General features: G+C 69.0%; 56 protein-coding genes, 1 pseudogene and 1 riboswitch (2 of these 58 running past the window's edge). Of the genes and pseudogenes, 32 read left to right on the forward strand and 25 right to left on the reverse strand.

Annotation, left to right across the window (positions count from 1 at the left end; translation table 11 throughout):
* From FFS56_RS09120 to FFS56_RS09130, 3 genes are all read left to right on the forward strand, one after another.
* Positions 1–1,154, forward strand: the 3' portion of a protein-coding gene (locus FFS56_RS09120) for a M13-type metalloendopeptidase (protein WP_137772109.1). Its footprint begins 811 nt before the window's first position; only the last 1,154 of its 1,965 coding nucleotides appear in the window; the start codon falls outside the window, past its left edge; its stop codon occupies positions 1,152–1,154.
* Between the two features lie 110 nt (positions 1,155–1,264).
* Positions 1,265–2,230, forward strand: coding sequence for a serine hydrolase (locus FFS56_RS09125; protein ID WP_046747475.1), 966 nt, complete (start codon positions 1,265–1,267; stop codon positions 2,228–2,230).
* Between the two features lie 42 nt (positions 2,231–2,272).
* Complete coding sequence (locus FFS56_RS09130) at positions 2,273–2,692, forward strand: hypothetical protein (protein ID WP_046747476.1); 420 nt, start codon at positions 2,273–2,275, stop codon at positions 2,690–2,692.
* 12 nt (positions 2,693–2,704) lie between these two features.
* On the opposite strand, the gene FFS56_RS09135 is transcribed toward FFS56_RS09130, so the two are convergent.
* Positions 2,705–4,147 carry an MFS transporter gene (locus FFS56_RS09135; protein WP_127012736.1) on the reverse strand — a complete coding sequence of 481 codons (1,443 nt, stop codon included), beginning with the start codon at positions 4,145–4,147 and terminating at the stop codon, positions 2,705–2,707.
* 69 nt (positions 4,148–4,216) lie between these two features.
* On the opposite strand from FFS56_RS09135, the gene FFS56_RS09140 reads away from it, so the two are divergent.
* The gene (locus FFS56_RS09140) at positions 4,217–4,906 is read left to right on the forward strand and encodes a GNAT family N-acetyltransferase (protein WP_046747477.1); all 690 of its coding nucleotides are present in this window, start codon (positions 4,217–4,219) and stop codon (positions 4,904–4,906) included.
* Between the two features lie 19 nt (positions 4,907–4,925).
* On the opposite strand, the gene FFS56_RS09145 is transcribed toward FFS56_RS09140, so the two are convergent.
* Positions 4,926–6,395, reverse strand: a complete 1,470-nt coding sequence (locus FFS56_RS09145; RefSeq protein ID WP_046747478.1) for an oligopeptide:H+ symporter — start codon at positions 6,393–6,395, stop codon at positions 4,926–4,928.
* A gap of 116 nt (positions 6,396–6,511) precedes the next feature.
* Here FFS56_RS09145 and FFS56_RS09150 point away from each other — a divergent pair, with 116 nt between their 5' ends.
* On the forward strand, positions 6,512–7,897 hold the full coding sequence (locus tag FFS56_RS09150; protein ID WP_046747479.1) for a glycine--tRNA ligase: 1,386 nt from the start codon (positions 6,512–6,514) through the stop codon (positions 7,895–7,897).
* 126 nt (positions 7,898–8,023) lie between these two features.
* Here FFS56_RS09150 and FFS56_RS09155 read toward each other — a convergent pair whose 3' ends face one another.
* Positions 8,024–8,980: a WYL domain-containing protein gene (locus tag FFS56_RS09155; RefSeq protein WP_127012735.1), complete on the reverse strand. Its 957-nt coding sequence runs from the start codon at positions 8,978–8,980 to the stop codon at positions 8,024–8,026.
* Between the two features lie 69 nt (positions 8,981–9,049).
* Here FFS56_RS09155 and FFS56_RS09160 point away from each other — a divergent pair, with 69 nt between their 5' ends.
* Positions 9,050–10,204 (forward strand): epoxide hydrolase family protein, encoded by a 1,155-nt coding sequence (locus FFS56_RS09160; RefSeq protein WP_127012734.1) that lies wholly within the window; start codon positions 9,050–9,052, stop codon positions 10,202–10,204.
* A 143-nt stretch (positions 10,205–10,347) separates the two neighbouring features.
* Here FFS56_RS09160 and FFS56_RS09165 read toward each other — a convergent pair whose 3' ends face one another.
* Genes FFS56_RS09165 through FFS56_RS09175 form a run of 3 tightly spaced genes read right to left on the reverse strand, consistent with a single transcriptional unit; the run spans position 10,348 to position 12,671 of the window.
* Positions 10,348–10,773, reverse strand: a complete 426-nt coding sequence (locus FFS56_RS09165) for a DUF1801 domain-containing protein (protein WP_046747482.1) — start codon at positions 10,771–10,773, stop codon at positions 10,348–10,350.
* A complete protein-coding gene (locus FFS56_RS09170) occupies positions 10,770–11,342 on the reverse strand; it encodes an HhH-GPD-type base excision DNA repair protein (protein WP_046747483.1) in 573 nt (190 codons plus the stop codon). Before FFS56_RS09170 ends, FFS56_RS09165 begins: the two co-directional genes overlap by 4 nt.
* A 33-nt stretch (positions 11,343–11,375) precedes the next feature.
* Positions 11,376–12,671 carry a glutamyl-tRNA reductase gene (locus tag FFS56_RS09175; RefSeq protein ID WP_127012733.1) on the reverse strand — a complete coding sequence of 432 codons (1,296 nt, stop codon included), beginning with the start codon at positions 12,669–12,671 and terminating at the stop codon, positions 11,376–11,378.
* A gap of 87 nt (positions 12,672–12,758) precedes the next feature.
* Between FFS56_RS09175 and hemE the strand changes: the two genes are divergently transcribed.
* The gene (gene hemE / locus FFS56_RS09180) at positions 12,759–13,781 is read left to right on the forward strand and encodes a uroporphyrinogen decarboxylase (RefSeq protein ID WP_046747485.1); all 1,023 of its coding nucleotides are present in this window, start codon (positions 12,759–12,761) and stop codon (positions 13,779–13,781) included.
* Between the two features lie 3 nt (positions 13,782–13,784).
* On the opposite strand, the gene FFS56_RS09185 is transcribed toward hemE, so the two are convergent.
* Positions 13,785–14,681, reverse strand: a complete 897-nt coding sequence (locus FFS56_RS09185) for an NAD-dependent epimerase/dehydratase family protein (protein WP_127012732.1) — start codon at positions 14,679–14,681, stop codon at positions 13,785–13,787.
* 67 nt (positions 14,682–14,748) lie between these two features.
* Between FFS56_RS09185 and FFS56_RS09190 the strand changes: the two genes are divergently transcribed.
* The 10 genes and pseudogenes from FFS56_RS09190 (at position 14,749) to FFS56_RS09235 (ending at position 22,933) form a co-directional block, all read left to right on the forward strand.
* A complete protein-coding gene (locus FFS56_RS09190; protein ID WP_045264003.1) occupies positions 14,749–15,072 on the forward strand; it encodes a metalloregulator ArsR/SmtB family transcription factor in 324 nt (107 codons plus the stop codon).
* Between the two features lie 27 nt (positions 15,073–15,099).
* A pseudogene (locus FFS56_RS09195) lies at positions 15,100–16,731 on the forward strand (FAD-dependent oxidoreductase); the annotation flags it as partial.
* 180 nt (positions 16,732–16,911) lie between these two features.
* On the forward strand, positions 16,912–17,358 hold the full coding sequence (locus FFS56_RS09200) for a hypothetical protein (RefSeq protein WP_046747488.1): 447 nt from the start codon (positions 16,912–16,914) through the stop codon (positions 17,356–17,358).
* Position 17,359: 1 nt separating this feature from the next.
* Complete coding sequence (locus FFS56_RS09205) at positions 17,360–17,767, forward strand: phage holin family protein (protein WP_127012730.1); 408 nt, start codon at positions 17,360–17,362, stop codon at positions 17,765–17,767.
* The gene (locus FFS56_RS09210; protein ID WP_046747490.1) at positions 17,754–18,026 is read left to right on the forward strand and encodes a hypothetical protein; all 273 of its coding nucleotides are present in this window, start codon (positions 17,754–17,756) and stop codon (positions 18,024–18,026) included. Before FFS56_RS09205 ends, FFS56_RS09210 begins: the two co-directional genes overlap by 14 nt.
* Positions 18,027–18,139: 113 nt before the next feature.
* Positions 18,140–18,820 (forward strand): hydrogen peroxide-dependent heme synthase, encoded by a 681-nt coding sequence (gene hemQ, locus FFS56_RS09215; protein WP_046747491.1) that lies wholly within the window; start codon positions 18,140–18,142, stop codon positions 18,818–18,820.
* Between the two features lie 4 nt (positions 18,821–18,824).
* Positions 18,825–19,820, forward strand: coding sequence for a hydroxymethylbilane synthase (hemC, locus tag FFS56_RS09220; RefSeq protein ID WP_058631692.1), 996 nt, complete (start codon positions 18,825–18,827; stop codon positions 19,818–19,820).
* The gene (locus FFS56_RS09225) at positions 19,817–20,614 is read left to right on the forward strand and encodes a uroporphyrinogen-III synthase (RefSeq protein ID WP_046747493.1); all 798 of its coding nucleotides are present in this window, start codon (positions 19,817–19,819) and stop codon (positions 20,612–20,614) included. Before hemC ends, FFS56_RS09225 begins: the two co-directional genes overlap by 4 nt.
* Positions 20,611–21,588, forward strand: a complete 978-nt coding sequence (gene hemB / locus FFS56_RS09230) for a porphobilinogen synthase (RefSeq protein WP_127012729.1) — start codon at positions 20,611–20,613, stop codon at positions 21,586–21,588. Before FFS56_RS09225 ends, hemB begins: the two co-directional genes overlap by 4 nt.
* Before the next feature lie 22 nt (positions 21,589–21,610).
* Positions 21,611–22,933 (forward strand): glutamate-1-semialdehyde 2,1-aminomutase, encoded by a 1,323-nt coding sequence (locus FFS56_RS09235; RefSeq protein ID WP_127012728.1) that lies wholly within the window; start codon positions 21,611–21,613, stop codon positions 22,931–22,933.
* Positions 22,934–23,023: 90 nt separating this feature from the next.
* Here the strand turns inward: FFS56_RS09235 and FFS56_RS09240 are convergent, their stop codons facing one another.
* Entirely contained in the window at positions 23,024–24,523 is a 1,500-nt protein-coding gene (locus tag FFS56_RS09240) for an HNH endonuclease signature motif containing protein (protein WP_127012727.1), read from the reverse strand.
* Between the two features lie 133 nt (positions 24,524–24,656).
* Here FFS56_RS09240 and FFS56_RS09245 point away from each other — a divergent pair, with 133 nt between their 5' ends.
* Complete coding sequence (locus tag FFS56_RS09245; RefSeq protein ID WP_046747664.1) at positions 24,657–25,106, forward strand: hypothetical protein; 450 nt, start codon at positions 24,657–24,659, stop codon at positions 25,104–25,106.
* A gap of 103 nt (positions 25,107–25,209) precedes the next feature.
* Here FFS56_RS09245 and FFS56_RS20670 read toward each other — a convergent pair whose 3' ends face one another.
* Positions 25,210–27,351, reverse strand: coding sequence for an ATP-binding cassette domain-containing protein (locus FFS56_RS20670; protein WP_137772108.1), 2,142 nt, complete (start codon positions 27,349–27,351; stop codon positions 25,210–25,212).
* Between the two features lie 113 nt (positions 27,352–27,464).
* Between FFS56_RS20670 and FFS56_RS09255 the strand changes: the two genes are divergently transcribed.
* The 3 genes from FFS56_RS09255 (at position 27,465) to FFS56_RS09265 (ending at position 32,765) form a co-directional block, all read left to right on the forward strand.
* Entirely contained in the window at positions 27,465–28,526 is a 1,062-nt protein-coding gene (locus FFS56_RS09255) for an enoyl-CoA hydratase/isomerase family protein (protein WP_046747497.1), read from the forward strand.
* A 253-nt stretch (positions 28,527–28,779) separates the two neighbouring features.
* On the forward strand, positions 28,780–30,507 hold the full coding sequence (locus FFS56_RS09260; protein WP_058631687.1) for an ABC transporter ATP-binding protein: 1,728 nt from the start codon (positions 28,780–28,782) through the stop codon (positions 30,505–30,507).
* Positions 30,504–32,765, forward strand: coding sequence for an ABC transporter ATP-binding protein (locus FFS56_RS09265; RefSeq protein WP_052748672.1), 2,262 nt, complete (start codon positions 30,504–30,506; stop codon positions 32,763–32,765). The genes FFS56_RS09260 and FFS56_RS09265 overlap by 4 nt, the downstream gene beginning before the upstream one ends.
* A 79-nt stretch (positions 32,766–32,844) precedes the next feature.
* On the opposite strand, the gene FFS56_RS09270 is transcribed toward FFS56_RS09265, so the two are convergent.
* Positions 32,845–34,521: a D-alanyl-D-alanine carboxypeptidase gene (locus FFS56_RS09270; protein WP_127012726.1), complete on the reverse strand. Its 1,677-nt coding sequence runs from the start codon at positions 34,519–34,521 to the stop codon at positions 32,845–32,847.
* A gap of 81 nt (positions 34,522–34,602) precedes the next feature.
* A riboswitch (TPP riboswitch) is annotated at positions 34,603–34,712 on the forward strand.
* Between FFS56_RS09270 and FFS56_RS09275 the strand changes: the two genes are divergently transcribed.
* From FFS56_RS09275 to FFS56_RS09285, 3 genes are all read left to right on the forward strand, one after another.
* Positions 34,705–35,361: an ECF transporter S component gene (locus tag FFS56_RS09275; RefSeq protein ID WP_046747499.1), complete on the forward strand. Its 657-nt coding sequence runs from the start codon at positions 34,705–34,707 to the stop codon at positions 35,359–35,361. Its footprint overlaps the riboswitch before it by 8 nt.
* Before the next feature lie 8 nt (positions 35,362–35,369).
* A complete protein-coding gene (locus FFS56_RS09280) occupies positions 35,370–36,815 on the forward strand; it encodes an ABC transporter ATP-binding protein (RefSeq protein ID WP_082108603.1) in 1,446 nt (481 codons plus the stop codon).
* Positions 36,812–37,591 (forward strand): energy-coupling factor transporter transmembrane component T, encoded by a 780-nt coding sequence (locus FFS56_RS09285; protein ID WP_046747500.1) that lies wholly within the window; start codon positions 36,812–36,814, stop codon positions 37,589–37,591. Before FFS56_RS09280 ends, FFS56_RS09285 begins: the two co-directional genes overlap by 4 nt.
* Here the strand turns inward: FFS56_RS09285 and FFS56_RS09290 are convergent.
* The 6 genes from FFS56_RS09290 to FFS56_RS09315 all read right to left on the reverse strand — a co-directional run bounded on the left by FFS56_RS09290 (position 37,588) and on the right by FFS56_RS09315 (position 41,200).
* Positions 37,588–37,932, reverse strand: coding sequence for a CHY zinc finger protein (locus tag FFS56_RS09290; RefSeq protein WP_233437338.1), 345 nt, complete (start codon positions 37,930–37,932; stop codon positions 37,588–37,590). The genes FFS56_RS09285 and FFS56_RS09290 overlap by 4 nt on opposite strands.
* Positions 37,929–38,654 (reverse strand): aminoglycoside 3'-phosphotransferase, encoded by a 726-nt coding sequence (locus tag FFS56_RS09295; protein WP_046747501.1) that lies wholly within the window; start codon positions 38,652–38,654, stop codon positions 37,929–37,931. Before FFS56_RS09295 ends, FFS56_RS09290 begins: the two co-directional genes overlap by 4 nt.
* A 33-nt stretch (positions 38,655–38,687) precedes the next feature.
* Complete coding sequence (locus FFS56_RS09300) at positions 38,688–39,641, reverse strand: cytochrome c oxidase assembly protein (protein WP_231589669.1); 954 nt, start codon at positions 39,639–39,641, stop codon at positions 38,688–38,690.
* A complete protein-coding gene (locus tag FFS56_RS09305) occupies positions 39,638–40,174 on the reverse strand; it encodes a signal peptidase II (protein WP_046747502.1) in 537 nt (178 codons plus the stop codon). Before FFS56_RS09305 ends, FFS56_RS09300 begins: the two co-directional genes overlap by 4 nt.
* Positions 40,164–40,556, reverse strand: a complete 393-nt coding sequence (locus tag FFS56_RS09310) for a hypothetical protein (RefSeq protein ID WP_046747503.1) — start codon at positions 40,554–40,556, stop codon at positions 40,164–40,166. The genes FFS56_RS09305 and FFS56_RS09310 overlap by 11 nt, the downstream gene beginning before the upstream one ends.
* Positions 40,557–40,807: 251 nt before the next feature.
* Positions 40,808–41,200 (reverse strand): hypothetical protein, encoded by a 393-nt coding sequence (locus tag FFS56_RS09315; protein ID WP_127012725.1) that lies wholly within the window; start codon positions 41,198–41,200, stop codon positions 40,808–40,810.
* 244 nt (positions 41,201–41,444) lie between these two features.
* On the opposite strand from FFS56_RS09315, the gene FFS56_RS09320 reads away from it, so the two are divergent.
* Positions 41,445–42,203 (forward strand): SDR family NAD(P)-dependent oxidoreductase, encoded by a 759-nt coding sequence (locus FFS56_RS09320; RefSeq protein WP_046747505.1) that lies wholly within the window; start codon positions 41,445–41,447, stop codon positions 42,201–42,203.
* Between the two features lie 47 nt (positions 42,204–42,250).
* Positions 42,251–43,081 carry an NAD(P)-dependent oxidoreductase gene (locus FFS56_RS09325; protein ID WP_046747506.1) on the forward strand — a complete coding sequence of 277 codons (831 nt, stop codon included), beginning with the start codon at positions 42,251–42,253 and terminating at the stop codon, positions 43,079–43,081.
* A 167-nt stretch (positions 43,082–43,248) separates the two neighbouring features.
* Here the strand turns inward: FFS56_RS09325 and FFS56_RS09330 are convergent, their stop codons facing one another.
* The 4 genes from FFS56_RS09330 to FFS56_RS09345 all read right to left on the reverse strand — a co-directional run bounded on the left by FFS56_RS09330 (position 43,249) and on the right by FFS56_RS09345 (position 45,996).
* Positions 43,249–43,998, reverse strand: coding sequence for a sulfite exporter TauE/SafE family protein (locus tag FFS56_RS09330; protein WP_046747507.1), 750 nt, complete (start codon positions 43,996–43,998; stop codon positions 43,249–43,251).
* On the reverse strand, positions 43,995–44,582 hold the full coding sequence (locus FFS56_RS09335; RefSeq protein ID WP_249352970.1) for an ankyrin repeat domain-containing protein: 588 nt from the start codon (positions 44,580–44,582) through the stop codon (positions 43,995–43,997). Before FFS56_RS09335 ends, FFS56_RS09330 begins: the two co-directional genes overlap by 4 nt.
* A gap of 173 nt (positions 44,583–44,755) precedes the next feature.
* The gene (locus FFS56_RS09340) at positions 44,756–45,394 is read right to left on the reverse strand and encodes a bifunctional 4-hydroxy-2-oxoglutarate aldolase/2-dehydro-3-deoxy-phosphogluconate aldolase (protein ID WP_046747509.1); all 639 of its coding nucleotides are present in this window, start codon (positions 45,392–45,394) and stop codon (positions 44,756–44,758) included.
* A gap of 62 nt (positions 45,395–45,456) precedes the next feature.
* Entirely contained in the window at positions 45,457–45,996 is a 540-nt protein-coding gene (locus FFS56_RS09345; RefSeq protein WP_046747510.1) for a ribosomal protein L7/L12, read from the reverse strand.
* A 70-nt stretch (positions 45,997–46,066) separates the two neighbouring features.
* Between FFS56_RS09345 and rlmN the strand changes: the two genes are divergently transcribed.
* Positions 46,067–47,353, forward strand: a complete 1,287-nt coding sequence (rlmN, locus tag FFS56_RS09350; protein ID WP_058631673.1) for a 23S rRNA (adenine(2503)-C(2))-methyltransferase RlmN — start codon at positions 46,067–46,069, stop codon at positions 47,351–47,353.
* Here rlmN and FFS56_RS09355 read toward each other — a convergent pair.
* Positions 47,302–47,979: an NAD(P)H-dependent oxidoreductase gene (locus tag FFS56_RS09355; RefSeq protein WP_046747511.1), complete on the reverse strand. Its 678-nt coding sequence runs from the start codon at positions 47,977–47,979 to the stop codon at positions 47,302–47,304. The two genes, rlmN and FFS56_RS09355, sit on opposite strands and share 52 nt — an antisense overlap.
* A gap of 65 nt (positions 47,980–48,044) precedes the next feature.
* Between FFS56_RS09355 and FFS56_RS09360 the strand changes: the two genes are divergently transcribed.
* The 5 genes from FFS56_RS09360 (at position 48,045) to FFS56_RS09380 (ending at position 52,315) form a co-directional block, all read left to right on the forward strand.
* Positions 48,045–48,608, forward strand: coding sequence for a TetR/AcrR family transcriptional regulator (locus tag FFS56_RS09360; RefSeq protein WP_127012724.1), 564 nt, complete (start codon positions 48,045–48,047; stop codon positions 48,606–48,608).
* A 132-nt stretch (positions 48,609–48,740) separates the two neighbouring features.
* Positions 48,741–50,381 carry a DUF4407 domain-containing protein gene (locus FFS56_RS09365; protein ID WP_058631671.1) on the forward strand — a complete coding sequence of 547 codons (1,641 nt, stop codon included), beginning with the start codon at positions 48,741–48,743 and terminating at the stop codon, positions 50,379–50,381.
* A gap of 88 nt (positions 50,382–50,469) precedes the next feature.
* The gene (locus tag FFS56_RS20675; RefSeq protein ID WP_212742669.1) at positions 50,470–50,742 is read left to right on the forward strand and encodes a hypothetical protein; all 273 of its coding nucleotides are present in this window, start codon (positions 50,470–50,472) and stop codon (positions 50,740–50,742) included.
* Between the two features lie 10 nt (positions 50,743–50,752).
* Positions 50,753–51,247, forward strand: coding sequence for a hypothetical protein (locus FFS56_RS09375; RefSeq protein ID WP_233437337.1), 495 nt, complete (start codon positions 50,753–50,755; stop codon positions 51,245–51,247).
* 54 nt (positions 51,248–51,301) lie between these two features.
* Complete coding sequence (locus FFS56_RS09380; RefSeq protein ID WP_046747514.1) at positions 51,302–52,315, forward strand: aldo/keto reductase family protein; 1,014 nt, start codon at positions 51,302–51,304, stop codon at positions 52,313–52,315.
* Between the two features lie 103 nt (positions 52,316–52,418).
* Here the strand turns inward: FFS56_RS09380 and FFS56_RS09385 are convergent, their stop codons facing one another.
* The 4 genes in view from FFS56_RS09385 to FFS56_RS09400 are tightly spaced (at most 60 nt apart) and all read right to left on the reverse strand, a layout consistent with a single transcriptional unit that may run on beyond the window.
* On the reverse strand, positions 52,419–53,339 hold the full coding sequence (locus tag FFS56_RS09385) for a carbohydrate ABC transporter permease (RefSeq protein WP_197077676.1): 921 nt from the start codon (positions 53,337–53,339) through the stop codon (positions 52,419–52,421).
* Complete coding sequence (locus FFS56_RS09390) at positions 53,336–54,298, reverse strand: sugar ABC transporter permease (RefSeq protein ID WP_046747515.1); 963 nt, start codon at positions 54,296–54,298, stop codon at positions 53,336–53,338. The genes FFS56_RS09385 and FFS56_RS09390 overlap by 4 nt, the downstream gene beginning before the upstream one ends.
* Before the next feature lie 3 nt (positions 54,299–54,301).
* Positions 54,302–55,612, reverse strand: coding sequence for a sugar ABC transporter substrate-binding protein (locus FFS56_RS09395; RefSeq protein WP_046747516.1), 1,311 nt, complete (start codon positions 55,610–55,612; stop codon positions 54,302–54,304).
* Positions 55,613–55,672: 60 nt separating this feature from the next.
* Positions 55,673–55,979 carry the 3' end of an aminotransferase class V-fold PLP-dependent enzyme gene (locus tag FFS56_RS09400; protein WP_046747517.1) on the reverse strand. 929 nt of this gene lie beyond the right edge of the window, so the window shows 307 of its 1,236 coding nt (coding positions 930–1,236); its start codon lies beyond the right edge, outside the window; it ends in the stop codon at positions 55,673–55,675.

Genomic DNA, 55,979 nt, shown 5'->3' on the forward strand with positions numbered 1-55,979 from the left:
CCCCCGAGCGGCTGGACGACTGGAAGGCCTGGCTGCGGGCGAAGGCCGTGCACGCCGCCGCCCCGTACCTGACCGACGACCTCGTGCAGGAGAACTTCTCGTTCTACGGCACCGAGCTCACCGGAGTGCCGACGATCCGGGAGCGCTGGAAGCGTGGCGTGTCGCTCACCGAGGGGGCGCTCGGCGAGGCCATCGGCAAGGTCTACGTCGAGCGGCACTACCCGCCGACGGCGAAGGCCGCCATGGACGAGCTGGTCGCGAACCTGATCGAGGCGTATCGGCGGAGCATCACCGACCTCGAGTGGATGACGGCCGAGACCCGCGAGCGCGCGCTCGCCAAGCTCGACTCGTTCACCCCGAAGATCGGGCATCCCGAGGTGTGGCGCGACTACTCCAGCCTCGAGATCGACAGGGGAGACCTGTTCGGCAACGTGCGCCGGGCGTCGATCTTCGAGCACGACCGCAACGTCGACAAGGTGGGCAAGCCCATCGATCGCGACGAGTGGCACATGCCGCCGCAGATGGTCAACGCGTACTACAACCCGTCGATGAACGAGATCGTCTTCCCCGCGGCCATCCTGCAGTACCCGTTCTTCGACGCAGGGCGTGATGCCGCGGCGAACTACGGCGGCATCGGCGCGGTCATCGGTCACGAGATCGGGCACGGCTTCGACGACCAGGGCAGCCGCTACGACGGCGATGGACGCCTGCAGGACTGGTGGACCGATGCCGACCGCTCGGCGTTCGAGGAGCGCACCAAGGCGCTCATCGCGCAGTACGACGCGCTCGTCCCGGAGGGCCTCGACGCCGAGCACCACGTGAACGGCGCGCTCACCATCGGCGAGAACATCGGCGACCTCGGCGGTCTCGGCATCGCGTTGAAAGCATACGAGCTGTCGCTGGACGGCCAGGAGGCCCCGGTCATCGACGGGTACACGGGGGTGCAGCGCCTGCTGCTGTCATGGGCGCAGGTGTGGCAGCAGAAGAGCCGTGACGCCGAGACGCTGCGCCTGCTCACGATCGACCCGCACTCGCCCAACGAGTTCCGCTGCAACCAGATCGTGCGCAACATCGACGCCTTCTACGAGGCGTTCGGCGTGACCGAGTCCGACGCGCTGTGGTTGCCTGCGCCGTCGCGTGTGACCATCTGGTGACAGATCGTCGCACTCTGTGAATCATCCCCCGGCGGTGGGGTTACGATAGCCCTGCCGCCGGGGATCGCCTTCCCGCGGTATCCCGCACATCCACCCCCCTAAGGATCAGCGTGGGCGCTCTCGAGCCTGGTGAAGGCTTCCGCAACTCCTCGGCCCCCGAGTCTCTCGACGGTGCCCAGGAGGCCTCGGGTGCTGGGCGCCGTTCGCAGCGCACCAGCCGCCGGCTTCCGCGCCGCGCGGCGGCGGGACGACGCTCGTTCACGGCCACGCTCCGTGCGCTGGAGGGGCTGGTCGATTCCGGAGCGCAGGTCTCGGTGCACGTGGTCGACCTCGACAACCATGTGCATGTGCTGGCCGGCGACGACCACGTGACGATGCCGATCGCCGGTCTCGGCGTGGTGCCGCTTTTGATCGAGGTCGCTGCGGGCTTCCAGAGCGGTGCTCTCGATCCGTTCGAGATCGTCGAGCGCGAGAGTGTCGACGCCGTGGAGACCTCGGGGCTGTGGCGGCATCTGCACGCGCCGGCGCTGCCCCTGGAAGACCTCGCGGTGATGGCGGCGACCGCGGGCGATCCGATCGCGGTGAACGCCCTGCTGCAGAGGGTGGGGCATGATCGCGTGCGTGAGCGCATCGAGTCGCTCGGACTGCGCCGCACGGCTCTGCTCGATCGCTTCCGCGACCGCCGCGGCCCCGACGACGCCCCGCAGGTGGCCGTGGGGTCGGCGCGCGAGCTCGCCGGGCTGTTCTCCGCCCTCGTGAACTCGCAGGTGGTCGATGTCGCCGTCAGTGCACAGGTGTCCGAGTGGCTCAGCCTCAACCAGGATCTGAGTCTGGTCGCGGCCTCCACCGGCCTCGACCCTTTCGCACACGATCACGATGCGCACGGCCTGCTGTTCGTGAACAAGACCGGGAGGGATCGCGGAGTGCGGGCCGAGGCGGGTGTGCTGGCCGGGCCTCGCGCCGGTGTCGCGTACTCGCTCATCGTGTGCTTCGACGACCTCTCGATCACCCACCGTCTGCGCGCGCACGACGCCTTCCGCGTGCTCGGCGTCGAACTCATGGAGTACACGCACTGACGTCGACGCGGGCGAGCTCACCCGCACCGCTAGCATCGGGGGATGCCTCGATCTGACTGGACCCCGCATCGCCGCGACGACGGCGAGCTGCTCGGGTGGATCCATCCCGAGGGTGAGGGCTGGGTGGCGGTCGACGTGCTCGGACGCCCCGCGTCGGTTCCCACCGAATGGCTCGACGCCGAAGCGGCACTCGAAGAGCACGGCATCGCCTGGCTCGCCGACCCCTGGATGCTCGAGGGCGAGGCGCTGTCGGACGGCGAGGCCGACCGTCCGCTCCGGGTGCGCATCCTCGAGGTGACCCCCGACGAAGACGGTTCGCCCGGTCGAATCGTCGTGAAGATCGACGACTTCGGCGACATGACGCGTCCGGCTGCTGCGCAGTTCGTCCTGGCATGGCCGATCCCGGACCGCCTCCGCCCGCCGCGCGCCGACGACCCCGACCCCCGCACGATCGCCGGCTGACGCCGACGCGTCTCAGCCCGGCAGCGAGGGGCGCTGCTCGGAGCTCCGCTGCTTCGGGATGAACAGCGACAGCACCACCGCGATGATGCCGGCGGCGATGGCGAGCCAGAAGCACACCTCGAAGGCAGCGCGTGTCGGGACGGCGACTCCGCCGACGTCGACGCTCATCGCGGCGAGGACACCGCCCATCACCGCCGAGGCGCTGGATGTGCCGACCGATCGGAACAGGGCGTTCAGTCCGTTGGAGGCTCCGGTCTCGTTCGCCGGGACCGAGCGCATGATGATCATCGGCATGGCCGCGAACGTGAACCCGATGCCCACTCCGATGAAGATGTTGGCCACGAAGATGTGCCACACCTCGGAAGACCACAGCAGCACGAAGACATAGGCGAGCACGATCGCGCCGGCACCGACCGTGAACAGCGGACGCGGTCCGACGGTGCGCTCGAGCCAGCCGGAGAGGGGCGAGATGACCATCATCACGAGACCGGCCGGCATGATCACGAGGGAGGCGGCGAGCATGTCGAGACCGAACCCCGCACCGCCGATCGTCGGCATCTCGAGCAGCTGTGGGAACGTGACGTTCGAGGCGAAGAGCGCGAAACCCATCCCGATCGCGGCGATGTTCGTGAACAGCACCGCGGGGCGGGCGGCGACACGCAGGTCGAGCAGCGGATCCTTCGTGCGCAGCTGATACCGGCCCCACACCAGCAGCACCACGAGTCCGCCGATGATGCAGGTGAGCGTCAGGGGAGACGTCCATCCCCATTGCGCACCCCGCGAGACGAAGAGCAGGATGCCCGTGAGGCCGATCGCGAGTCCGATGGCTCCGATCACGTCGAGCCGCCCGGGAGAGCGCAGCACATCTTCGGGGATCACCGCCAGCACCAGGGCGAGGCCGACGACACCGAGTGCCGCGGCGAGCCAGAAGAGCATGTGCCAGTCGGCGTTCTGGGCGAGGAGCGCGGCCACCGGCATCCCGATCGCGCCGCCGACGCCCATCGTGGCGCTCATGAGGGCGACCGCGGTGCCCAGCCGTTCGGGAGGGAGCACATCGCGCATGATCGCGATGCCGAGCGGGACGACCCCGGTCACCGCACCCTGCAGCGCGCGGCCGATGATCACGCCGACGATCGAGCCGGAGACGGCGGCGATCACGGACCCCAGGATCAGGATCGCGAGCAGGGCGATCACGACTCGACGCTTGCCGTACATGTCGCCGAGCCGGCCGGAGATCGGAGTGGCGACCGCGGCGACGAGCAGCGTGATCGTCACGACCCAGGTGGTGTCCTCCCGGGAGGCGTTCAGCAGCTGGGGCAGCTCGGCCTGCAACGGCACGACCAGCGTGAACATGAACGACGAGCAGAGCCCCGCGAAGGCGAGGACCGCGACGATCGCCCAACGGGGAGGAGTGCGGGAGAGACGCTTCCTCGCTCTGTCATCGCTCGCACCCACCGGCTCAGGCTATCGCCGAATCCTCGTGCCGGATTCCTCGAACGGGCCGAGGAGGGGCAGACTGGGTGCGTGCGAACCATCCGTGATCTCGACACCGTTGAACTCATCCTCGACGCCCAGGGCCTGCTCGACTCCATCAGGGGTCCGCAGCGCGTGGTGGATGCCGGAACCCTGCGCGCCCTGCAGCAGTCGGGCAACTACGTCGTCGGCTTCTTCGACGGCGAGGGCGAAGACGAGCGCATGGTCGGCGCGTCCATCGCCTTCTTCGGCGAGCCGGCCCGACGTGCGATGCACTCCCACATCACCGCCCTGCTGCCCGAGTACCGCGGGCGTGGCTGGGGCCGCGAGCTCAAGGAGCATCAGCGACAGTGGGCGTTCTCCCGCGACGTCGGCCGCATCACGTGGGTGTTCGATCCGCTGGTGGCGCGCAATGCGCACTTCTTCTTCACGGTGCTGGGTGCCCGTGCCACCGGATACTCGGTCAACCGCTACGGCATCTTCGGCGGCGGTGACGCGGGCGACGAGAGCGACCGACTCGACGTCGAATGGGCACTCGCCGACATCGCCAAGCCCCCGGCCGACGACGCGGTCGTGGAGACCCTCCAGATCCCGGCCGACATCGAGGCGCTGCGCGTCTCCGATCCTGCGGCCGCCCACGAGTGGCGCCTGCGCCTGCGTGCGCAGATGGAGGGCCTGCTCGGCAGCGGCCTCCGGATCGCCGGGTACGACACCGAACGCGGCTACCTCTTCACGGCGTGATGCGGGATGCGCGGGGTGCTCAGCGCACCCCGCGCATCAGCTTCAGCACAGGCTTCACGCTGAGCAGCAGTCCGATGCCGACGACGATCGCGATGCCGCCGAGGATCGAGAAGAACGGCACCTCGTCGTCGGGGTTGTAGAACCGCACGAGCTCGCCCGAGATCGCCGTGCCGAGCGCGATCGACAGGAAGAACAGCGCGACCATCTGGGTGCGGAAGACGGTCGGTGCAAGCTTGGTGGCCGCCGACAGACCGACGGGGGAGATGAGCAGCTCCGCCACGGTGAACACGAAGAGGATCCCGACGATCGCGAGCAGCGGTGTGGAGTTCTCCCCGCCACCGGCGAACGGCAGGAAGAGCAGGAACGCCGACCCCATGATGATCGCCGCCAGGGCGAACTTGACCGGCGTCGAGGGCTGACGCTTCCCCAGACGGGTCCAGATCGCCGCGAAGACGCCGGACAGGATGATGATGAAGACCGGGTTGATCGACTGCACCCACGACACGGGCATCTCCCAGCCGAACAGGTTCCGGTCCAGGCGCTGGTCGGAGTAGATCGTCAGCACCGTGAACTGCTGCTGGTACAGCGACCAGAACGCGACGCTGGTGATGAAGAGCGGCAGGAAGGCCCACACGCGCGAGCGTTCGGTGGCGTCGATCCGACGGCTGCCGAGGATCACCGAGAAGTAGGCGACGGCGGCGACGATCGTGACGCCGATAACCAGGGCGGCCAGGTTGTCCGGGCGGATCACCCCGGTCAGCACCAGGACGGCGATGACCACCACCGCGGCCCCGGCGATGACTCCGACCAGGAGGTACCGGGACTTCGGGAGCGGATTCGGCACCTCACGCGCTGAGGCGGGGAGCGACTTGCGGCCGAACGAGTACTGGATGAGTCCCAGCGTCATGCCGATGGCCGCGAGGCCGAAGCCGTAGTGGAAGCCCAGCGACGACTGCAGGATGCCGGTGAGGATCGGGCCCAGGAACGCGCCGAGGTTGATCCCGAGGTAGAAGAGCGAGAAGCCGGCGTCGCGTCGAGGATCGTCTTCGCTGTAGAGAGTGCCGACGACGGACGACGCATTCGCCTTGAGTCCACCGGATCCGACGGCAACGAGCACGAGACCGACGCCCACACCGACCGCGCCGGGGAGCAGCGCGAGGGCGAGGTGTCCCGCGACGATGACCATCGCGCTGACGAACAGCACCCGCTCGGCGCCGAAGAGGCGATCCGCGAGCCAGGCTCCCAGGATCGTCGACAGGTAGACCGATCCTCCATAGGCGCCAACGATGCCGCCGGCTACGGCCTTGGGGATGCCGAGGCCGCCCTCGGTCACCTCGAAGTACAGGTAGATGAGCAGGATGCCCTGCATGCCGTAGAAGCTGAAGCGCTCCCACATCTCGACGCCGAAGATGTGCACCAGTGCCCACGGCTGCCCGAAGAAGCGGGTGTCGTCGTCGCGGGTCCGCGGTGTTCGCGCTGCAGTGCTCATCCCCAGGACGCTACTCCGGCGCAGCCGCGGAGGCCAGGGAGCGCGCGGGAACGACGGATAGAATGGGATGCCCGTGTTCGCGGGTTCTCCTCCCGCATCCGACCATTGGAGCCACCATGGCAGAACAGTCCCGCCTCGACAAGGTCATCGCCCTCGCCCGCCACCGCGGGTTCGTGTTCCAAGCGGGTGAGATCTACGGCGGTTCCCGGTCGGCCTGGGACTACGGCCCCCTGGGCACGGAGCTCAAGGAGAACATCCGCCGTCAGTGGTGGCAGACCTTCGTGCGCGGTCGCGGCGACATGGTGGGCCTGGACTCCAGCATCATCCTCCCCAAGCGCGTGTGGGAGGCGTCGGGCCACGTCGCGACCTTCACCGACCCGCTGGTCGAGTGCCTGCAGTGCCACAAGCGCTTCCGTGCCGACAACCTCATCGAGGACTTCGAGGCGCGCAAGGGCCGCAAGGCCGAGAACGGCCTGGCCGACATCCCCTGCCCGAACTGCGGCACCAAGGGGCAGTACACCGAGCCGAAGGCCTTCTCCGGTCTGGTGAAGACGTATCTCGGCGTGGTCGACGACGAGTCCGGCCTCTACTACCTGCGCCCCGAGACCGCGCAGGGCATCTTCGTGAACTTCTCGAACGTGCTCACCGCGAGCCGCAAGAAGCCTCCGTTCGGCATCGGCCAGGTCGGCAAGGCCTTCCGCAACGAGATCACTCCCGGCAACTTCATCTTCCGCACGCGCGAGTTCGAGCAGATGGAGATCGAGTTCTTCACGCCGCCGGCTGAGGCCCAGGAGTGGTTCGAGCACTGGGTCGAGGCCTGCTGGAACTGGTTCATCGACCTCGGCATCGATCCGGAGAACATGCGTCAGTTCGACGTGCCGGAAGACGACCGCGCGCACTACTCGGCCGGCACGATCGACGTCGAGTACAAGTTCGGCTTCGCGGGCAAGGAGTGGGGCGAGCTCATGGGCGTCGCCAACCGCACCGACTACGACCTCTCCAGCCACAGCGAGGCATCCGGCCAGAGCCTGACGTACTTCGACCAGGCCACGGGCGAGCGCTACACCCCGTACGTGATCGAGCCGTCGTTCGGCCTCACCCGCGCGATGATGGCCTTCCTGGTCGACGCCTACGTGGAGGAGCAGGTGCCCAACGCCAAGGGCGGCACCGACGTGCGCACCGTGCTCAAGCTCGACCCGCGTCTCGCACCGGTCAAGGCCGCGGTGCTGCCGCTGTCGCGCAACGAGAAGCTGTCGCCGCTCGCCCGCGAGGTCGCCGACACGCTCCGCAGCTCGTGGGCCGTCGACTTCGACGACGCGGGTGCCATCGGCCGCCGCTACCGTCGCCAGGACGAGATCGGCACCCCGTTCTGCGTCACGGTCGACTTCGACTCTCTCGACGACCGTGCGGTCACCGTGCGCGACCGCGACACCATGGCGCAGGAGCGCGTCTCGATCGACGAGCTGCACGCCTACCTCGCGGAGCGTCTGCGCGGCGCCTGAGCGCTCTCACCTCTCTCTCTCGCCCTTCGCCGAGACCCATCCCCACCGCCGAGACCCATCGTGATCGGAGCACGTAGGAGTGGGTCTCGAAGGGGAGGGTGGGTCTCGATCCCGTCATGATCCCCGTCATGATCCCCGCACGGCGCGCGCGTAGCGCTCGGAGAGGAGCTGCAGGCGGGGGAGCAGCTCAGGCGGACTCTCGACCGTGAAATCCATCATCAGCATCCCGATGTAGGCGGCGATGGTGTCGAGGCTGTCGGCACCGGTGACGAGGATGCAGTGCTCGTCGTCGACGGGTTCGACCACCCCGACCGCGGCGTGGATGCGGTCGAGCACGGCCTCCGCCGGCGCGTCGATGCGCAGTCGGGCGTGCACGATCCACCCGCTCACCGCGATGGTCCGCATCGCGAAGGCCGTGTAGTCGCCACCCGGGAGCGGTCGCGCGTCGAAGCGGCGGTGCGTCGGCATCCGCAGGTCCATCCAGTCGACCCGGTACGTTCCCCACTCGTCGGCGTCGGGGTCGCGTGCCACGAGGTACCAGCGCCGCACCCAGGTGAGCAGCCGATACGGCTCGACCAGCCGGGGAGCCCCCTCGTAGTCGAAGCGCAGCCACTCCTGGTCGCGGATGGCGCGCGCGATGGCCTGCAGCGACGCGGCGTCGACTTCGGGGTCGGGCGCGTCGGTGTCGTTGTTCTCCGGGGCGCGGTCGACGCTGGAGCGGAGCGCGTCGACGGTGGGGCGCAGGTGCGACGGCAGCACCTGCTCCAGCTTGGCGAGCGCTCTCGCCCCCGACTCTTCGACCCCCGCGATGCCGGCGGCGGCGCGGAGTCCGACCGTGACCGCCACGGCCTCCTCATCGTCGAGGAGGAGCGGAGGGAGGGTGCCGCCCGCCCCGAGACGATATCCGCCGACGGATCCGCGCGTGGCATCGACGGGATACCCGAGTTCGCGCAGTCTCTCGATGTCGTGCCGTACGGTGCGCGAGGAGACACCGAGTCGGACGGCGAGGTCGGTGCCGGAACGCCCGGGGCTGGTCTGCAACAGGGCCAGCAGCGCGAGCAGTCGAGCGGTCGGATCGGCCATCGGAACTCCTCGAAAAGTCGTGCATCCATTAGGAACGAATCCAACCTAATGCGCTCCTATCTTCGAGCTATGGACAACACGACGCTCAGCTTCCGCCCCTTCACCGTCTCGGTCTCCGCTGCCGAGGTCGCCGATCTTCAGGATCGCCTCGCCCGCACCCGCCTTCCGCAGCCCTCGCCGACGGACGACTGGGATGCGGGCACCCCCAACTCCTACCTGCGTGAAGCCGTCGCCGCCTGGCGCGACTTCGACTGGGCAGCCGCTCAGGAGCGGATCAACGCCGTCCCGCACTTCACCACCGAGATCGACGGCCAGACGATCCATTTCCTCCACGTGCGTTCGGCTCACGAAGGTGCGACCCCACTGCTGCTCGCCCACACCTACCCCGGCTCCTCGATCGACTACCTCGACCTGATCGATCGGCTGGTCGATCCCGTGGCGCACGGCGGCCGTGCCGAGGACGCGTTCGACCTCGTGATCCCGGATGCACCGGGCTACGGGTTCTCGCAGCCTCTGGCGTCGGCGGGGTGGACGACGGCGCGGGTCGCGGAGGCGTACGACCGTCTCATGCGCGGTCTCGGTTACGAGAGCTACGGCATCCACGGTTCCGACAACGGCGCCATGGTGGCTCGAGAGCTGGGCCTTCGGGAGCCCGAGGGCTTCCTCGGACTGCACGTGCTGCAGCTGTTCTCGTTCCCCTCGGGTGACCCTGCAGAGTTCGAGAAGCTCGAGCCTGCGGACTACGCCGGCCTGGAGCACATGCAGTGGTTCCAGTCGGTGGGCGGGTACAACACGATGAACTCGTCGCGTCCGCAGACCGTGTCGGTGGGGATCAGCGATTCCCCGGTGGGGCTGCTGGCCTACAGCGAGCTGTTCAACTCGTTCGGCAACGGTACGTCCCTGGTGCCGCTGGAGAAGATCCTGCTCGAAGTCAGCGTGAACTGGTTCGCCAACGCGGCATCGGGCATGAGCCGCAGCTACCTCGAGAACGCCAGGGCGGACGCCGCTGCTGCTGCCGAGGGCGTAGAGCCGCAGATCAACGCCGCGCGCACCGGGGTCGCGGTGTTCGCTGACGACTTCCAGACGATCCGGGTGTTCGCCGAGCGCGACAACTCGAACATCGTGCACTGGAGCCGCTTCGACGAGGGCGGGCACTTCGCCGCCCTGGAGCGCCCCGACCTGCTGGCCGGCGACATCCGCGCGTTCTTCGCCCCGCAGCACTGACTCCTGTCACGTCGGGCCAGACCCACGCTCCTCGCCGAGACCCATCCGCGCAAACGCTGTTGCGGATGGGTCTCGGCGCGCAGCATGGGTCTCGAACCTCGCGAGCACGCGAGCACGCGCGTGGCGCGACTCTTCGCCCGGACTCAGCCCGTGACCGTGAGGCGCACGCCCTCGCTGCCGCCGGCCTCGACCCAGGCCAGCGAGCGCTCCAGGATGCCGCGCAGCACGTCCAGGTCGACCTGCTCCAGGTCTTTGATGTACAGGCAGCCGACACCGGTCGTGTGGGGGCCGAGTTCCGCCAGAGCTTCGGTGTGCGCGTCCACTCCGTCGAACAGGTAGATCGTCGTCGCGGCCTTGCGCGGGGCGAAGCCGAGCAGCCCGCTGTCGCCCTCCGTGCCGGTGGGGTAGCGGTAGTGGCAGGAGCCGAATCCGATGATGGTGCCCCAGGTCTGCGGCTCGCGACCGGTGATCTCCTGCATGAGCGCGGTCAGCGTCTCGGCGTCCCTGCGGCGCACTGCGGGGGAGGCGCGGGCGATGAGCCCGGCTACGTCATCCCCCGTCGGCTTCACTTCGTGGCCTTCGCCGCCGCCTTCATGGCCTTCTTGTGCTCGCGCACCTTGGCGAGGGAGTCGGGCGAGACGATGTCGGCCACGCTGCGGTACGACCCGTCCTCGCCATAGGGGGCTGATGCCTCGCGCCAGCCCTCGCCGGTGAAGCCGTACTGCTTGCCGAGGAGGGCGAGGAAGATCTTGGCCTTCTGCTCTCCGAACCCGGGGAGTGCCTTGAGCCGCTTGAGCACCTCGGGTCCCGACGGGTCGCCCTGGGTCCACAGCGCGGCCGCGTCGCCGCCCCAGTCGTCGACCAGGGTCTGGCACAGCGTCTGAACGCGCGTCGCCATCGACCCGGGGAACCGGTGCACGGCGGGAGTCTGCTTGAAGGCCTCGAGGAACTCGTCCGGCGCCATGCCGGCGATGGTGGCGGCATCAGCCGCTCCGGTGCGCTGCTCGATCTTGAGCGGACCGGCGAACGCGGTCTCCATCGGCACCTGCTGGTCGAGCAGCATCCCCACCAGCAGAGCCAGCGGGTTGTCGGTCAGCAGCTCGTCGGCGGCGGTGTCTCCGGTGATGTGAAGGGCCATGCCTCCAGTCTGCCACCGCGTGGGCTGAGCGCGTCAGGCGCTGGCGGCGTCGTCCACGGAGCCGGCCTCCGGCGCGATGCCGTACAGGGCGGCCAGCGCGGCGGTGAACTCGTCGGCGCGGCCCGCGGCGGCGAGTTCGTGCGCACGCACGGTCGGGGTGTGCAGCAGCACGCCGGAGAGGTGTCGCAGGGCCTGCTCGACCTTGCCGTCCTCGTCGCCGCGTGCGCGGGCCCGGGCGATCTCCCGCTCGAGCAGTTCGAAGATGTGCGAGCGGAAGGCCACGACCGACGGGGTCACGCTCTGGCGCGCGCCCACCACGTGGAAGGTCTCGGCGGCCTCGCGGACGACGCTGCGAGCGGCATCCGTCGCCTGCAGCTCTTCGAGGGGCGCGTGCAGTCGGATGGTCTCGAGGTCGAGCAGTGCGACGCCCTCGAGCGACGCGACGGCGGGGTCGACGTTGCGGGGCATGCCGAGGTCGACCACGAGCTGACTGTGCGTGCCGACGGGGCAGCCCGCCGCAGCGGGGCCGGTCGGCAGCTGCAGGTGCTCAGGGCCGAGGACCGGTTCCGTGGCGGTGGTGCAGGTGATGAGAAGGCTCGATCGTGCCGCGGTGCCGGCGTACTCGTCGGCGGTGATCGGCCGGATGCCGTGCTTCGCGGCGAAGACCTCGGCACGGCCGGAGGGCGAGTACACCGAGATGTTCACGGCGCCGCGCTCGCGGAGCGTCGCGAGGGTGACGGCCGCGTAGGCGCCGGTTCCGACCAGCAGCACACGCTCCGCAGACCAGTCGGCGATGCGGCTGTCGGCGAGTTCGAGCGCGAGGCGCACCAGAGAACGACCGGCGCGGCCGAGGGCGGTCACGTTCTTGACCTTGCGCTGAGCCTGGCTGGCGCGCTGGAAGAGGCGCTCGAGCTCGGGCGAGGTGGTGCCGTCCTTGCGAGCGGACTTGAGGGCGCGGCGCACCTGACCGGCGATCTCGCCCTCTCCGGAGACGACGGACTCGAGCCCGGATGCCACGGAGAACAGGTGCTCGGCGACGCGGCGTCCGGCGTGGACGGTGTAGGCGCCGTCGAGGTCGGCGGCGGGGATGCCGGTGGCGGACTCGACCGCTTCGATCACGGCTTCGACGCCGATGGCACCTGCGGCGGTGACCGGCTCGTCCATCTCCACGTACGCCTCGAAGCGGTTGCACGTCGCCAGCACGACCGCACCCTGCACACACGGCGTCATGCCCACGATGGTGGGAGCGACGTCGTCGGGGGTGCGGCTCAGGCGTTCGAGCAATTCGAAGGAGGCGGTCTTGTGACTCGCCGTGACACACAGCAGCACAGATCGATTGTACCGGAGCGTCTGCGGGCGAAGGGTCGGCAGCTCGAACTCGGCGGCTCCATAAGGGGTGGATGGGAGGATGGGAGTATGGCCCTCTCCGATGCCCCGCTCCTGCGCGCCCTCGCCGGCGACCGTCCCGCACACGCCCCCGTGTGGTTCATGCGGCAGGCCGGCCGCTCCCTCCCGGAGTACCGTGAGCTGCGTGTGGGCACCCGGATGCTCGACGCCTGCCTGACTCCCGACCTCGCCGCGGAGATCACCCTGCAGCCGGTGCGCCGTCACGGTGTGGACGCGGCGGTCTTCTTCAGCGACATCGTCATCCCGCTGCGGCTCGCCGGGGTCGAGGTGGAGATCGAGCCGGGTCGCGGTCCGGTGTTCGCGAACCCGGTGCGCACGGCGGCCGACGTCGAGCGCGTCACCGCGATCGATCCGGACGATCTGGACGGCACGGCCATCGCCGAGGCCGTGCGGCTCGTCACGGCCGAGCTCGGCGACACCCCGCTGATCGGATTCGCGGGCGCCCCGTTCACCCTCGCCGCCTACCTCGTCGAGGGTGGGCCCTCCAAGGAGCACCTGCGGGCCAGGGCCATGATGCATTCCGACCCGGAGTCGTGGAACCGCCTCGCGGGCTGGTTGGCGCGTGTCTCCCGTCGCTTCCTCGAGACCCAGCGCGACGCCGGGGCATCCGTCGTCCAGCTCTTCGACAGCTGGGCCGGTTCCCTCAGCACGGCGGACTACCGCGCCTTCGTTGCCCCGCACTCGCACGCTGCCCTGTCCGGCATCGGCCTGCCGACGATCCACTTCGGGGTCGGGACAGGTCCCTTCCTCGCCGACATGCGCCTCGACGGTGTTGCCGACGGCGTGGGTGTCGACTGGCGGCTGCCCCTCGACGAGGCTGCTGCGATCCTGGGGCCGGATGTCACGGTGCAGGGCAACATCGACCCCGCGCTGCTCTCCGCCCCGTGGCCGGTCCTGGAGGCCCATGTGCGCGACGTCGTCGAGCGGGGTCGCGCGGCGCGCGGGCACATCCTGAACCTCGGCCACGGCGTGCCGCCGGAGACCGACCCGGATCAGCTCACCCGCATCGTCGAGCTGGCGCACACGATCTGACCGTCACCGCCCCCTGCGAATCCGGCGCGTGAGGCGCAGGTCCGTGAGGGTGAAGCGTCCCGACGGGAGGGCTACGCGGATGCGCTCGTCGTCGAAGGAGCGTGACGGGCGGATGTCGATGGGCGCTTCCGGAGCGAACGGCGCGGGTTCGCTCACGCCCTCGGCGAGCATCCGTGCCTGCGCCTTCGCGACGAGAGGCACGACCATCGTCCATTCCGTCACCTGCGCCAGCACCCGCACCATCCACGTCGGCACCGGGATGTACGCGGGGCGACGTCCAGCGACACGGGCGATGCGGCGGATGGCCTCTCCGAGGGTGACCTCGTCCACCCCCAGGACGGCGATGGTCGGCTCGGCGATCCGTCCTTCGAGCGCCGCGACGAGCACATCGACCGCATCTTCGACCGGCACCGGTCGTGCCGTGCGCTCGCGGTAGCCGACGGTCCAGAAGAAGGGGAGGGTTCGCACGGCCTTGGTCACGTGGTCGACCATGTGATCGCCGGGGCCGTAGATCATCCCGGACTTGAGGATCGTGTGCGGGATGCCCGAGGCGCGCACGATCTCCTCCGCCTGCCACTTCGACTCCTGGTAGCCGGAGCCGCAGTCGGGGCGGGCTCGGAGGAAGCTGACCAGGACGATGCGCTTCACGCCCGCGCGGCGAGCGGCCTCCACCACGGCGCGTGTGCCGTCGACGTGCACGCGGCGGAAGGTCTGGTCGCCGATCTCGCGGTTGATCCCCGCGCAGTGAGCCACGGCGTCACAGCCCTCGAACGACCTGATCAGCGCCTCGACGTCGGTGATGTCGACCCCGCTGCGGCGGGAGACGACCACGGCATCATCGAGTCGCTCAGCGAGGTTCCTGCCGACGAATCCCGTGCCGCCTGTGATTGCCACTCGCATCGTGCATCTCCTTCGCTCATTAGCTATACGGCTAAAGAGTATCTAGCAAGGATGCTATATTGCAACCATGACAGACAGCGCGACGGACATCTTCGCAGCGCTGGCGCACCCCACCCGACGTCAGATCCTGCAGGACCTGAAGGACGGTGAGCTCGCGGCCGGCGAGATCGCCTCCCGCTTCTCGGCGAGCGGACCGACCATCTCCCGCCACCTGAGTGTGCTCCGCCAGGCGGGTCTCATCAGCGAGCGCCGCGATGCCAACCGCATCCTGTACTCGCTCGTCGGTGAGCGTCTCGCGCTGTCGGTCGGCGATTTCCTCTCCACGGTGTGTCCCGAGCAGATCGTGCTGCGCGAAGTCCGCAAGCGAGGACGCGGCTCCGTCGACGCGTGACGAGCGCGCGCAGGCGGGGCCGCACCGCAGAAGTCGTGCGGCGCACCCGGTGCGAGAATTGACGGCATGAGCCCTGAGTCCTCGTCCGCCGAGCCCTTCGACCTGGCCGCCCGCGCGGCCGAGAAGCACGTGGTGGTCGTCGGCGGGGGCATCGGAGGGCTCGTCGCCGCGCGCGAATGCGCCAAGGTCGGGATGCGCGTCACCGTCCTCGAAGCCGAGGCGGAGCTGGGCGGCGCGATCCGGCGGGTCGACCTCGACGGGGTCACGGTCGATGCCGGGGCGGAGAGCTATGCCACCAGGGGTGGTCTCGTCCGCGCTCTCGTCGAGGAACTCGACCTCGCCGATCGCATCGTGGTGCCGCAGGCCGGTGGCGCCTGGCTGGCCGGCATCCCCGGTGTCGGAGCTGCCCCGCTTCCGGCGGGCGGCATCCTCGGCATCCCTTCGAATCCGTTCCAGCCCGACGTCCGTCGCATCATCGGGTGGTCGGGTGTCTGGCGCGCATACCTCGATCGGGTGCGTCCGCCCCTCACGATCGGGCACCAGCTGAGCCTCGGGAAGCTCGTCGCGTCGCGCATGGGGGCGAAGGTGCGGGATCGACTCGTCGCCCCCGTGACGACGGGCGTCTACTCCGCGTCTCCGGACGACGTCGACATCGACGTCGCGGCCCCGGGGCTCAATGCCGCCCTGACCAGGGTCGGCTCGCTCTCCGGCGCGGTGCAGACCCTCCGCGACGAAGCCGCGGCGAAAGCTGCGGCGACAGCGCCGGAGGCCGACGGCACCGCCCCAGTCGTGGCGAAGACTCCTGGAGCTGCCGTCGAGGGCCTCTCCGGGGGGATGAGCACCCTCATCGATGCGCTCGCCGCCGACCTGAAGCGCCTCGACGCCGACGTGCGCACGGGCGTTCGGGTGCGCAGTCTCCGCAGGACGGGTGCGACGTGGTCTGTCGAGGCCGAGTCCGCGGCGGATGCGGAGCACGGCGGTGAACCGGCGCTCGAGGGTGCACCGGCCGATGAGAACGTCGCGGCGGAATCCGCGCCACCGGTGATCGAGGAGCTCGACGCGGACGCCGTCATCATCGCGACGCCCGAGTCGACGGCGCGAGGACTCCTCGCCGCGGTGATACCGGACCTCCAGAAGACGCAGGCCGCGGCCTCGCCGGAGATCGAGATCGTCACGCTTCTCCTCGACGCCCCCGAGATCGCGTCCGCCCCACGGGGAACAGGTGTGCTCACCGTTCCGGGGAGCCACACGGCCAAGGCCCTGACGCACTCGACCGCGAAGTGGGGCTGGGTGGGGACTGCGGCGGGTTCCCGGGAGATCGTCCGCGTGTCGTTCGGAGCTCAGGGCGAGCCGGCCGCCACCGCTCGGCTGACCGACGACGCGGCGGCTGCACTGGCGCGGAGCGAGGCGGCCGCCCTGCTCGGAGTCGCCATCGCTCCCGAAGCCGTGATCACCTCGCATCGCGGTCGGTTCGTCCAGTCGCAGCCCGCATCGATCATCGGATCCGGTGAACGGCGCACGGCCGCGCGCGCGGCGATCGAGGCGGTGCCCGGCATGGCCGTGGTCGGCGCCTGGCTTGCGGGGACAGGACTCGCCCAGGTGATCCCCGACGCCAGGGATGAGGCCGACCGCCTCCGGCGCTTCCTTCTGTGGGACTGAGCGCTTCGACGGACTGAGCGCCATGACGGAGAGAGCGCTCCGTGTCAACCCTCTGACCCATAGATGCCGAAATCGGCATACGGGGTTACGCTGGGTACCTGGCCGCGGGGTGCGAGAGCCTGCGACCGATCCCAACCGGGCGAATCTGGCCGGACTACCGGAACAAGGTGAGGAGACCCCATGAAGGGGAAGATCGGACTCGTCGTCGGACTCGGCGTGGGCTACGTCCTCGGCACCCGTGCCGGACGTGAGCGCTACGAGCAGATCAAGACGCAGTGGCTCAAGGTGTGGCACCTCGATCCCGTGCAGGAGCAGGTCACCAAGGTCAAGGGCTTCGTCGGCGACAAAGCCGCAGCCGTCCCCGGTGCGCTCTGGACCGGCGTCGTGAAGGTTGCGAAGTCCGTCAGCGGCAACGGCACGCCGGGTCAGCGCCTCGACTCCGCGATCGCCACCGGTCGTGAGGCCGCGGAAGACCTGGCCGAGGCGACGGAGGAAGCGGTCGAGGCGGCGAAGGCCACGGCTTCGTCCAGCAAGACCTCGACGTCCGCCTCTTCCAAGCCCGCCGCGAAGAAGCCGGCTGCCAAGAAGCCCGCCGCGAAGTCGGCCACCAAGAAGTCCGGCGCCTGACATGCCCCGCGGATACCGCGATCGTGCCGACGACAGTCTGCTGACTCTCCTCGGGGATCTGCCGGAACTCGTCACGAATCTGGTCAAGGCCGAGATCGACGCGGCGAAGGCGTGGATCTCGCGCACCTCGAAGGACGCCGGCATCGGTTCCGTGTGGTTCCTCGTCGCGCTGTTCTTCCTGTTCTGGGCCGTGCCGGTGATCCTGGTCTTCGCGATCGCGGGTCTGTCGTCATGGTGGCCCGTATGGCTGTCCGCGATCGCGGTGTTCGGCATCCTGATCCTCGCGGTGCTGCTGTTCGCTCTGCTGGGCGTCCTCAAGTTCCGCAAGGTGCTCGCGCGCCAGAATCCGGCTCAGGCCGTAGCCGAAGACATCCGAATCGTGAAGGAGGCCGGCGATGACGAACTCTGAGTCGCTGCCGCGCACCGCCGTCCCCGGCGGGATCGTCGACCCGGTCGCCTCGGCTCGTGCGGAGCTGAAGGCCGCCCTCGCCGCGATCGAGATCAAGGGGAACATCCCGCGCCGGGTCGAGAAGGCGTCGACGCGTGCGGTGGCCAGGGCGCGCGTGTTCGCCGACCGCAACCCGATCGGGGCGGTCGCCGCCACCGTCGGCATCGCGGCGGCGGTCGGCGGCGCGGTCTGGGCGATCGCACGCTTCATCTCGCGCTGACACGCATCTCGCACTGACACGCATCTCGCACAGGTGCGCAGTATTCCAGGATGTCGTGAGGCGCCCGTCCGGGTGATTAGCGGCTCCTGCGTAAACGAGGCAGACTGGGGAGCATGATGTCCGAAGAGCGCGATGAGAACCCGTCCGGCTTCACCCTCTGGGCCGTCTGGCGACGAAACCCCGACGTCCCCGTGACGGAGAACGACTCGACCGAGCTCGAGACGATCGTCTCCTACATCGAGGATTCGGGCGTGACCGTCCGCGGCTTCTACGACGTCTCCGGGCTCAAGGCCGACGCCGACCTCATGGTGTGGCTGCACGGTGACACGGCGGAGGAGCTGCAGAAGGCGCTGCGCCGCCTGCGTCGCACCGAGCTGCTGCGCTCCCTCCTCCCGGTGTGGAACGTGATGGGCGTGCACCGCGACGCCGAGTTCAACCGTTCGCATGTGCCGGGCTTCCTCCGCGGCATCGGCCCCAAGGACTGGCTCTGCCTCTACCCGTTCGTGCGCACGCCGGAGTGGTACCTCGCCCCGGAGGAGGAGCGTCGCACCATGCTCGCCGACCACGGACGCAAGGGCGCGGCATTCAAGGGCGTGCTCGCCAACACCGTCGCCTCGTTCGCGCTCGGCGACTACGAGTGGCTGCTTCCGCTCGAGGCCGATGAGCTCACCGACCTCGTCGACATGATGCGCGATCTGCGGTACACCGACGCCCGCCTGTACGTGAAGGAGGAGGTGCCCTTCTACACGGGGCGCAGGCTCCGGTTCGACGAGATCGCGGACGTCCTCCAGTAAGCGCATGAGCACTCCCATCCGTCTCGGTACCCGTCGAAGCGCGCTCGCGCAGGCGCAGTCGGGTCATGTCGCCGCGGCTCTCGAGAAGCTGTCGGGGCGCCGGGTCGAACTCGTCCCGATCACCAGCGAAGGCGACACCAACCGCGCGTCGCTCTCCGAGATCGGCGGGCAGGGCATCTTCGCGACGCGTCTTCGCGAGGCGTTGTTCGCGGGGGAGTGCGACTTCCTGGTGCATTCGCTGAAGGATCTCCCCACCGCCATCCCTGAAGGGCTCGTGATCGCGGCGACCCCGAAGCGCGAAGACCCGCGTGACGTGGTCCTGACCCGTGACGGCACCGCGTTGCACGAACTCCGCTCGGGAAGCACCGTCGGCACCGGCTCACCGCGACGCATCGCCCAGGTCCACCGGCGAGCACCCGGCGCCGAGGTCGTCGACATCCGCGGGAACGTCGATTCCCGGCTCGCCAGAGTCGTCTCCGGTGAGCTGGACGCGGTGATCCTCGCGGCAGCCGGTCTCTCGAGGCTCGACGCGAAGTCGCCGCTCCGACGCGAAGAGCTCGGTCTCGCAGAATGGCCCACCGCGCCGGGACAGGGTTCGCTCGCGGTCGAGACCCGGGCGGACGCCCCGCAGGAGCTGCTCACGGCCCTCGCCGGTCTCGACGACACCGACACGCGTCTGGCCATCACCGTCGAGCGCGCGATCCTGCAGGGCCTGGATGCCGGGTGCCAGGCACCGATGGCCGCTCACGCCGTCGTCGACGGCTCCTCGATCCGCGTCAGGACCGTCGTGTACGCCGCTGACGGGGGTCGCCGGATCGGCCTCGACGTCACGGAAGACCTGAACGGGGAGTATATTCGTCGGAACGGCAGTGGCAATGGAGCGGATGCTGCCGATGGTGCAGACCCGATGCACGCAGCGCGCGAGCTCGGGTTCACTGTTGCCCGTCGGCTGCTCGATCAAGGGGCGGCCGGCCTCGTATCCCGAGAGCAATCCTCATGACCACTTCCGAAATCAAGCAGGACCGACCGCTGGACGGCTGGCGCATCCTCGTGCCCCGTGGCGGGCCGTGGGGCGACAGCGTCGCCGCGAGCCTGCGCGCGCTGGGCGCGGTCCCCGTCGTCGCCCCGCTCATCAACTTCGCGCCGACGACCGACCAGGCGACGCTCGACTCTGCGTTGGCGCAGCTGGCCGCCGGGGAGTTCGACTGGCTGACGGTCACGAGCGCCACCACCGTCGACGTGCTCTTCGCCCACAGGGCGGTCGTGCCGCGTTCGACCAAGATCGCCGCTGTCGGCGAGACGACCGCGGCGGCTCTGCAGGCGGTCGGCTACGAGGTCACGCTGGTCCCGGAGCAGGACAACTCCGCAGAGGGGATGGCACAGCAGCTCATCGCCCTCGAGAAGGAGCCGCGCCGCATCCTCGCGCTGCGCAGCGAGATCGCGAAGCCCGTGCTCAGCCGGCTGCTCTCCGAAGCGGGCCATGATGTGCACGGTGTCGTGGCGTATCGCACGGTCGGCGTCCCGGTCACGGAGCGGATCCGCCGCGATGTGGAGAACGGTCGGATCAACGCGATCCTCATCACGAGCGGTTCGGTCGCCGAGCAGGTGCGCGAGCAGTTCCCGGAGATCCCCGACGACACCCTGCTCGCGGCTATCGGCCCCCGCACCGCGAAAGACGCGCAGCGCGCCGGGCTTCCCGTGTCGGTGGTTGCCGACCGTCAGACGATCGACGCCCTGATCGAGGCCGTCTCGCACTTCACCCTTCCGCACGCGGCCGACGAGTTCGCGCCGTGAGCTTCCCCGACGTGCGACTGAGACGACTGCGGCAGTCTCGTGCAGTGCGCGATCTGGTGCGCGAGACCTCGCTGCTGCCGGGGCAGCTCGTCCTCCCGCTGTTCGTGCGAGAGGGCATCAAGGAGCCCGTGCAGATCGGGTCGATGCCCGGTGTCGCTCAGCATTCTCTCGATTCGCTGCGTGCGGCCGCGGTCGAGGCTGCGGAGGCGGGGGTCGGCGGCGTGATGCTGTTCGGCGTCCCCGAGGTGCGCGACGCCCTCGGCTCGGGTGCCGATGATCCGCATGGGATCCTCAACGTCGCAACCGAAGCGCTGGCGGCAGAGGTCGGCGACGCGCTCGTCGTGCAGACCGATCTGTGTCTCGATGAGTTCACCGACCACGGACACTGCGGCGTGCTCGCGGCCGACGGCTCCGTCGACAACGATGCGACGCTCGAACGGTATACCGCGATGGCTCTCTCCCAGGCGCGCGCGGGGTCGCAGCTGCTCGGGCTGTCCGGCATGATGGACGGCCAGGTCGCTGTGATCCGCAAGGCACTCGACAGTGAGGGCTTCACGGACACGCTCCTGCTGGCCTATGCGGCGAAGTACGCGAGCGCGTTCTACGGACCTTTCCGGGAGGCAGTGGACTCTCAGCTGAAGGGCGACCGCCGCACGTACCAGCTCGATCCGGGAAACCGTCGCGAGGGCGTGCGCGAGGCAGTGGTGGACGAGGCCGAGGGTGCGGACATCGTCATGGTGAAGCCGGCGATGGCCTTCCTCGACGTGCTCCGCGAGGTGCGCCACACCGTGAGCATTCCGGTGTGGGCATATCAGGTCTCCGGCGAGTACGCGATGATCGAGGCCGCCGGTGCGAACGGGTGGATCGATCGTCGAGCAGCCGTTCTCGAGTCCCTTCTCTCCATCCGCCGCGCCGGTGCGGATGCGGTGCTCACCTACTGGGCCACCGAAGCGGCCGGCTGGCTGCGCGACTGATTCACCGAGGAGCACTCCTTTCATGAACGACCGTAATGACGACCTGTTCTCCGCTGCCCGCGCGGTCATCCCCGGTGGGGTCAACTCCCCGGTGCGTGCTTACGGTTCGGTGGGCGGGACGCCGCGGTTCCTCGCTTCGGCGAAGGGGGCGAAGGTCACGGATGCCGCCGGCCGCGAGTATGTCGACCTCGTCGCGTCGTGGGGCCCTGCGCTGCTGGGGCACGCGCACCCGGAGATCGTCGCCGCGGTGCAGGAGGCCGCAGCCCGTGGCCTGTCGTTCGGCGCTCCGACGGAGGGCGAGGTCGAGCTCGCCGCGTTGATCGCCGACCGTGTGCGGTTCGGCGAGATCCGTCCTGTCGAGCGCGTGCGTCTGGTCTCCACGGGTACTGAGGCGACCATGACGGCCATCCGCCTTGCGCGGGGCGCCACGGGTCGCGACCTGTTGGTGAAGTTCGCCGGTCACTATCACGGGCATTCGGATGGCCTTCTCGCCGAAGCAGGTTCCGGCGTCGCGACGCTCGCGCTTCCGGGGTCGGCAGGTGTCCCGGCACCGATCGCGGCGCAGACGCTCGTGATCGGGTACAACGATCCCGAGGCGCTGGCTGCGGTGTTCGCGGAGCATCGCCAGCGCATCGCCGCGGTCATCGTCGAAGCCTCGGCCGCGAACATGGGCGTCGTGGCCCCGCTGCCCGGTTTCAACCGTCTGATCGCGGAGACCGCCCACGCCCACGGAGCGTTGATGATCCTCGATGAGGTGCTCACCGGATTCCGGGTGCACCCGGCAGGGTTCTGGGGTCTGCAGGCCGCTGCGGGCGAGGACTACCTGCCGGACATCTTCACGTTCGGCAAGGTTGTCGGTGGAGGCATGCCCCTGGCCGCGCTCGGTGGTCGAGCCGATGTCATGGATCTGCTCGCTCCCCTCGGGCCGGTCTACCAGGCGGGCACTCTCTCGGGGAATCCGCTCTCGGTAGCAGCGGGTCTCGCGACGCTGCGGCTCGCGACACCGGAGGTCTACGCGACGGTGGACGCCGCATCTCTTCGAGTCTCTACCGCCCTCGACGCGGCCCTCACGGACGCCGGCGTGACGCACGCGGTGGCCACCGCGGGCAACCTGTTCAACGCCTCGTTCCGGGCGTCGGCGCCGAGGGACTACGCCGAAGCTCAGGCTCAGGAGTCGTTCCGCTACGCGCCGTTCTTCCACTCGCTGCGTGAGCAGGGGGTGGCGCTTCCCCCGAGCGTCTTCGAGGCGTGGTTCCTGACCGCGGCCCACGGTGAGGACGAGCTGCAGCAGATCGAAGCTGCTCTTCCTGCCGCAGCCGCTGCGGCCGCAGCTGCTCGTCCATAACCGCGCGTTGGTGACTGTGCGTTCGTGAGGGCGCGTCCAGGACCGCGCGTCCGTGACCGCGCGTCCGCGAGGGCTCGTTCGGGACCGCGGTCAGACGAACATGACGCGGCGCGGTGATGCGTCGGTGTAGCACCGGCCGAGCGGGCTGGTCCACTCGATGTCGCCGCCGGGGGTCTGTCTCGCGCGCCATCGGTGCTTCTCGGCGATGTCGGGATGCTTCAGCGCGTGGTGCCCGACGCAGAAGTGGCTCAGGTTGTCGATCGACGTCGCTCCGCCCTTCGCATGGTCGTGATTGTGGTCGATCTGACACCGGTGGACGGGTGTGCGGCACCCGGGGAATCGACAGTGCTGGTCTCTGGCCTGGAGGTGCCGCCGCATCGCCGCCGTCGGGGCGTAGGCGGCTGTGGCCGTCACGATGCCGGCGCGGTCGAGGAAGAGGCGGGACCAGCCGCCGTTGCGTCCGGCGAGGTCGCGGGCGATGTCGGGGTGCAGTGCACCGATGCCGTCGAGCTCGGCAGGCCGTTCGTCGATTCCGGCCAGCGTCTCGGCAGCGATCGTGACCTGGATGCGGGCGTGGATGCCCTCCAGACCTGTGCCCGCCGCGGCAGAGGGATCCGTGGTCAGGAGCAGGTCGCTGAGCAGGTCGGTGCGGACCGCATCGATGCCTCGCTCATCGGTCGGGGCGGATGGGACACCGAGTGACGGATCCGTCGTGAAGGTGTCTCCGTCGCCGAAGATGACGTGGGCGTCGACGCGTGCGTCGCCGGTGTCCGGTCCGCAGGGGGGCTCGCTGTCGTACGGGTGGCTGTTGAGCACAGGGTCTTCGCGACGGGAGTCGTCGGCTCGCAGCTCCTGCAGAAAGACCCGATCGGCGCCTGAGTCGAGGTCGTCCGAGGACAGCGCCGGTGTGTCATCGCCCGAAGAGGGATGGTCGCCTCGCGTGGCGATGACGTGCTGTGCGAGCCGGGTCAGTCGGTCGAGGATCGCGTGGGCGAGATGCTCCGGCAGCACGACCTGCAGCAGCGCGAGGCCGTCGTCGAGCGACCGCAGCGTGACTGACCGCTCCCCGTATGCCCGCCGATGGCGCTCGACCACGGTCTCGCAGGCGAGGGACGACGCGACGCGGCGCACCATCGCGCGGGTGCGTGCGGGAGAATCCTGCTCCGCGACGACGAGTGCGGCAGTGTCGTACAGGGTGAGCGCCTCGGTGGCGGCTCGACCATCGCGAACGGCCTGCCGCACGATGGCGCCCTCGCGCACGATCTCTCGAACGTGTGCCGCACTGATCGCGCCGCGTCGGAACGCGTCTCTGACGACCGGGTGCTCGGCCTCGAGGAAGAGGGCGTCTGTGAAGGCGTACTCGATGCTGCCCTTCGACACGCGACCGGCCGCCGAGTACTCGGCGATCATCGAGCGGTGGATCGCCTCGCGGTGCTGCGGCTGCTCGTGGACATCTTCTTCCTGCAGCCGCAGACGATCGGCGAGCAGCGCAGACGCTTCTGCCTCGAGTATCGCGATGCGTCGGCGCTTCTCCACCCACGCGTCGAGCAGCGTCTCGCGCTGATCGACGTCGTTTGTGGAGGGAGCCATGAGTCGAGTATAGTACATATGTTCGAATAGCGGAAGGGGATGTGGATGACTGGTGCTGATCGACAAGGGATCGTTGCGTTCCTGTGAGCAACTTCCAGACAACTGGCAGGGCCACGCTGGCAGACTGGGGGACATGGTGACGTTGCTGCTGGACCAGACGCAACTGGAGGTCGTGCTCTCGCCGATCGAACGTGCCGCCACCTTCCACCGTGACAACCTCCGGATCGCGCGCGACACCATCGCCAAGGTGCAGCTGACCGAAGATGCCTGGACCTGGCTCCGTGGCGTGCCGAACCCCGGCACGCACATCCCCGGCGTCCTCGCTGCCGGCAGCTGGAAGGCCGCGGGCAGCCTCGACTTCGTGCTGATCCGTCGCCGTCGTCCGAGCGTCGTGATCGATCTCGAGGGCGACGAGCAGTACCGCCGCCTGATCCTCACCACGAGCCACGGGCTCGCGCTCACGCAGGCTCTGCGACTCGACGTGTCGGATGAGCCCGCCAACGTCGAGGAGATCGTGGCGACCGCGCCTGTGCCGGTCTCGAAGGGACGCCGTCGTCCGGTCATCCGTCCTCGGCCTGCCTGACGCGAGGCGGCTCAGGCTTATGAATCCACGGTCGACCCGCCTCTGAATGCGGAACGCCCTCCGGGCCGAGAGGCCGGAGGACGTTCGTCGTCAGCCGAGTCGCTCAGTTGCGACCGTGTTCGTCGTGACCGTGCTCGTCGTGACGGTGTTCGTCGTGACGGTGTTCGTCGTGACGGTGTTCGTCGTGACGGTGCCCGTCGTCAGGCTCGCTCTGCTCGCCGGCATCGGCGTCGGCGGTTCCGGACTGCTCGGTGCCGTGTTCGTCAGCGCCGAACCCGTCGGGCAGGGACTCCTCGGTGGGCGACTCCTCGGTTGGGGACTCCTCCGTGGGGGCCTCCACCGTGGGGGACTCCTCAGCGCCCGGCTCCTCGGCTTCGGATGCGGCGGTGTCGCCCTCCTCTCCGGAATCCGTCGATGCGGCCAGCGGCACCGTGTCGATGACACCGGTGGATGCGACGGTCCAGTGCGCGCCCTCGTCGGAGACGCCGCCCTCGCCGTGCTGCTCCTCGGCCGTCTGGTTCTCGGCGCTCAGCGGGTAATCCCTGGGTTCGTCCTCGTAGTAGGCGCGCGCAGCCGCCGCGAGCATGGAGCTCACCGCCGCGGAGCGCGGATCCTCGTCGTCGGCGGTGACAGCAGCGACATCGTAGGAGGAGTCGGAGTCGGAGTCGGAGTCGGAGTCGGATTCGTCAGAGGTGGACGCGAGAGTGTTGTCCTCCGTTGGGCCTGCGCCGAGCTGGTCGTCGGACTCGTCGGTGTGCGTCGATTCGGGTGCGTCGTGAAGATCGGCGAAGACCTCGACACCGCTGTGGTGCTCGTCTCCGCTCGCTGGATCCGCTGCCTGATCGCCTGCTGCATCGGCCGGTGCGGCGGAGCCGAACAGGATCTCATCGAACGATCGTTCCGGAGACTCCTCGAAGGGTGCCTGCTCGGCCTGCGCATGCTCCGCGTCGAGTTCGGCGGCAGGAGCTTCGTCCGTCGAAGCCGAGGCGTCGGACGAAGGCACGTCCGATTCGTCCGACGTGTGCTCGGAGCGGTCGCCCGTGTCCACGGATGCGGCGAGGTCGTCGACAGGGGCCTCGCCCGCAGGGGCGGCTGCGGCCTCAGCCGCCCAGGCGGCAGCGGCCGCCACCGGGATCGCGACCACGGAGTCGGCCGGAGCCGGCCCGGCCACGGAGGTCTCCGCCGCGGTGGCCTCCGCTGCGGTGTCTTCGGAAGCGGTGTCTTCGGAAGCGATGTCTTCGGAAGCGATGTCTTCGGAAGCGATGTCCTCCGCCGCGGTGACCTCCGCTGCGGTGTCTTCGGGGGCCGTCGCAGCGAGCTGCGGTGGCGTCGCCGAGACGCTCGGGGCGAACCGGCCACCGCGCATCAGGTCGATGAAGACGTCTTCGAGTGTCGGCCCTCGCTGGACGAGGGTGCTCAGGGCGATGCCCGCGTCGGCGGCGACCGCTCCCACCGTGCCGGCGTCTCCGCCGCGCACCGTGAGGCCCGAACGCAGCACCTCGATGTCGAAGCCGGCCTCCTGCAGTGCGGTCGTCAGCGCGCTGCGGTCCGCGGCGTCCACGATGACGGATCCGCCCTTGGGGTCGGCGAGCGTCTCGATCCCGCTGGAGAGCACGAGCGTGCCCTTCGAGAGCACGAGCACGTTGTCGGCGACCTGCTCGACTTCGCTGAGGACGTGCGACGACACGAGGACCGTGCGCCCTTCGTCCGCGAGGCGACGCATCAGGAGTCGCATCCAGCGGATCCCCTCGGGGTCGAGCCCGTTGGCCGGTTCGTCGAACACGAGCGCGCCGGGATCGCCCAGCAGGGCGTGGGCGACGCTGAGCCGCTGACGCATGCCGAGGGAGAAGCCCCCGATGCGGGAGCCGCCTTCACCCTCGAGGCCGACCAGGGAGAGCACTTCGCCGACGCGGGCCAGGGGGATGCCGTTCGCCTTGGCAGCGATGGTCAGCTGACGCTCGGCGGTGCGTCGAGGGCGGTAGACCGTCTCCTCGAGCACGGATCCGATGGTGCGCAACGGCTGCCGCAGCTCGGCGTAGGCCGTACCGCCGATGGTCGCCGTGCCTGAGGTGGCGCGCACCTGGCCGAGGAGGATCCGCAGCGTGGTGGTCTTGCCGGCACCGTTCGGGCCGAGGAAGGCGGTCACGGCACCGGGCTCCACGCGCGCGGAGAAGTCCGAGACGGCGGTCACCTCATTGAAGCGCTTCGTCACGTGCGTGAACTCGAGCACCTGTCCTTCAGGCATCCGTGACCTCTCGTCGCATTTGAACAGTTCCTCCCTATCCTGCCGGAAAAGCCTGTCGGATCCCGCATTTCGCGCGGAATACAGCCCTTCCCGGAAGGGGTAGCCTGGCGAGCGTGACCGAATCCCACGCTGCAGACCGCATCCTCGTCCGCACCGAAGGCGCGCTCGGACGACTCACCCTCAACCGTCCGGAGGCGATCAACGCGCTCGACGTCGACATGATCGAGAGCCTCACCGCGGTCCTGAACGCCTGGCGTGACGACACCGACGTGCAGATCGTGCTGCTCGACGGGGCAGGCGAGCGCGGCATGTGCGCGGGAGGAGACGTGCGCGCTCTGCATGGGCAGATCGTCGCGGGTCAGGCTGACCAGACGGCGGAGTTCTTCCGTGCGGAGTACGCCTTGAACGCCATGATCGCCGAGTATCCCAAGCCCGTGGTGGCATTGGCCGACGGCATCACGATGGGTGGTGGCATCGGGCTGGCCGGCCACGCCGCGATCCGCATCGTCACGGAACGCTCCAAGCTCGCCATGCCGGAGACCCGTATCGGATTCACTCCCGACGTCGGGGGAACCTGGCTGCTCGGCCGCGCTCCTGGGCGCCTGGGCGAGTACTTCGGTCTCACCGGATCCACCATGAGCGGCGCTGATGCCGTCTACCTCGGCTTCGCGGATCACTTCGTGCCATCCGACCGTCTGGACGCATTGCGCGAGGCCCTCGCCTTCCGTGCCGACCCGACCGGTCCCAGCGAGATCGTGCTGCTGTTCGACGAGACCCCGGAGCCCTCGCAGCTCCCGCACGCGCGCGCGTGGATCGATGAGGCCTTCTCCGCCCCCACCGTGAGCGAGATCGTCGAACGATTGAAGGCTCAGGGGACGACGGAGGCGGCGGCGACCGCTGACCTGCTCGAAGACCTCGCGCCCACCGGGCTCACCGTGACGCTCGACGCCGTCCGCGAGGCGCGCGACCTGCCGGGGCTCCGCGCGGCGCTGGAGGGCGAGTACCGTCGCGTGATGTGGTTCGTGAACGAGCATCCCGACCTCGTCGAGGGCATCAGAGCGCAGATCGTCGACAAGGACCGCGATCCGAAGTGGAACCCGCCCACGCTCGCCGAGCTCGCGCCCGACGCCGGCGCCCCCGCGCGCGACTACGTCCCGCAGCCCACGTTGTTCTGAGCCCTCGGGGTCAGAAAGGGCCCTCGGGGTCAGGGCGGGTCGCGGTTCCGCAGTGCGCTGCAATCAGCCGCACTTGTTCGCCCGCGTGCAGAAACCGCAGATCGGGGCGGGAAGCGGTTCGCTGTGAGCGAAGGTCCACCATGAGGGGGATACGAATGTCCGCGGATCGTGGCACTCTGTCTTGTGGCCGATTGTCGGTCGGCATCCGTCTGCCGAGAAATCCGCCGTTTCATCCTTCCTAGAAAGTCCGCCTGTGCTGGGAAAAATCCTCCTCCGTTATCTCTCCCGATACCGATGGCTGTTGCTCGCCGTGCTGGTGTTCCAGCTCGCGAGCGTGGCAGCCACCCTCTACCTCCCGCGCCTGAACGCCGACATCATCGACAAGGGCGTCGCCCGGGGCGACACCGGCTACATCTGGAGCACCGGTCTGTTCATGCTCGCGGTCTCGCTGGGGCAGATCATCGCCTCGGTCACCGCGACCTACTTCGCCGCGCGTGCAGCGATGGGTGCCGGGCGCGACATCCGCGCCGACGTCTTCGGCAAGGTCAGCGGCTTCTCCGAGCGTGAGGTGTCGCAGTTCGGTGCCGGTTCGCTCATCACCCGCAACACGAACGATGTGCAGCAGGTGCAGATGCTGGCCATGATGGGCGCGACCATGCTCGTCACGGCACCGCTGCTCGCGATCGGCGGCATCTTCTTCGCGGTCCAGACCAACGTCGGACTCAGCTGGCTGATCGCCGTCTCGGTGCCGCTGCTGCTCATCCTGGCTGCCCTCGTCATCGGCCGCATGGTGCCGCTGTTCCGCAGTTACCAGGGCAAGCTCGACAACGTCAACCGCATCATGCGCGAGCAGCTCACGGGCGTCCGCGTGGTGCGTGCCTTCGTGCGCGAGCGCATCGAGGAGGAGCGCTTCCGCGGGGCGAACACCGACATCATGGTCGTGGGCCGCAAGGTCGGCTCGCTCTTCGTGCTGCTGTTCCCGCTGTTCATGCTCATCCTCAACGTCACGGTCGTCTCGGTCATCTGGTTCGGCGGCATCGAGGTGAACAACGGCACGGTGCAGGTCGGCACGCTGTTCGCCTTCATGCAGTACATCGGTCAGATCATGGGCGGCGTCATCATGGCGAGCTTCATGGCGATGATGATCCCGCGCGCCGCAGTCTCGGCCGAGCGCATCGGCGAGGTGCTCGACTCCGAGTCCACCCTCGTGCGTCCGGAGAACGGCGTCACCGAGTTCCCGGTCCCCGGATCCGTGGCGCTCGACGACGTCGAGTTCACCTACCCCGGAGCCGACTCGCCGGTTCTCACCGGGATCAGCTTCGCCGCGCAGCCGGGCGAGACGGTCGCGATCGTCGGCTCGACCGGTTCGGGAAAGACGACGCTGATCTCCCTCATCCCTCGTCTCTTCGACGTCTCGGGCGGATCCGTGCACGTCGGGGGCACCGATGTGCGCGAGGCCGACGTCGAGTCGCTCTGGGACAGCATCGGCCTGGTGCCGCAGCGTCCGTTCCTCTTCACCGGCACCGTCGCGTCCAACCTGCGCTACGGCCGTGAAGAGGCCACCGACGAAGAGCTGTGGCACGCGCTCGACATCGCACAGGGTCGTGACTTCGTGGAGGAGATGCCGGACGGTCTCGACTCCCGCATCGCCCAGGGCGGCACGAATGTCTCCGGCGGTCAGCGTCAGCGGCTCGCGATCGCCCGCGCGATCGTGCACCAGCCGAAGATCCTCGTCTTCGACGACTCGTTCTCCGCCCTCGACCTGACGACAGACGCGCGGCTCCGCCAAGCGCTGTGGCGGGAACTCCCGCACGTCACGAAGATCGTGGTCGCCCAGCGCATCTCCACCATCACGGACGCCGACCGCATCGTCGTGCTCGACGGCGGCACCATGGTGGGCGTCGGCACGCACGAGGAGCTGCTCGAGACGAGCGACACCTACCGAGAGATCGTCGAATCGCAGCTGGGGGTGGACGCATGAGCGCGCAGAACGACGACCAGCGCAAGGCCAAGCGGGGCCGCGGCAAGGCGGCTTCGTCCGTCGCCGAGGTCGAGCTGACCGCCGAGGAGAAGTACGAGGCCGAGCTCGCCGAGCAGGCGCGTCAGAACTCCGGCGACTGGGACAGCGTCGCACCGGGCAAGGCCGACAACTTCGGCCCCAGCTTCGCGCGCATGATCGGGCTGCTGAAGCCCTCGGCCATCTGGTTCGTCTTCGTGTCGATCCTCGGCGCGATCGGCGTGGTCCTGACTGTCGCAGCGCCCAAGGTGCTCGCCGAGGCGACCAACCTCGTCTACAAGGGCTTCATCTCCATCCAGCTCGGTCAGCCCACCGACGGCTTCCCCGGCTTCCCCGCCGGCACGTCGCAGGACGTGGTGGTCGACGCGCTGCGGGCAGGCGGACAGGACGACTTCGCGAACCAGGTCGGCGCGCTGGGAGACTTCACGGTCGGCCAGGGCATCGACTTCGACGCGCTGCGGCTCGTCATCGCCGCCGTGCTCGGCATCTACGTGGCCGCCGCCTTCCTCACCTGGATCCAGGGTTACGTCATCAACGTGATCATGGTGCGCACCATGTGGCGACTGCGCGAATCGGTCGAGGCGAAGATCAACCGCCTGCCCCTGGCGTACTTCGACAAGGTGCAGCGCGGCGAGCTGATCTCGCGCGTCACGAACGACATCGACAACATCACGCAGACGATGCAGCAGTCGCTCTCGGGCGCACTCACCTCGGTGCTCACCGTGATCGGCGTGCTCGTGATGATGTTCTCGATCTCATGGCAGCTCGCCCTCGTGGCCCTCATCACGCTGCCTCTCATGGGCGTGATCTTCGGCATCATCGGACCGCGGTCGCAGAAGGCCTTCGGCACGCAGTGGCGCAAGGTCGGCCGGCTCAACGCCCGTGTCGAGGAGGCGTTCTCTGGCCACGCGCTGGTGAAGGTCTTCGGTCGCGAGAAGGACGCACTGGACAAGTTCCAGGACGAGAACGAAGAGCTGTTCCAGGCGAGCTTCAAGGCGCAGTTCCTCTCCGGCATCATCATGCCGGCGATGATGTTCGTCGGGAACCTCAGCTACGTGGGCATCGCGGTGCTCGGTGGTCTGATGGTCGCCAACGGTCAGCTCCGCCTCGGTGACGTGCAGGCGTTCATCCAGTACTCGCAGCAGTTCACGCAGCCGCTGTCCGAGCTGGGCGGAATGGCCGCTGTCGTGCAGTCCGGCACCGCCTCCGCCGAGCGTGTGTTCGAACTGCTCGACGCCGAGGAGCAGGAGGCCGACGACGCCGATGCTCCCGAGCTCGTGGAGGGCAAGGGCGTCATCGAGTTCGAGAACGTCGCGTTCTCGTACACGCCGGATCGTCCGCTCATCCGTGATCTGTCGTTCCGGGTGGAGCCGGGTCAGACCGTCGCGATCGTCGGTCCGACCGGTGCGGGCAAGACGACGCTGGTCAACCTGATCATGCGCTTCTACGAGCTCAGCGGTGGACGGATCATGCTCGACGGGCAGGACATCGCCGAGGTGACCCGCGACGAGCTGCGTTCGCGCACCGGCATGGTGCTCCAGGACCCGTGGCTGTTCGCCGGCAGCATCCGCGAGAACATCCGCTACGGTCGCTCGACCGCGACCGATGAAGAGGTCCTCGCCGCAGCCAGGGCCACCTACGTCGACCGCTTCGTGCACGCCCTCCCCGAGGGATACGACACGGTGCTCGACGAGGATGCAGCGAACGTGTCGGCCGGTGAGCGTCAGCTCATCACCATCGCGCGGGCGTTCGTCGCACAGCCGTCGATCCTCATCCTCGATGAGGCCACGTCGGCGGTCGACACCCGCACCGAACTGCTGCTGCAGCACGCGATGGCCGCGCTCCGAGAGGGGCGCACGTCGTTCGTGATCGCGCACCGACTGTCGACCATCCGCGATGCCGACCTCATCCTGGTGATGGAGCACGGCGACATCGTGGAGAAGGGTACGCACGACGAGCTCATCGCCGCGCAGGGCGCCTATTGGCGTCTGTACCAGTCGCAGTTCGAGCAGGCCGCGACCGACATCGACGCCGAAGACGCGCTCACGGGAACGACGCCGGTCGTCGTCACCGGCGAAGCGGGCGACACCGATGCTGCGCGCGCGGAGGCTGCAGCCGCTGTGGCCGGCGCGTCCGTCGGCGCACAGGTGCCGGCAGCCGAGACGGCCGCGGCGCAGGCCCTGCTGGAAGACGGCGCTGACGGCTCCGATCACCGCTCCTGACCTACGGCATCAACGCACGACGCCCCACCGCCGCTCACGCGGGGTGGGGCGTCGTCGTAGGCGATCGCCGGGGAGTGCGTCAGGGCTGGTCGGCTCTGATCCCGAGCAGCTCGAGCGGGTGGGTCAGACGCCACCAGGGACTCGGCCCCTCGACATCCGCGGCCAGCACCAGCGGAGTCGTCGTGGTGTTGACCGGTCCTGCCGTGGTCAGCGTGCCCACCGTGTCACCCTGTTCGCGTTCTTCGCCGAGGTCGAAGGCGGTCGCGGCGGTCGCGGTCGCGCTGTTCCAGAGCACCACATCGGCGTCGGATTCGGTGATGACGTCGACCTGCTCGCCCCACGGAGTCGTGACGCTGCCGACCACGGTGTCCTTCGCGACGGCCGGCGCCTGCGCCTCCAGTGCGGATTCCGCCTCGGCGAACAGGGAACGCGTGAGAGCGAGTCGCTCGTCGTCTCCGGCTTGATTCAGCGCCGCGGCGAACAGGTGCACCGTGGTGTCACCGATCACGAGGTCCTTCGCGGTGAGAAGGTTCCAGCCGACCAGGGTGCCGGTCTTGATGCCGACGACACCGGGATCGTCGAGCATGCCGTTCGTGTTCACGACGGTGCCCGCACCCGGGAGGTCGACGGACTTGGTGCCGACGATCTCGGCGAAGACCGGGTTCTGCATCGCACGCTCGCCGAGCGCCACCAGGGCCTCGGGCGTGGCCACGTTGCGCTCGTCGAAGCCGGAGGGGGTCACCACGGTGATTCCGGTCAGGCCACGTTCGCGCAACCACACCTCTGCAGCCCTCGCGAACTCGCGCTCGGAGCCCCAGATCTCGGTCGCGAGCCGATCGATGTAGTTGTTCGCGGAACCCATGAGCGTCCCCTGCAACAGCTGGTACTCCGTGAGCACTCCGCCGATGGGCACGTCGAGGGCGGATTGGTCACTGCGCCGGTAGTCCCAGTACTTCACGCTGTCGGCGCGGGTGAACGAGAACTCGGGTCCTTGCTCCCCGACAGCGAGCGGCATGCGGTCGAGCACCATCAGACTGCTGACGACCTTGGTGATGCTCGCGATGCTCACGGCGTCGGGCACCGAAGCCGCCGTCGTCATGCCCGCGATGCCGACGGCACCCGCACCCTCGGTCGGCCAGGTCACGGCGGCGGCAGCGGCGGGAGTCGTCGCGAACTCGACCGACTGCACCGTCGGCGGCACCTCGTGGAGGGGCCAGAGCAGTGTGGTGCCGGCGTAGACGGCGACGAGACCGGCGAGCGTGGCCAGCGGGACCAGGACACCCGGGCGGGCGATGGCGGGGCGAAGACGCGCACCGCGCAGCAGACCGCTCGATCGCTCGGCCTCCGAGGTGTCGTCGAGAGTGGCCGTGGCGGTGTGCTCGGCGACGGTCGCGGCGTCCACCCAGGTGAGAGCGGTGGCCGTCGTGGTGTCGTCGGCCCACTGGGGCGCGGCTGTCTCCGACGCGGTGAGTTCGCCGGAAGGATCCGGGACCGTGCGGTCGCGAGGGATGAACGGCGGCTTCGTCAGCGCGGGGGTGGCCGGTTCCGGGGCGCTCACGGCCTCCGGTGGAACGACGGGCTCCGGGTCTACGACGGGCTCCGGGTCTACGACCGTCCCCGGAGCATCCGCTCCAGGCGACGTCTGCTCGGCCGTCAGCACCGATCCGCCTGTCGCGGTGTCGGCGGTGTCGGCGGGGGCAGGGCCGTCGTCGCCGACGACGCCCGTCGCCTCGTCGGCGGGATCTGATGCGGTCACTCGTTTACGGTACCCAATCCCGCGCGTGTTCCGCGGCGCCGGGCCCTGTCGCCACGGGGGTGTCGCCGACGGTAAGATCGTCAGCACAACCACGGGAGTCCGGCGAGCCGGGCTGAGAGGGAGCGAATCGCGCTTCGACCGTCGAACCTGATCTGGGTCATGCCAGCGCAGGGAGGAGTTCAGATGAGTACGCCCACGTCCGCATCCACGCAGCAGGCATCCGCCGCCGCACAGGATCCGCACCGCACATCGATCTGGCGCTGGCGCGTCGTCGACATCGTCGTTGCCGCCGTCCTCGGCGTCGCGATCGGCCTCGTGTTCTGGGGATGGAACACGATCGGCTACGCCTGGTTCGGTGCGGCCGATGCTCTGACGCCGGGACTGGGCGGTATCGCCGTCGGCATCTGGCTGCTGGGCGGCGTCGTCGGCGGCCTCGTCATCCGCAAGCCCGGTGCGGCGCTGGTCGTCGAGCTCGTCGCAGCGATCGTGTCGATGCTGATCGGCAACGTGTGGGGCGTCTCGACCGTGCTGTCCGGCATCGTGCAGGGACTCGGCGCGGAGATCATCTTCGCCCTGTTCTTCTACCGGCGCTTCGGGATCGCGGTCGCCGCGCTCGCCGGTGTCGGTGCAGCGGTGGCTGCCTGGGTGTTCGAGCTGTTCTACGGCAGCTCGCCCAACATCCTGAAGTCCGTCGAGTTCAACACGATCTACCTGGTCAGCGTTGTCGTCTCCGGGGCGATCCTGGCGGGTGTCGTCGGTTGGCTGCTGGTGCGCGCGTTGGCGGTCACCGGTGCACTGAACCGCTTCGCCGTCGGGCGAGAGCACGTGCGCGAGGTCTGACCGTGACCATCGCCGCCCCGGCCCGCGTGCAGGCTGCGGGCTGGGGCTGGCGGTACGCCGGTCGGAAGCTCCCCGCCGTCGAGGACGTCTCGTTCACGATCGAACCGGGTGAGCGGGTGCTGCTGCTCGGCGCCTCCGGTGCCGGGAAGTCGACGCTGCTCGCGGGCCTGGCCGGGGTCCTCGGCGGCGACGACGAAGGGGTGCGAACCGGGTCGCTGCACATCGACGGTGCCGCCCCCGAATCCCGGCACGGTCAGGTGGGCCTCGTCCTGCAGGACCCCGATGCGGGGATCGTGCTGTCGAAGGTCGGCGACGACGTGGCGTTCGGGTGCGAGAACCTCGGTGTGCCCGCATCCGAGATCCCCGGTCGCGTCGCGGAGGCGCTGGATGCCGTCGGGCTCGATGTGCCGCTGCAACGCCCCACGAAGGCCCTGTCGGGCGGACAGAAGCAGCGACTGGTGCTCGCCGGTGTGCTCGCGATGCGCCCAGGGCTGCTGCTGCTCGACGAGCCGACGGCGAACCTCGACCCCGAGGGTGTGCGCGAGGTGCGGGCGAGCGTCGAACATGCCGTCGCCTCCACCGGTGCGACGCTGATCGTCGTCGAGCACCGCACACCGATCTGGGTCGATCTGATGACGCGCGTGATCGTGCTCGCGGCCGACGGCGGACTGCTCGCCGACGGGGAACCGGCCCAGGTGTTCGCGGCATACGGCGACGTGCTGGCGGACGCCGGGGTGTGGGTGCCCGACCGGGGGATCGACCTGCCCGTGCTGGAGCAGGTGTCGGCACCGGACGCGCTCACCGCGTCCGACCTGACGATCGGACGGGAGCATGGAGCGCCGGTGCAGCGCGGGCTCGACCTGCGCGTGCCGCGGGCGAACGCGACGGTGATCACCGGGCCGAACGGCGCCGGCAAGTCGACGCTCGCCCTCACGCTCGCCGGGCTCATCCCGGAGCAGGCGGGAGAGGTGCGGTCGGCACCGGAGCTGGCGGGGCGCAAGGGCACGCGCCCCATCCGCTGGACCTCGCGCGAGCTGCTCACCCGCATCGGGATGGTGTTCCAGGAGCCGGAGCACCAGTTCCTGGCCCAGACCCTTCGCGATGAGCTCGCGGTCGGGCCACGGGCGCTCGGCTGGGATCAGGCGAAGACGGATACGGTCGTTGACGGTCTTCTCGAACGCCTGGGCCTCGCCCCGCTCGCCCTCGCCAACCCGTTCACGCTCTCCGGAGGGCAGAAGCGGCGGCTGTCGGTCGCCACCGTGCTGGCCGGGGCGCCGGAGGTCATCGTGCTCGACGAGCCGACGTTCGGACAGGACCGCCGCGGGTGGATCTCGCTCGTCGCCCTGCTGCAGGAGGAGATCGCGCGTGGCCGGTCGATCATCGCGGTCACGCACGACGACGCGGTGATCCGACACCTGGGCGGTCATCGCATCGAGTTGGGGTCGTCGTCGTGACGGCGACCGAGACCGTGCGCCCGGTCTGGCTCGACGGTGTGAACCCGGTGACGAAGCTGCTGCTCGCCCTGCTGCTGTCCGTGCCGCTGTTCGCCTCCATCGACATCACGAGCGCGCTGGCAGCGATCGTCCTGCAGCTGCTCTGCCTACCGTTGACGGGGCTGCGTCTGTCGACGGTGCTGAAGCGCCTGCTGCCGGTCGTGATCTTCGCCCCGATCGCCGGTGTGAGCATGCTGCTGTATGCGGAACCGGCAGGGCGCATCTACTGGACGTTCGGCTTCGCGACGATCAGCGACGACTCCATCACGCTCGCGATCGCGGTGAGTCTGCGAGTGATCGCGCTCGGACTCCCCACGATCCTGCTGTTCGGCGGCACCGACCCGACCGAGCTCGCCGACGCGTTGGCGCAGGTGGCCAAGCTCCCGAGCCGCTTCGTGCTCGGCATCCTCGCGGGAACGCGCATGCTGGGGCTCTTCCTCGATGACTGGCGCACCATGAGCCTGGCCCGTCGCGCGCGCGGCGTGGGCGACCGGGGTGTGCTGCGACGGTTCTTCTCGATGGCGTTCGTGCTGCTCGTGTTCGCGGTGCGGCGCGGCTCGAAGCTGGCGCTCGCGATGGAGGCCAGGGGCTTCGGCTCCGGCATTCCGCGCACCTGGTCGCGTCCCTCCCGGTTGCACCCGCGTGATGCGGTGGCGGTGATCGGCGGAATCGCGATCATGGCACTCGCGCTCGCCGCCGCCGTGCTCGTCGGGACGTTCCGTTTCGTCTGGAGCTAGCTCCGGTCGAGCTGGAAGTAGTGCTCACGGTGCAGTGCGCACCGCTCGTTGAACAGCGCCGAACATCGTGGACATGCCGTCGCCGCGAAGTACTCGGCGATCGTGAGCTCATGCCCGCACGCACCGCAGAGGATCGCCCGTCTGTCGCGCTCATGGGCCGCCCATTGCTGCGTCGCATGCTTCACGGTCTCCTCGTGGCAGCGGTGGCACGGGTAGTACTCGCCGCAGCAGGCGAAGCGGATCGCGATGATGTCGGTCGGGCCTTGATAGTGCACGCACCGGGTCATGTCGTCGACGACCGGACCGAGCACACGCGGCCGATCATCGGGCACGATACTCACGTCTCGTTCCAGAGTCGACGGTAGTACTCGAGGCGCTCGTGATCGGGGTCGACGCCGTAGGCCTCGATCAGTGTGTCCTCCCAGCCTTCGCCGAAGTTCCACATCGTGCTCATCGAGGCCACGGCGATGTCGGCCCAGCGGTCGGCGACACCGAGAGCGGCGAGATCCACGAAGGCGGCCGGCCGGCCTTCCGCGTCGAGAAGCGTGTTCGGCATGCAGGCGTCGCCGTGGCACACCACCAACCGGTCGATCGACGGTTCCTGGAGCAGATCCTCTGGCACGACCGTGCCGCGATCGGCGGCGTTGGCGATCCGCCACTGCGTGCTCCACTCCCAGGGGCACTCGGCCACCGGCAGGGCATCGTGCAGCATCCGCAGGCCGACCCCGACCGCTCGCACCGCGGTCTCCGGCTGGTCGGCCCAGCGGGGGTCGACGGCGCTGCGGGCATCGATCGCGACCGTGACGAGCCACTCGTGTGTGTCGTCCTGGCCCTGCTCGATCACCTCCGGTACGGGGATCCACGTTCGTGCCCACCTCATGCGCTCGGCTTCGTCGCGCATGTTCGCCTCGTCGTCGAGCGGACCCCACTTGATGTACCGCCCGTCGTCGGTGCGGAAGGTCAGCCCGCCGATCCCGTTGAGCCAGACCGGCTCGAGCGCGGCACCGCGCGCGAGCTCGCGAACCTTCATCGGCACGTCGAGGTAAGCGGAGGGAATGCTCATCCGTCCATCCTGCCCGACGGGCACCGCACCGGCTCAGCGGCGGTCGTCACGGAGGCCCTCCAGATAGGCGTTGTAGGCGTCGAGCTCAGTGGTGCCGTGCGCATCGGCATAGCGATCGGCCGCGGCGGCGCGTGCCGTGTCGTCGCGGAACCACCGGTGCATCACGTAGACGAGCATCAGCAGGGTCGGGGCTTCGCCGTACGACCATGCCAGCCCGCCGGCCAGCTGCTGGTCTTCGAGCGGATTCATCCCTAGCGCCAGAGTCGGTGCGACGAAGTGGTCGACGAGCATGGTGGTCGCCATCATCAGGAAGACGCCGAAGAACGCGTGCAGGGCCGCTTCGGCGAAGACGTCCAGGGCGCGACCGCCGTGCCCGAGCCGCACCGGGAGGGGATCGGAGCTCAGTACCGGGATGGCGAAGAGGATCCCGATGACGAGGAACCCGACCTCCAGAGCGAGGTGGCCTCCGGGTGCTGCGAGCACACGGTCGGCGAGACCGGCCAGGTACAGCCCGTAGAACGCGATCAGGTACATCGGCAGCGCGATCCACGGGCTCAGGATCCACCGGGCGATCCCGCTGCGGAGCCCTCCGTGCGCGATACGCAGCACGACGGCGCCCAGCCCGCGGTGCGGTGTCACCCGCAGGAGGAGCGTGCCCGGTGAGCCGAGGACCAGCAGCGGAGGGATCGCGATCATGAGCGTGAGCTGCTGGAACATGAACACCGACATCAGGGCATAGCCGTACACCTCGACCCCGAGGCCCGTGGTGGCGGCGAGCGCGATGCACCCCAGGAGGAATACGACGGTTCGCCAGACGGGCCACCGACGGTGCTGCCGCCACAACCGGAGGGTCCCGGCCAGATAGGCGACCGCCAGCACTACCGCGACCAGGGGCAGGAGGGGGAACGGCCCAGCGGCCGGACTGAAGACGATCGGTGTGAGGAAGTCTGCGAAGGTCGGCGGGGCATCGGGCATCCAGTCGTTCATCCGGCCGCGTCCTCGCGCGAGCCGTCCGGCCGGTCGATGGTCTGCGTCGTCCGCGCTGCCGCACGCTGGTCGAGCAAGAGCCCGACGACGAGGACGACACCCCCGATCGCGAGCGCGACATCGGCGAGGTTCCCGATGAACCAGTTCCCGTAGGCGAGGAAGTCGGTGACGTGACCGCGACCGAATCCGGGGGGTGCGAGCAGACGATCGAGCACGTTCCCGATGGCACCTCCGAGGATGAAGCCCCACCCCCAGGCCCGTCCCCTCGTGCGCGCGCGAGTCGCGGCGACGAACAGCGCGGCCACCGCAGCCACGCCCACCACGGTCAGCACCCACGTCGCCCCTGACCCGAGCGACAGGATCGCGCCGGGGTTGAAGGCGAGCTGCAGGCCCAGCGCATCCCCCAGCAGGGGTATCCGCTCCGTCCGGCTGAGTCCTGCGATCGCGGCGGCCTTGCTCGTCTGGTCGATGAGCACGACGATGCCGGCGACGACGAAGGCGATCCCGTACCGGGGACTGTTCTCACGCGACATCGGAACCCTCTTCCCTCGCAGCGGCGTCCGCGCGGTCGCGCCGACGCCGCGCGCGCCCTGAGACGAGAATGCCGAGCGCTCCTGCAGCGAGGAGGAAACCGATCCCGAAGAGGAAGGCGACGCCGAGGAAGCCGAGATCGGTGCGCTCCACCGGCTGTTCGCCGTTCTGCTGTTCATGCGTGGTGCCGGTGGTGGGAGTGGGAGTGGAGGTCGGGGTGGGAGTCGGAGCGGTGGTCGCTGTGCGGCTTTGAGTGTCGACGACACTGCGCTGCTCCCCGGCCGCTGCCGACTCCGCACCGATGAACACGATCAGGGCGCTGAGAGCGGCTGCAGCGATCGCCGTGCGGACCGGCCGAGAGGCGGTGCCGACCGGCCGGCTCACCGTCCTCGCCTGTCTGGAGCGAGCGGTTCGCCGTCGTTCGATGTGCGTTTCATGGGGTCTCCTTCGAAGGGGTGAGCGCGGGCGTGGCCTCGGATGTCGTCACGAGGGGGTCGCGGGATTCGGTGCGGGAGCGGGAGCGGGCGTGGGAGCGGGCGCGATCCGGGTGTCGGGGCGTGGCCCCTCGAGGCAGGAAGCCTTGGAGCCGCGCGACACCGGCGGAAGACGCCGTTCTGGTGACGGCCCTTCGACGATCAGGTTCGGGAGAGACCCAGCCGGATCAGGGAGACCGCGGTCCCGCAGGGGTGCAGGGGAGAAGCCGGATCTGAGCGCAGCGCGCGCGGTGTCTCCCGGAGGGTCGAGAACTGTCCGGGGCGCCCGAGGACGCGAGAAAGCAGGAGCATCGCGGCGAGGCCGCACAGCACCCCGAGAATGCAGAGTGCGGCACCGACGAGGGTGCTCGTGACGGCGACCGGCAATGCGGCCTGGGCCTGGGCCTCGTCCGTTTCGGCGTCGGCGCCGATCGCGGCGGTGTCGTCGAACGCATCGATGGCCGCGGCGGCGAGCGAGGGGGCCGCGCCGTTCTCCCCGGCATCGCCGTGTGCGGTCACCGCGAAGGCGAAGAGGAGCAGGAGCGCCAGGCTCACGGTGGTAATGAGGCGCATTATCACCGGCTGGTCGACAGTCGCCGTGGATCGGTGGATCCCGGGCGGGCGGCGCATTCTCCGGATCCTACTCCCACGACCTATCGCGTTCCTTCGAGCGGGAGACGGGAACTAGGCTCGGTCGCGACGCAGTTGCTCAGAGTCGTGGTGATACCAGGAACCACGTAGGCTGATACTGCGTTCCATCACGGCATGTCGCACGACGGCGTTCGAAGGAGAACATCAGATGCAGATCAGTGGACAGGGTGCACTCATCACCGGCGGAGCCTCCGGGCTGGGGCTCGCCACGGCGCGACGACTGGTCGCAGCGGGCGCGCACGTCACGATCATCGACCTCGCCTCATCGAAGGGCGCCGAGGTCGCGGACGAGCTCGGCGGTCTCTTCGTCGCGGCAGACGTCACGAACGCCGAGGAGGTGCAGGCGGCCGTCGCGGCCGCGCAGTCGGCGGCACCGCTGCGCGTCGTCGTGAACTGCGCCGGGATCGCCCCACCCGCCAAGGTGCTCGACCGTGAGGGCAACCCGGCCGTGCTCGCCGACTTCGAGCGCGTGATCCGGATCAACCTCGTCGGTACGTTCAACGTCATCTCCCAGGCCTCCGCCGTCATCGCGAAGAACGAGCTGCACGACGAGGAACGCGGTGTCATCGTGAACACCGCGAGCGTCGCCGCGTTCGACGGGCAGATCGGCCAGCCCGCGTACTCCGCGTCCAAGGGCGGCGTGCACGCGATGACCCTTCCGGTGGCGCGCGAGCTCGCCCGCTACGGCATCCGGGTCTGCACGATCGCCCCCGGCATCATGGAGACGCCGATGCTGATGGGCCTCCCGCAGGCGGCCCAGGACTCCCTGGGTCAGCAGGTGCCCTTCCCGTCCCGTCTCGGCCGCCCCGACGAGTACGCCGCCCTCGTGCAGCAGATCGTCGAGAACGGCTACCTCAACGGCGAGACCATCCGCCTCGACGGCGCCATCCGCATGGCGCCGCGCTGACCCCGCGGCTGTCCCTCCCTTTCGCGATCGAGAACCCAGGAGAACACATGTCCCTTGCAGGCAAGACCATCCTGATGTCGGGCGGCAGCCGCGGCATCGGCCTCGCGATCGCGCTGCGAGCCGCCGCCGACGGTGCGAACATCGCCATGCTCGCGAAGACCGACACCCCGCATCCGAAGCTCGAGGGCACGATCCACACCGCCGCCGAGCAGATCCGTGCGGCGGGCGGCCAGGCTCTCCCGATCGTCGGCGATGTGCGCGACGACGACGACATCACCGAAGCGGTCCTGAAGACGCAGGGTGAGTTCGGCGGCATCGACATCGTGATCAACAACGCCAGCGTCATCGATCTCTCCCGCTCGCTCGACCTGAGCGCCAAGAAGTACGACCTGATGCAGGACGTCAACGTGCGCGGGACGTTCATGCTCTCCCGCGCGGCGGTGCCGATCCTGAAGGATGCCGAGAACCCGCACATCCTCTCGCTGTCGCCGCCCCTCAATCCGTCCCCGAAGTGGCTGGGCGCGCACACCGGCTACACCCTCGCGAAGTTCGGCATGACCATGGCGACGCTCGGCCTCGCCGCCGAGTTCGCCCGCGACGGGATCGCCGCCAACACGCTCTGGCCGCGCACCACGATCGCCACTGCCGCGGTGCAGAACCTGCTCGGCGGCGACAAGGTCATGGCCGCGAGCCGCACGCCCGACATCTACGCGGACGCCGCCTATACCGTGCTGCTCAAGCCCGCCGCGTCGTACACGGGGCAGACCCTCATCGTGGAGGACGTGCTCGAAGCCGACGGTGTGACCGACTTCTCCCGCTATGCGGCGATCCCCGGCACCCCCGACACCGCCCTGTTCCCGGACATCTTCCTCGACTGAGCTTCCCTGCTGCCCCAGCTGCCCGAAGTCGGAGGCCGAAACAGAGACCATCCGACGTCAGGGCCGCGTGTCGGGCGACGCCACGCCGCACTGAACCTGGTTCGTCTCCGTTTCGGTTCGTCTCCGTCTTGGCGGGAGGGGGGTGAGGGCGCGTGGTGTGGGTGTGGTCAGAACAGCAGGTAGACCGCGCCGAGGATGGTGAGGGCGATCACGATGCGGTCGAACACGCGCTGATTCATGCGGCGGGCGACTCGCAGTCCGAGGAGCGCGCCGACGACGACGAGCGGGGCGAGCGCGGCATCCATCAGCAAAACGGGCGTCTCGAACAGCCCGAGGCCCGCGAGGAAGGGGACCTTGATCACGTTGATGATGGCGAAGAACCAGGCGGATGTGCCGAGGAACACCTGCACGGGGGTGCGGGTGGCCAGGAAGTACATCGACATGACCGGGCCTCCGGCGTTGGCGACCATGGTGGTGAAGCCGCCGAGGGTTCCGTAGGCGCCCGCGAGGATGATGCCGCTGGACGGGGGAGCCGCCGTGTCCGCTCTGCTCTGCCGCCACCGACGCCACAGGGTCACGGCGATCATCAGCAGCAGGATCACGCCGATCGCCCGACGGACCACCCCGTCGCCGGCGAGGGCGAGGAACGCGAAGCCGACCAGCAGCCCGGCGATCACCGCGGGGGCGAGCCGCAGCAGCGTCGGCCAGTGCGCGTGCCGACGGTAGGCGGTGAGGGCGAACAGGTCGCCGACCATCAGCAGCAGGAGGGTCGCCGCCGTCGAGGTGCGTGCCGGCAGCACGGCGGCGAACAGGGCGATGGCCAGGATGCTCCCGCCGGGCAGTGCCGTCTTCGAGATGCCGATCGTCACCGCGGCCACCGCGAGCGCGGCCCAGGCCCACGGGTCGAGGGCGATCACCGTTCGAGCTCGGCGACGATCGCGTCGTAGCCCCGTGCTGTGGCGAGATCGACCGGGAGCACGCCGTCCCCGTCGGGGATGCTCATGTCTGCTCCGCCGTCGATGAGCGCGCGCACCACGTCGACGTAGGTGGAGGAACCGTCGCCGAGCACGATCGCCTCGTGCAGCGCCGTCCAGTTCAGGTCGTTGATGTGGTTCGGGTCGACACCGGCCTCCAGCAGGATGTCGATGGTCGAGAGGAGTCCGCGTTCGGCGGCGGGGATCAGTGCCGTGCCGCCGAAGCGGTTCGTGCTTGCGAGGTCGGCGCCGTTGTCGAGCGTCAGCAGGAGGATCTCGTCGTGTCCCCGCGCACCGGCGTACAGGTAGGCGGAGTCCTGGATGTCGTCCTTGGCGTTGACGTCCGCACCCGCGTCGATGAGAACGTGCGCCGCGTCGACGTGATCTGCCTTCGTCGCGACGATCAGTGCGGTCATGCCCCCATGCCCCCGTGCCTCGAGGTCCGCCCCGTCGTCGATCGCCTTCCTGACGGCGGAGGCGTCTCCGGACGCTGCGGCGGCGAGCAGATCGCGAGTGGCGTCGGTCATGGCGGGCTCCTGGGTCGATGAGCGCGGATCAGGTGCCGACGGAGGCATGGCCGACGTGCAGCCGGTCGCGGTCAAGAGCGCGATCGCGACGGCACCGATCGACAGCATCCGTCGCGCACCCATGCATCCGGTATACCAACGATGGGGAGTGTGCGGTGCTCGATCGCGTGGTGTCACTCGCGCGTGGCGGTGAGGGCCGCGGTGAATCGTGCGGCGCGCTGCTCGATGTCGGTCCAGTCGGCGTTCTTGATCGACGCGCCGTTCGCGAGGTCTCCGCCCGCACCGACCGCGACCGCTCCGGCGGCGAACCAGGCGGCGAGGTTGTCGGGGTTCACGCCACCGGTGGGCATCAGCGGGGCGTCGGGGAACGGTCCGCGCAGGGCGCCGAGGTACGACGGGCCACCGAGCGATGCGGGGAAGATCTTCACGACGTCGACGCCGAGCTCGAGTGCGCCCATGACCTCGGTCGGGGTCATGGCGCCGGTCATCACGACCCGGCCCGTGTCGAGCATGCTGCGCGTGAGGTGCGGCAGGGTGCCGGGGCTCACGAGGAACTCGGCTCCCGCGTCTGCAGCCTGCTCGGCCTGCGCGGCCGTGGTGACGGTGCCGGCCCCGACGTAGGCGGCGTCGCCGTGGCGGGTGATGAGCTCGCGGATGACGGCGGGCGCGTCGGGAGTGGAGAAGGTCACCTCGATGCCCGTGACCCCGCCGCGGATGATCGCCTCCGAGGCCTCGAGGGCCAGTTCAGGGGAGGGGGCGCGGAGGACGGCGAGGATGCCGGTCGTGCGGGCGCGGTCGAGACGGTCGGGCATGGGGCTCCTTCATCGGGCGGGCTCGTCCATTCTCCTGGGCGCAGCCTGTAATGACAACTCGATCAGGACGTGTGGGTGTGCGGCCAGGCGTCGATCACGTTCTTGGACTCCTTGAGTCCGAGCCCCGTGTGCTCGCGGAGGGTCTTGATCGCCGCGATGGCCGAGCCGCCCGCGACCTGCGCGTCGATCGTGGAGGCCACCGACGGCGGCAGCGAGGCGCGGACCGACGACGGGGTCGCGGTGATCGACGAATGCGGCGCGGTCGTGTGAGAGACGGCTGCGGGGTGCGGAGCCGTCGTGCTGACCGACCAGTGCTCGATACGGTCCTTCGCGTCTTTGAGCGAGACGCCGGAGTGATCGCGGTAGAGCTTGATGGCGTGGATCTTCTGACCCGCCACCACGAGGCGGTCGACCTCGGCGACGACCTCCGGGGTCAGCCCTGGAGCCGCAGCGGCGGAGGCGGAAGGGGCGGTGTGTGGGGCGGTGGAGAACGCCGGAGGATCCGGGAGTTTCGGGCGCATCCCTCGGACGGCCGCGGCGAGGACCGCGACGACCACGATCAGGCCGACGACGATCGCGATGATCCACAGCACGGCATCCATGGCCTCAGTCTAGGGAGGCAGCCGCTCGCGCCCGGGGTCTTCCCATCCGCCACCGCGTACCCTGGAAGGTATGACCGAGACTCCCCGCACGCGCGAGACGCGCCCCGCAGCACCCGCGTCGTCGCGTTCGGGGGCCGTCCGCGAGACCAAGAAGCCGCAGGTGCGCCCTGCGACCGAGGGCTGGACGCAGCAGAAGGATGCCGAAGGGCGCCCGCTCCTGCAGTTCGCGAGCCCCAAGCGCGGGAAGCCCCCCGTGCACCTCGCCGACCTCACCCCGGCCGAGCGCATCGACAAGGTGAAGGAGCTCGGCCTGCCCGGCTTCCGTGCGAAGCAGCTCGCGACGCATTACTTCCGGCACTACACGTCGGACCCCGAGCAGATGACCGACCTCCCCGCGGACACCAGGGAGCAGCTCGTCGCCGGGATGCTGCCGCCGCTGCTCACCGAGGTGCGACGCCTCGAGACCGACCGCGGTGACACGATCAAGTTCCTGTGGCGCCTGCACGACGGGGCCCTGGTCGAATCGGTGCTCATGCGCTACCCCGGCCGCATCACGCTGTGCGTGTCGAGCCAGGCAGGCTGCGGCATGAACTGCCCCTTCTGCGCGACCGGACAGGCGGGACTGACCCGCAACATGTCGACCGCCGAGATCATCGAGCAGATCGTGCGGGCCAACCGGCTGATCGCCGAGGGTGGCCTGGGCGGCAAGAAGGCCGACGACCACAGCATGGAGCGTGTCTCGAACATCGTCTTCATGGGCATGGGTGAGCCGCTCGCCAACTACAAGCGCGTGATGGACGCCGTGCGCACGATGGTCGCCCCGCAGCCCGACGGCCTCGGCATGAGCGCTCGCGGCATCACGGTCTCGACCGTCGGCCTGGTACCGGCGATCAAGAAGCTCGCCGATGAGGGCATCCCGGTCACTTTCGCCCTCTCGCTGCACGCCCCGGACGACCATCTGCGCGACGAGCTCATCCCGGTGAACTCGCGGTGGAAGGTCGACGAGGCCCTCGACGCGGCCTACGACTACTACGCCAAGACGGGTCGTCGCGTCTCGATCGAGTACGCGCTGATCAAGGACATGAACGACCACGCCTGGCGTGCCGACCTGCTGGCGGACAAGCTCAACCAGCGTGGACGCGGGTGGGTGCACGTGAATCCGATCCCGCTCAACCCGACCCCCGGGTCCATCTGGACGTCGTCGGACAAGGACGTGACGGACGAGTTCGTGCGCAGGCTCAACGACGCCGGCATCCCGACGACCCTTCGCGACACCCGCGGCAAGGAGATCGACGGGGCGTGCGGTCAGCTCGTCGCGACGACCGAGGACGAGGCGGCTTCCGCCGCACTGGCCTGAGGCGCCGAGTCGGCCTGAGGCGTCGAGTCGGCCTGAGGCGTCGAGTCGGCCTGAGGGATGCCGTCGCGGCGTCCGTCAGCGGCGCCGAGTCGTTCGGCGCGGTCGAGCCACCGGGTGATGGTCGCGGGCGTCGCATCCTTGACGCCGAGCATGCGATGGGTGCGCACCGAGCGGATCCCGCAGAAGCGCATCGTTCCGCGGGCGACGTGGGTCTGCGCGGGCAGTCCCGTGAACGGTGCGAAGAACCAGGGCGTGTCCGCGAGCAGCAGCAGCCGGCCGTGCCGCGCAGGCAGCAGCCCGTCGGGGAGCCCGAGCTTGTTGTAGCGGTACTCCTGCTGCGGTAGCAGGGCCCTGTCGAAGAAGCCCTTGAGCAGCGCCGGGACGGAGCCCCACCACAGCGGCGTCGCGATGACCACGGTGTCGGCCTCCTGCAACGCACGCTTCGCGTCGACGAGGTCGGGCTCCAGCGTCATGCGCTCGCGGTAGCCGAAGCGCAGGCTCGGGTCGAAGTCGAGGTCGCGCAGGGCGAGTACGCGTGCGTCACCGTGCCCCGCCGCATAGCGCTGCGCGAGCGACGCGGTCAGGGAGCGGGCGTCGGGGTGGCCGTCGATCACGAGAGCGGGCATGGCTGATTCCTATCTGGACAGTGTCAAGCTGGTGGACACTGTCAAGATAGGAGAGGATGTTGCTCATGTCAAGTTCGAAGGACGGCTATCACCACGGCGATCTCGCCCGTGCGCTCGAGGACGCGGCGATGCAGCTGCTGGAACGCATGCCCGCAGCCGAGATCAGCCTGCGCGAGGTCGCACGCGCCGCGAACGTGAGCCACAACGCCCCGTACCACCACTTCTCCGACCGGCTCGGACTGCTCAAGGCGATCGCCGAACGCAGCATGGCCGACCTCCTCGAACAGGTGCGTACGGCGACCGAGTCCGCGTCGACGCCCGAGGCCGCGCTCACCGCCGGCGGCGGCGCATACATCCGCTTCGCCGTCGAGCATCCGCATACGTTCGACGCGGTGTACGACCCCACGGTCTGCATCCCCGGCTCGCCCACGGCCACGATGGCCCCGCTGATCGACGGACTCGAAGCCGTGCTCGCCCAGGCAGCCGTCGGCGCCGGCCTCGATCGTCCGACCGATGCGGTGGCGCTGTGGGGACTGATCCACGGGCTGGGCACCCTCGCCGCCGCCGGCCACTTCACCCTCGACGCGGCACTCGAGACGTACGCTGCCGCGCTTGACCGGCTGCTCTGACGCCGCTCCGGTCGCGATATGACACCCGAATGGCCGCAGATGGCTGGAATATCGCGACGGGAGCAGCCAACCTGAGAGGCCGCAAAGGACTCTTCCACGTTTTCCACAGGCGATCTTTCGTAGATTGTTCGAATGCCCTATTCCGCCCATCGACCGGGTCGTTACGACTCGCAGGGTCGGATCATCCTCGACAGCGAACCCGACGCCGTCACGGATGACCTCGACTTCCTGCGCGAGTTCGAGCCCACCGGACCCGAAGACGCCGCCCGAGACGCGTCCTCGTCCGAGGCGACCCCGATCGCCGACGCCGTCACCGCAGAAGAGACCGCAGAGCCCGCCCCGGACGCATCCGCTCCGGTGAAGCCAGCGCGTGCGCCCCGTGTCCGCCGGCCCCGCAAGAAGCGCGAACCCCGCGCTCCCGGCTCGCGCGCTCGCACCCTCGCGATCCTCGGCGGTGCGGAGGGCGAGATCCTCGACCGTGTCCCCGGTGAGACGCCCCGCTTCGTGCAGATGTTCTTCGTGCTCGCAGGCACCGCTCTGGTGTCCGCGATCTCGATGCTGTTCGCCCTGACCACCGGCGTGCAGGCGGCGGTCTGGCTGGCCGTGCCGCTGGCGCTGGTCTGGGCGCTCATCATCTTCAACCTCGACCGCTTCCTCACCTCGACCATGAGCTCGACCAGGAATGTCTGGCGCCTCATCGGGCTCGCCATCCCGCGTGTGATCATGGCTGCGATCATCGGCTTCGTCGTGGCAGAGCCGCTCGTGCTGCAGATCTTCCACAACGACATCGCCCGCGAGGTCGCCTCCACCAACATCACCCAGTCGCAGTCCGACCAGGAGGCTCTCGAGTCCGGTCCGGAGAAGATCGCGCTCGACGCGGCCTCCGCCAAGGTCGCCGAGCTCGAGAACCAGGCGGCCACGGGCATCGTCGCAGGAACCGACTCCTCGTCGGCCACCGAGTCGGCGGCTCAGGCCACGGTCGATGACGTCACCGCGAAGATGACCGCCCAGCAGGCCGTGATCGATCAGGCTCGGGTGCTGTATCAGTGCGAGCTGACCGGTGAAGGCGCCGGCACTGTTCCCGGCTGCACCGGCGTCAATGGCCAGGGTGCCAGCTCCGATGCCGCCAAGGCCCAGCTCGCCGAAGCACAGCAGACCTACGACGCGCTCGCCGCACAGCTGCGCACCGCGAACGAGGAGCTCGCCGCCGCCGGCACCGCGGCCAAGGAGAACACCACCTCGTCCGAGGCGCAGAACCGTGAGCAGGCGAAGTCGCAGCTGCCGACGGCTCGTGACTCCTACGACCAGGCGCTCGCCGCGTACAACGCGCGAGCCGATGCCGTGGCGCAGGGCAACGCGGGAGCGGTCGGCCTGCTCAGCCAGATCAGTGGACTGAACCGACTCAGCGAGAAGGAGCCCACGATCCTGTGGGCGCACATCCTGATCGCGGCCCTGTTCTTCATGATCGAGCTGCTGCCGGTGCTGGTCAAGGTGCTCACGAGCTATGGCGACCCGAGTCTCTACGAGAAGGCCGCCGCGATCCGCAAGCAGGTCGCCCTCGACAAGGTGACGGCCGAGGGGTTCCGCGACCGTGCGCAGATCGTGACGGATCAATCCCAGGAGATACAGGCGGAGTCCGGTTCCGGCGAGCCGCAGACGCGCGCGGAACGTCGGGAGGCGGCCGAGGCGCAGGAGCGGGAACGGGCCGAGAAGCGCGCGCAGGCGCAGACGCTCGAGGAGCAGGAGCAGCTGGTTCGTCCGACGATCGGCTGAGCTGAGCCACGTGGCAGGGCGCCGGTCGGCTGGTGCTCAGAGGAGCTGAGGAATCCGCTCCGACATCGGTGGTGCCTGCTCTGGTTCGATGTCGCGGATCCGGGTGGTTCGGAGCGCCGGGTCGTCGGCGACGGCGACGGCGATGGAGCGGATCAGCGCCACGGTGGACGGTGTGCGTGCCCGGTGCGCTCCGGTGATCGGCGTCTCGATCGCCGGAAGCGCCGCGTTCGCCGTGTCGGTCTCGCCGGACGACCACATCCGCATCCCGTTCACCGCGCCCGACGATGTGCTGGAGGAGGGCATCCGCCGGCTCGGTGGGGCGTGGCGTGAGTATCGGGAGACTCTCGGGATGCGTTCCTAGGATGACCCGCATGACACGGATGCAGCGCCGGACTCTGTGGATCTCGATCGTCGGCGCGCTCGCCGTCCTCGCCTACGCCGCGTTCGCCGCCGTGCAGATCCTCGTGCTCAACCCGCTCGCCGCAGCTCCCGGTCGAACGCTCGACGAGATTCGTTTCGCGATGTCGGAAGCCGGGGAGAGCCTGATGCCGGGCCAGGCTCTTCTCGTCCTCGGCATCGGCGTCGCACTCGCCGTGGTGCTCGCGGTCGTCGCGGTCCGCACGGGCGCGCACCCGCTCGTCCCCGTGATGGGATTCCTGGCCTTGCTGATGCTCGGTGCGATCGGCTACTTCGCGGCCTCGTTCGGTGCCGGCATGGGGCTCGCCGACGCCTTCGGTATCAGCGGCGGCGACTACTCGCCCTGGGCTGTGCCGCTCTATGTCGTGAGTGTGCTCTCGGGGATCGTGCTCGTCGCTGTGGGGGCCGTGGTCTCCGCGCGCCGAAGCGGTGCCGCAGCGCCCGACTGAGGCCGTCCGCCTCCATCCGGCCCCGCCGGCGCGGGCAGCCAGTAGCGTTGGTCCATGGTCAACTATCGCTATCTCGGCAACAGTGGTCTCAAGGTATCGGAGATCACCTACGGCAACTGGGTCACGCACGCATCGCAGGTCGAGGACGACGCCGCGGTCAAGACCGTGCACGCCGCCCTGGACGCCGGCATCACCACCTTCGACACTGCGGACACCTACGCGAACACGGCGGCCGAGGTCGTGCTCGGCAAGGCCCTGGAGGGTCAGCGTCGCGAAGGGCTGGAGATCTTCACCAAGGTCTACTTCCCGACCGGGCCCAAGGGTCCGAACGACACCGGCCTGAGCCGCAAGCACATCTTCGAGTCGATCAACGGTTCGCTGACGCGTCTCGGCACCGACTACGTCGACCTCTACCAGGCGCACCGCTTCGACTACGAGACCCCGCTCGAGGAGACGTTCCAGGCCTTCGCCGACGTGGTCCGTCAGGGCAAGGCGCTCTACATCGGCGTCTCGGAGTGGACCGCGGAGCAGCTGCGTGAAGGGCACGCGCTGGCGAAGCAGCTCGGCATCCAGCTCATCTCCAATCAGCCGCAGTACTCGATGCTGTGGCGGGTCATCGAGGGCAAGGTCGTCCCGGCGTCTGAGGAGCTCGGCATCTCGCAGATCGTCTGGTCGCCGATGGCGCAGGGTGTGCTGAGCGGAAAGTACCTGCCGGGTCAGCCGGTGCCCGAGGGCTCTCGGGCGACCGACCCGCACAGCGGCGCCGACTTCATCAAGAGCTTCCTGCAGGACGACATCCTCACCGCGGTGCAGCGCCTCAAGCCGATCGCGGAGCAGGCGGGGCTGTCGATGCCGCAGCTCGCGATCGCGTGGGTGCTGCAGAACCCGAACGTGGCGGCGGCCCTCGTCGGCGCCTCCCGTCCGGAGCAGCTCGCCGAGACCGTCAAGGCCTCCGGTGTGAAGCTCGACGCCGACACGATGACCGCGATCGACGAGGCTCTCGGCGACACGGTCAACCGCGACGCCGAGAACACCTACTCGGTCTCACCGAAGTCCCGGCTCGTCTGACTTCCTGATCCAGACGCCGAGACCCATCGGAAACACCGAGACCCACTCCCGCTGACGTGTGCGGGGGTGGGTCTCGGCGTTGGGGGTGGGTCTCGGCGCTGGGTTACTCCTTCACCGCGCCGGCGGTCAGGCCCTGGACGATCCAGCGGCTGGCGAGGGCGAACATCACCATCGTCGGGAGGATCGTCAGCACGGCCGCGGCGCTCATGGAGCCCCAGTCGATGTTGAACGTGGAGATGAAGCCGTTCAGCGCCGATGGCACGGTGCGGTTCGCGTCGGTGTTCATCAGCACGACCGACAGGAACAGCTCGTTCCAGCAGTTCACGAAGTTGAAGATGAACGCCGCGATGATGCCGGGGGTCATCACCGGCACGAGCACCCGGAACAGGGCGCCAAGGCGCGAGCAGCCGTCGATCATCGCCGCTTCTTCGAGCGCGTCGGGGACGTTCTCGAAGAAGCCCCGCAGCATGACCGTGGAGAACGGGATGCAGATCGCGATGTAGACGAGGATGAGCCCCGGCTTGGTGTCGACGAGGCCGAGGTCGGTCATCATCGAGTACAGCGGTCCGAGGGCGATGAACGCCGGGATCATCTGCGTCAACAGGAACGCGATGAGCACCGCCCCCTTGCCGCGGAACTCGAACCGCGCCAGCACGTAGGCGCTGAGCAGCGCGATGAGCGTCGCCACCGCGCCGGCCGACACCGCCACGATGGCCGAGTTCGCCAGGAACGTCCCGAACGAGCTCTTCTCGAACAGGCTCGTGAAGTTGTCCAGCGAGGGTTCGCTCGGCCAGTACTCGATCGGGAAGCGGTTGATGGTCCCCGGCGACTTGAACGCGGTGAGCGTGATCCAGTAAAGCGGGAACAGGGTGATCAACAGCCACAGCCCCAGGCCGACGACACGCACCACACCGCCCGCCGTGACACGGGGCTTCGGGCGCGGTGCGGCCTTCGGGTCGGGGACCGTGATGCGACGGGTCTCCGTGACCGAGGATCCGGTCCGGACGGATGAGGTGATGGTCATCGCTGCACTCTCCGCATCGCCATCAGGTAGAACGCGCAGAAGACCATGAGGAATGCCACGACGATGAGCCCGATGGCGCTCGCGATGCCGTAGTTGCCCTGCTGCGTGTAGTTGATCATCCAGGTCGTGATGATGTGGGTCTGGTTGGCCGGGCCGCCGTTCGTCATCGCGTAGATGATGTCGGGGAAGTTGAAGATCCAGATCACGCGCAGCAGGATCGTCAGCAGCAGCGTCATCGAGATGTACGGGATGATGATGGAGAACAGCTGCCGCACCTTGCCGGCGCCGTCCAGGCTCGCCGCCTCCAGCATCTCGTCCGGCACCGACTGCAGAGCTGCGAGGATCATGATCGCGAAGAAGGTCACGCCGTACCAGATGTTCGCGACGATCACGGCGAACATCGCGAGCTTCGGGTCGGCCAGCCACGGCAGCGGGGCGTCGATCAGGCCCGCTTTCATGAGCAGGTCGTTGACGACGCCGAACTCGGCGTTGAACATCCAGCGGAACAGCATGCCGATCAGGAAGCCGGACACCGCCCACGGGAAGAACACCAGCGCCTGGTAGAGCCCGCGGAAGCGGAAACGCTTGCGCAGCGCGAGCGCGATGAGGAAGCCGATCACGAGCTGCGGCACGAGCGAGCCGACCACCCAGAGCACCGAGTTCCAGGCGACGGTCGGGAAGGCGGGATCCCGGAACACGGCGAGGAAGTTGTCGAAACCCACGAACGGCGTCGACGTCAGGTCCCACAGGTTCCAGTCGTGAAAGGCCATGCGGGCGCCCTGCAGCATCGGCCAGTAGGTGAACCAGCAGACGAAGACGATCGCCGGCGCGAGGAACGCCAGCAGCGTGAGCGCCGTGCGACCCCGGAAGGGGCGGCGACGCGATGCCGGGGAGGCCCCGCCGGCCGGCTGCTGCGAAGCAGTGCCGACGGAGCCTCCCTCATGAGCGGTGCGGGCCACGGATCAACCCTTCTCCGCGGCGTACTTCTCGGTCCAGAACGCATCCCACGAGGCGAGGAGATCCTTCGTCGACATGTTGCCGAGCAGCACGTTCTGCACGTCCTGGTCGGACTTCTGGATCCACTCGGTCCACCAGCTGACCCCGCGCGGCTGGCGCACGTTGACGTAGGTCTCCGGGTCCTCGGTCATGGTGACGTAGCTGGTCCACGGGCCGGACGAGTAGAAGTCGTCATCTGCGGCGGAGGCGATGATGGGCACCAGGCTGTTGGCCTGCGCGAACTCGGTCGCGGGCTCGGCGGACGACAGGAACTCGACCAGCTTGACCGCCGCCTCCTTGTTCTCGCTGTTCTCCGCGACGCCCCAGCCGGCGACGGCGAGGGGCTGCGCGGCCTTGCCGGACGGGCCGACGAGCAGCGGGGCGGTGTCCCACTGGTCCTCGGTCAGCGACGAGTCCTGCACCGTCGCGATGACCTCCGGGTCCTGCAGGAGGAAGGCCGTTGTGCCGTTCGTGAACCCGGCGACCATCTCGGGGTAGCCCCACGACACGGCGGACGGCGGCGACGCCTCCTTGAAGAGGTCGAAGTAGTCGTCGACGGCATCCTGTGCCTCGGGAGCCGCGAAGATCGTCGAGCCGTCCTTCATGAGGAACGCGTCCTCCGTGTCGAGGCCGTCGATCGTGTAGGCCTCGATCGCCGCGACGACGTTGCTGTTCGCGTTCTGGCCGCCGCGGAAGGCGTACCCGTAGATGTTGTTCGACGGGTCCTGGATCGCCGACGCCTGCTCCAGCAGGTCCTTCCAGCTGTGCGGCGGGCCGTCGAAGCCGGCATCCTTCACGAGGTCGGTGCGGTAGAACAGCGACAGCCCGTAGAAGCCGTAGGGGACGAAGTAGCTCTTCCCGTCCTCCGCGACCGAGGCGGACTGCGCGTTCTCGGTCAGCGCGTCCCAGCCGTCCCACTTCTTCAGGTCGGGCCCGAGGTCGTACAGCCAGCCGTTGTTCGCGAACGGCCCGACGGTGATGTCGCGCACCTCGAGCACGTCGACGCCCTTGCCGGACTGCAGCATCTGCTGGATCTTCTGGTCGGCCTGCTCTGTGGGCGGGGAGACGAGGGTGACGGTGATCTTCGGGTTGGCCTTCTCGAAGTCGTCGAGCAGCCCGCGCAGCAGCTCCGTACGGGCGGGGTTGGTCAGGCTCTCGACCATCTGCAGCTGGACGGAGCCGTCGTCGGAGGGGCCGGAGCCTGCGGAGCAGCCGGTGAGTGCGAGGACGGCGACGGTGCCGAATCCCGCTGCGGTCGTCAAGATCTTGTTCTTCACGATGTGCCTCTCGATGGGGGTGGGGGTGGGTGTTGCGGTCGGGTGGACGGACGGTCGTACTCAGGGAAGGACGAGGGAGTCGGCCTGGCGGATGCCGGCGCGACGGAGGATCTGCGGGATGCAGCGTTCGACGAAGGCCTCGTAGTCGGATGCCTCGTTGTAGAGGTGTGCGGACAGTCGGAAGTAGCCGACGCCGCGGAAGCTCGTGAATGCCGTCTCGACACCGACCTCGTCGAGCAGATCCATCCGGAGCGCGTCGGCCTCCTCTCTCGTCGCGCCCAGGCCGAGCGGGAGGCGCACGAGGCGCATCGACGGCACAGGGGAGGGGAGGGGAGTGAGGGGGTCCTCGTCACTGTACGGGCGCAGA

This window comes from Microbacterium sp. Beta, assembly GCF_005502545.1.
Classification (GTDB): Bacteria; Actinomycetota; Actinomycetes; order Actinomycetales; family Microbacteriaceae; genus Microbacterium; species Microbacterium oxydans.

Coding starts and splice junctions, on each gene's coding strand:
- FFS56_RS09130 (WP_046747476.1), top strand. CDS start 2,273: ATGCCTCGATCTGACTGGACCCCGCATCGCCGCGACGACGGCGAGCTG.
- FFS56_RS09145 (WP_046747478.1), bottom strand. CDS start 6,395: ATGAGCACTGCAGCGCGAACACCGCGGACCCGCGACGACGACACCCGC.
- FFS56_RS09150 (WP_046747479.1), top strand. CDS start 6,512: ATGGCAGAACAGTCCCGCCTCGACAAGGTCATCGCCCTCGCCCGCCAC.
- FFS56_RS09155 (WP_127012735.1), bottom strand. CDS start 8,980: ATGGCCGATCCGACCGCTCGACTGCTCGCGCTGCTGGCCCTGTTGCAG.
- FFS56_RS09160 (WP_127012734.1), top strand. CDS start 9,050: ATGGACAACACGACGCTCAGCTTCCGCCCCTTCACCGTCTCGGTCTCC.
- FFS56_RS09170 (WP_046747483.1), bottom strand. CDS start 11,342: ATGGCCCTTCACATCACCGGAGACACCGCCGCCGACGAGCTGCTGACC.
- hemE (WP_046747485.1), top strand. CDS start 12,759: ATGGCCCTCTCCGATGCCCCGCTCCTGCGCGCCCTCGCCGGCGACCGT.
- FFS56_RS09185 (WP_127012732.1), bottom strand. CDS start 14,681: ATGCGAGTGGCAATCACAGGCGGCACGGGATTCGTCGGCAGGAACCTC.
- FFS56_RS09190 (WP_045264003.1), top strand. CDS start 14,749: ATGACAGACAGCGCGACGGACATCTTCGCAGCGCTGGCGCACCCCACC.
- FFS56_RS09200 (WP_046747488.1), top strand. CDS start 16,912: ATGAAGGGGAAGATCGGACTCGTCGTCGGACTCGGCGTGGGCTACGTC.
- FFS56_RS09205 (WP_127012730.1), top strand. CDS start 17,360: ATGCCCCGCGGATACCGCGATCGTGCCGACGACAGTCTGCTGACTCTC.
- FFS56_RS09210 (WP_046747490.1), top strand. CDS start 17,754: ATGACGAACTCTGAGTCGCTGCCGCGCACCGCCGTCCCCGGCGGGATC.
- hemQ (WP_046747491.1), top strand. CDS start 18,140: ATGATGTCCGAAGAGCGCGATGAGAACCCGTCCGGCTTCACCCTCTGG.
- hemC (WP_058631692.1), top strand. CDS start 18,825: ATGAGCACTCCCATCCGTCTCGGTACCCGTCGAAGCGCGCTCGCGCAG.
- FFS56_RS09225 (WP_046747493.1), top strand. CDS start 19,817: ATGACCACTTCCGAAATCAAGCAGGACCGACCGCTGGACGGCTGGCGC.
- FFS56_RS09235 (WP_127012728.1), top strand. CDS start 21,611: ATGAACGACCGTAATGACGACCTGTTCTCCGCTGCCCGCGCGGTCATC.
- FFS56_RS09240 (WP_127012727.1), bottom strand. CDS start 24,523: ATGGCTCCCTCCACAAACGACGTCGATCAGCGCGAGACGCTGCTCGAC.
- FFS56_RS09245 (WP_046747664.1), top strand. CDS start 24,657: ATGGTGACGTTGCTGCTGGACCAGACGCAACTGGAGGTCGTGCTCTCG.
- FFS56_RS20670 (WP_137772108.1), bottom strand. CDS start 27,351: ATGCCTGAAGGACAGGTGCTCGAGTTCACGCACGTGACGAAGCGCTTC.
- FFS56_RS09265 (WP_052748672.1), top strand. CDS start 30,504: ATGAGCGCGCAGAACGACGACCAGCGCAAGGCCAAGCGGGGCCGCGGC.
- FFS56_RS09275 (WP_046747499.1), top strand. CDS start 34,705: ATGAGTACGCCCACGTCCGCATCCACGCAGCAGGCATCCGCCGCCGCA.
- FFS56_RS09295 (WP_046747501.1), bottom strand. CDS start 38,654: ATGAGCATTCCCTCCGCTTACCTCGACGTGCCGATGAAGGTTCGCGAG.
- FFS56_RS09300 (WP_231589669.1), bottom strand. CDS start 39,641: ATGAACGACTGGATGCCCGATGCCCCGCCGACCTTCGCAGACTTCCTC.
- FFS56_RS09305 (WP_046747502.1), bottom strand. CDS start 40,174: ATGTCGCGTGAGAACAGTCCCCGGTACGGGATCGCCTTCGTCGTCGCC.
- FFS56_RS09320 (WP_046747505.1), top strand. CDS start 41,445: ATGCAGATCAGTGGACAGGGTGCACTCATCACCGGCGGAGCCTCCGGG.
- FFS56_RS09325 (WP_046747506.1), top strand. CDS start 42,251: ATGTCCCTTGCAGGCAAGACCATCCTGATGTCGGGCGGCAGCCGCGGC.
- FFS56_RS09335 (WP_249352970.1), bottom strand. CDS start 44,582: ATGACCGACGCCACTCGCGATCTGCTCGCCGCCGCAGCGTCCGGAGAC.
- FFS56_RS09340 (WP_046747509.1), bottom strand. CDS start 45,394: ATGCCCGACCGTCTCGACCGCGCCCGCACGACCGGCATCCTCGCCGTC.
- FFS56_RS09345 (WP_046747510.1), bottom strand. CDS start 45,996: ATGGATGCCGTGCTGTGGATCATCGCGATCGTCGTCGGCCTGATCGTG.
- rlmN (WP_058631673.1), top strand. CDS start 46,067: ATGACCGAGACTCCCCGCACGCGCGAGACGCGCCCCGCAGCACCCGCG.
- FFS56_RS09355 (WP_046747511.1), bottom strand. CDS start 47,979: ATGCCCGCTCTCGTGATCGACGGCCACCCCGACGCCCGCTCCCTGACC.
- FFS56_RS09360 (WP_127012724.1), top strand. CDS start 48,045: ATGTCAAGTTCGAAGGACGGCTATCACCACGGCGATCTCGCCCGTGCG.
- FFS56_RS09365 (WP_058631671.1), top strand. CDS start 48,741: ATGCCCTATTCCGCCCATCGACCGGGTCGTTACGACTCGCAGGGTCGG.
- FFS56_RS20675 (WP_212742669.1), top strand. CDS start 50,470: ATGTCGCGGATCCGGGTGGTTCGGAGCGCCGGGTCGTCGGCGACGGCG.
- FFS56_RS09375 (WP_233437337.1), top strand. CDS start 50,753: ATGACACGGATGCAGCGCCGGACTCTGTGGATCTCGATCGTCGGCGCG.
- FFS56_RS09380 (WP_046747514.1), top strand. CDS start 51,302: ATGGTCAACTATCGCTATCTCGGCAACAGTGGTCTCAAGGTATCGGAG.
- FFS56_RS09385 (WP_197077676.1), bottom strand. CDS start 53,339: ATGACCATCACCTCATCCGTCCGGACCGGATCCTCGGTCACGGAGACC.